This is a genomic window from Pseudomonas sp. UBA5666, assembly GCF_002420785.1.
GTDB classification, from domain to species: Bacteria; Pseudomonadota; Gammaproteobacteria; order Pseudomonadales; family Pseudomonadaceae; genus Aquipseudomonas; species Aquipseudomonas fulva.
The window spans coordinates 1-57,671 of the sequence record NZ_DIIQ01000031.1 but is presented as its reverse complement, the minus strand read 5'-3'; the positions used below and the strand labels follow the sequence as shown (position 1 = coordinate 57,671).

The window sequence follows — 57,671 nt, the reverse complement described above, 5'->3', positions numbered from 1 at the left end:
CGCCCCTGCTCGCGAGCGCACCCTGACCTGCTGGCCATCCTGCAGTTGGCGCTGACGCAGGTCATCAGGGTGCATCAACAAGTGATGGCGCGGTTTACCTTTCACCAGCCTGTGATAATTGTGCATCCAGGAATTGTTGCTGCGTACGTGCCGCCGCCCGATGAGCAGCAGTTGCCCGGTTTCTGGCGGCGCCTGCCGGGCCAGACGCTGTAGATCATCAAGCAGCAGGCGCGGCGCTGCCTCGACGGTTTTGCTCGCAGTGCCCAGGCGATGTGCAAGGTTGGCCTGCAAGGGGCCCAGGTCCAACCCGTGCGGGTGTGCATCGAGGGTCTGGAGTGACAGCTGCCAGGGCGTCGCCTGCCCATAACGCCCGCTGCGCAAGGCTTTGTCGATCATCTGCGCTGGCGCTACGGTCGGCGACAGTTCACGCCCGGCGCGTCGCGCATACGCCTTGGCCAGGCCGACGAAGATTTCCCAGTCGTGCAGGGCGCCATCGGGCCTGGGCAGAATCGCTCGGTTGAACCGGCTCACATTGCGAACTGCCAGCAGGTTGAAGGTGGTGTCGTAGTGATCGTTTTCCAGGGCTGAAGTCGATGGCAGGATCAGATCGGCATGGCGCGTGGTTTCGTTGATGTACAGGTCGATGCTGAGCATGAAATCGAGCCCCGACAGTGCGCTGTCCAATTGCCGCCCGTTGGGCGTGGACAGCACGGGATTGCCCGCGACCGTGACCAAAGCCCGGACCTGCCCCTCACCCGGGGTCAGCATCTCCTCGGCAAGCGCCACTACCGGCAGTTCCCCGGCATATTCGGGCAGGCCGGACACCCGACTCTGCCAGACGTTGAAGTGACCACCCGACGTGCTCGCCACCACGTCCACCGCAGGTTCGGTACACAGTGCCCCGCCCTTGCGATCAAGGTTACCGGTGACCAGGTTGATCATCTGTACCAGCCAGTGACAGAGGGTGCCGAACACCTGGGTCGATACCCCCATGCGGCCGTAACAGACCGCCTTGTCCGCCGCGGCGAAATCACGCGCCAACTGACGAATGTCCTGCGCCGGGATGCCGCACAGGCTGCTCATGGCCTCGGCTGTCATGGGAGCCAGGGCGGCGCGGACATCGGTCAGCCCTGTAATCGGCAGATGCGAGCCGCGCGTCAGGCCTTCTTCGAACAACGTGTTGAGCAGCCCGCACAACAAGGCCGCGTCGCCGCCGGGGCGAATGAATAGATGACTGTCTGCGATCGCCGCAGTTTCACTGCGCCGCGGGTCGATCACCACCAGACGTCCACCCCTGGCTTGCAAGGCCTTGAGGCGTTTCTCCACATCGGGGACAGTCATGATGCTGCCGTTGGAGGCCAACGGGTTGCCGCCCAGCACCAGCATGAAGTCCGTGTGATCGATGTCCGGAATCGGCAGGAGCAGCCCATGGCCATACATCAGGTGGCTGATCAGGTGCTGAGGCAGTTGGTCCACAGACGTGGCAGAAAAGCGATTGCGGGTTTTCAACAGCCCTAAAAAGTAGTTGCCATGGGTCATCAACCCATAGTTGTGCACACTCGGATTGCCTTGATACACGGCAACCGCATTGTTGCCGTGGGCCTGCTGCACGTCCCACAGGCGCTCGGCGGCGAGGTCAAATGCCTCCTCCCACCCAATCGCCTGCCACTGCTCGCCCACGCGCCGGTGGGGTTGGCGCAGCCGATCAGGATCATTCTGGATATCCTGCAGCGCCACCGCCTTGGGGCAGACATGCCCCCGGCTGAAAGGGTCCTGAGGGTCGCCCTTGATGGACTCGATCCTGGCAGGTTCGCCAGGCGCGTGGCTCACCACGATGTTCAAACCACAAATGGCTTCACACAGGTGACAGGCGCGGTGGTGCAGGGTACGGGTCATGGCCGCATGCCTCGTTGTCTTGATGGCTCGACTATGAACTGTGCCCTGCGCAGGGGCCAGCGTGCTTCGTGGTGTGAATTGGCCTTTATCACCCACACGGCAGACCCAGCCCGTTTGCCAATGCACCCTCAAGCCGTGTACAAACAGCCGTAGCAAATAAAACACAGCAATACAGTGCCCTGCGAAACCCCTTGCAACAGCGCCGGGGGCACCAAGTGGTTTCACCCCTTGGTTTCAGGCGACATTTAATTATAGTATTGCGCCTTTCCCTATTCGTCCGCCCCGTGCGGCTTACGCCGCAGGTCACCGCCGTTGTCAAAAAAAACCGCACGGTCGGCCTGCATACTGTTGCAGATAAGGTAGTCAATCATGAGCGCTAGGCACTTTCTCTCCCTGCTGGACTTCACCACCGACGAATTGCTCGGGGTGATCCGCCGCGGCATCGAGCTGAAGGACCTGCGCAAGCGCGGCGTGCTGTTCGAGCCGCTCAAAAGCCGTGTGCTGGGCATGATCTTCGAAAAATCGTCGACCCGCACCCGCGTGTCCTTCGAAGCCGGGATGATCCAGCTTGGCGGCCAGGCCATCTTCCTGTCCCCACGCGACACCCAGCTGGGGCGAGGCGAGCCAATCGGCGACAGCGCCATCGTCTTGTCGAGCATGCTCGACGTGGTGATGATACGGACCCACGCCCACAGCACCCTGACCGACTTTGCCGCCAAGTCCCGCGTACCGGTGATCAATGCCCTGTCGGACGAGTCGCACCCGTGTCAGCTTCTGGCCGACATGCAGACGTTTCTCGAGCACCGGGGGGCGATCGAGGGCAAGACCGTCGCCTGGATTGGCGATGGCTTCAACATGTGCAACTCCTACATCGAAGCGGCCCGGCAGTTCGGTTTCCAGCTGCGCATCGCCTGCCCCGAGGGGTATGAGCCCGATCCCCGGTTCATGGCCATCGGCGCTGAGCACGTGCAGATCGTGCGCGATCCCCGCGAAGCGGTAAAAGGCGCCCACCTGGTGACCACCGATGTCTGGACTTCCATGGGTCAGGAAGAGGAAACTGCTCGTCGCCTGGCGCATTTCGCGCCGTACCAGGTCACCCGCGACATGCTCGACCTGGCAGCACCTGACGTCTTGTTCATGCATTGCCTGCCCGCCCACCGCGGCGAGGAAATCAGCCATGATCTGCTCGATGACCCCCGTTCGGTCGCCTGGGATCAAGCTGAGAACCGTCTGCATGCACAAAAGGCACTTCTCGAATTTCTCGTCGAACCGGCTTACCACCACGCATGAGTCAACCTCTACTGCTCAACCTGCGCAACCTTGCCTGCGGCTACGGCGACCAGCGCATCGTCCAGAACCTGAATCTGCATCTGAATGCAGGCGACATTGGCTGCCTGCTTGGCTCGTCCGGCTGCGGCAAGACCACGACCTTGCGCGCCATCGCGGGTTTCGAGTCGGTGCACGAAGGCGAAATCCAACTGGCCGGCAACGTCATTTCCAAGGCGGGGTTTACCCTGGCGCCGGAGAAGCGTCGCATCGGCATGGTGTTCCAGGACTACGCCCTGTTCCCCCATCTGACGGTGGCGCAGAACATCGCCTTCGGTATCGCCAAGCACCCACGCCAAGCTGCGGTCATCGACGAGATGCTCGATCTGGTCAAGTTGGGTGGGTTGGGTGGCCGTTACCCCCACGAGTTGTCCGGCGGCCAGCAGCAGCGGGTCGCACTGGCACGGGCGTTGGCCCCAGAGCCGCAATTGCTGCTTTTGGACGAGCCGTTTTCCAATCTTGACGTGGAGCTTCGTCGCAGGCTCAGCCATGAGGTGCGGGACATCCTCAAGCAGCGCGGCACCAGCGCCATTCTGGTCACCCATGACCAGGAAGAAGCGTTCGCTGTCAGCGACCAGGTTGGGGTGTTCAAGGAGGGCCGGCTTGAGCAGTGGGATACGCCCTACAACCTGTACCACGAGCCGCAGACACCTTTCGTGGCCAGTTTCATCGGCCAGGGCTATTTCATCCGTGGCCAGATGACCAGCGTGGAAGCCGTCAGCACCGAACTGGGCGAGCTGCGAGGCAACCGTGCCTATCGCATGGCGCAGGGCAGCTCGGTGGATGTGTTGCTGCGCCCGGATGATATCGTGCACGCTCCCGAAAGCCCGTTGCGCGCTGTCATCGTGGCCAAGAGCTTTCTAGGCGCCTCAACGCTGTATCGCCTGCAACTCCCCACCGGCAGCCAGCTCGAAGCGATCTTCACCAGCCATGTGGATCGTCAGCCAGGCGAAGAGGTGGGCATTGCGGTAAAAGCCGACCACCTGGTGGTGTTCCCGGTGCCAGGTAGCATCGCTACCCAGACGGTGCAGCAGGCAACAGGGGTTCGTCGCCACAGCGGGCCAAACTGACGCCAGGCCCGGGCTACGTCTTGAGCGGACGCGCTACCGGCTCGATCCGAGCGGGTAGCGAGGGTGAATGGGCGCTGGCATCACGTTCTGCCGATACTGGCAAAGGTGCCCTGAGTATGCTCGGCCAAAGTCGTTGCCGCCAGTTCTACCTCCAGCCCACGTCGTCCAGCACTCACATGGATGGTCGCAAAACGCTGCGCCGCCTCGTCGATGAAGGTGCGCAGACGCTTCTTCTGCCCTAAGGGGCTGATCCCACCTACCAGGTAACCCGTTGCTCGCTGCGCCTTGACCGGATCGGCCATCTCGCACTTTTTGACGCCCGCCGCATGCGCCAAGGCCTTGAGATCGAGCGTACCCACCACAGGCACCACCGCCACCAGCAGCTCTCCTTTTTCGCTACAGGCCAGCAGCGTCTTGAACACCTGCTGTGGGTCCAGGCCGAGCTTATCTGCAGCTTCCAACCCATAGGACGCTGTCTTGGGATCATGCTCGTAGCTGTGAACGTGATAGTGCGCGTGATGCTTTTTCAACAGATCCAGAGCGGGAGTCATACGAAGTTCCGGTGTAAGACAGATCGGCAGCTACTTTAGGTCAATTCCTACATCCCAGCCAATAAGCCCAAGCGCCCCGCTCTACAAAGGGGCGTCACGCTGGCGGCGGTTGCCCAAAACGTGACTGACCGTTCACTTTCGACCTTTGACATCAGCGTTTCTTGTCTATATTTTTTCGTTTCTGAATACCGGGGGTGCACCTTCACGGTGCATCTCATACCCGCCCAGGACCATCCGGAAGGTCCGGGCCTTGCTGTCGAGCCCCGCGCGACTCACAACAAAAACAACGAGGTCATACATGACAATTGCCCAAGGCCAACCCACGCTGTCCAGCCAGTGCCTGGCCGAATTTCTCGGTACTGCGCTGCTGATCTTCTTCGGTACCGGCTGCGTCGCCGCGCTCAAGGTCGCAGGCGCAAGCTTCGGACTCTGGGAAATCAGCATCATTTGGGGGGTGGGGGTCAGCATGAGTATCTACCTCACCGCAGGGATCTCCGGTGCCCACCTGAACCCTGCCGTCAGCATCGCGCTGACCCTGTTCGCCGGCTTCGAGCGGCGCAAGCTGCCTTTCTACATACTAGCCCAAGTGTGCGGTGCCTTCTGCGGCGCGGCACTGGTCTACACCCTCTACAGCAGCCTGTTCTTCGATTTCGAACAAGCGCACACCCTGCTGCGCGGTAGTGAATCCAGCCTGGAACTGGCGGCGGTGTTCTCGACCTACCCACACCCCTCCCTGTCCACGGCGCAAGCGCTGCTGGTTGAGGTGGTCATCACGGCGATCCTCATGGCCGTCATCATGGCCCTGACCGACGACAACAACGGCCTGCCACGCGGCGCGATGGCGCCGCTGCTGATCGGCTTGCTGATCGCGGTGATTGGCAGTGCCATGGGGCCGTTGACCGGCTTTGCCATGAACCCGGCACGCGATCTGGGCCCGAAAATCATGACGTTCCTGGCAGGCTGGGGCGAAATCGCCTTTACCGGCGGCCGGGATGTGCCTTACTTCCTGGTGCCGATATTCGGCCCTATCATCGGCGCCTGCCTGGGTGCTGCCACCTATCGTGGCTTGATTGCCCGCAACCTGCCTGCACCAGCGCCCACGCCCGCGACAGGCGACGGTCGCCAAGGCGATACGCAAATCAGTTGAGCACGGCAGCCAGACCCGCCACGACCCCTATTTTGCAAGGCCAACACCATGACAGACACTCAGGACAAGCAATACATCATCGCCCTGGACCAGGGCACCACCAGTTCGCGTGCGATCATCTTCGACCGTGACGCCAATGTGGTCGGCACCTCACAGCGTGAGTTCGTGCAGCATTATCCGCAGGCAGGCTGGGTCGAGCACGACCCCATGGAAATCTTTGCCACCCAGAGTGCGACCATGGTCGAGGCACTGGCCCAGGCTGGCATCAGCCATGCCCAGGTCGCGGCCCTGGGTATCACCAACCAGCGCGAGACGACCGTCGTCTGGGACAAGGAAACAGGCCGCCCGGTGTACAATGCCATCGTCTGGCAATGCCGGCGCAGCACCGAAATCTGCGCCCAGCTCAAGCGCGACGGCTTTGAGGACTACATTCGTGAAACCACGGGCCTGGTCACCGACCCGTACTTTTCCGGTACCAAGCTCAAGTGGATCCTGGACAATGTCGACGGCGCCCGGGAACGCGCCGAACGTGGCGAGCTGCTGTTCGGCACCGTCGATACCTGGCTGATCTGGAAGTTTTCCGGCGGCAAGGTGCATGTCACCGACTACACCAATGCCTCGCGAACCCTCATGTTCAACATCCACACGCTGCAGTGGGATGAAAAACTGCTCGACATCCTGGGCATTCCTGCGCAAATGCTGCCAGAAGTGCGCTCCTCCTCCGAGGTCTATGGGCACACCAAAAGTGGCATCGCCATCGCCGGCATTGCCGGGGACCAGCAATCGGCGCTGTTCGGGCAGATGTGCGTGGAACCGGGGCAGGCGAAGAACACCTACGGCACCGGTTGCTTCCTGTTGATGAACACGGGCGACAAGGCCGTCACGTCATCCCATGGCCTGCTGACCACCATTGCCTGTGGCCCGCGCGGTGAAGTGGCCTATGCCCTGGAAGGGGCCGTGTTCAACGGTGGCTCGACGGTCCAGTGGCTGCGTGATGAGCTGAAGATCGTCAATGACGCGTTGGATACCGAGTACTTCGCCAGCAAGGTAAAGGACAGCAATGGCGTCTACCTGGTGCCTGCCTTCACCGGCCTCGGCGCCCCCTACTGGGACCCTTATGCCCGCGGTGCGCTATTTGGCCTGACCCGTGGCGTCAAGGTGGATCACATCATCCGCGCAGCATTGGAGTCCATCGCCTACCAGACCCGCGACGTGCTCGATGCCATGCAGCAGGACTGCGGCCAGCGCCTGTCCGAACTGCGCGTCGACGGCGGCGCCGTGGCCAACAATTTCCTCATGCAGTTCCAGGCCGATATCCTCGGCACGTGTGTCGAGCGCCCCAAGATGCGTGAAACCACGGCGCTGGGTGCAGCCTACCTGGCGGGCCTGGCTTGCGGTTTCTGGAGCAGTCTGGACGAGCTGCGCAACAAGGCGATCATCGAGCGGGAGTTCAGCCCGCAACTGGATGAAACGCAGAAAGAGAAATTGTACGGCGGCTGGAAAAAAGCCGTCGATCGCACCCGCGATTGGGAAGATCACGACGCCTGATCGCTTTAGGCAACGGCGCAGTCCGCTCCCAGGTCTGCGCCGGATCCACCCTTCGGACGCCACGCTGGTCGTCATCCCCGTCCTACGGCATCATTGCAGCATTTGTCAGGCTGCTCCGAAGGACGTCCATGAATTTGCCTCCACGCCAACAACAAATCCTCGAACTGGTCCGCGACCGCGGCTATGTCAGTATCGAGGAAATGGCGCAGCTGTTCGTCGTTACCCCGCAGACGATCCGCCGCGACATCAACCAACTGGCAGAGCTCGACCTGTTGCGCCGATACCACGGGGGCGCAGCCTACGATTCAAGCGTCGAAAACACCGCCTATGCCATGCGCGCCGACCAGATGCGTGATGAAAAGCAGCGCATCGCCGAGGCTGTCGCGCGGCAGGTCCCCGATCATGCCTCGCTGTTCATCAATATCGGGACCACCACCGAATCCATCGCCCGCGCTTTGCTCAACCACAGCCAACTGAAGGTCATCACCAACAACCTGCACGTCGCCTCCATCCTGGCGGCCAAGGATGACTTCGAGGTGCTGGTGGCGGGCGGCACTGTGCGCCGTGACGGCGGTGTCGTAGGCCAGGCGAGTGTGGACTTCATCAATCAGTTCAAGGTCGATTACGCCCTGGTCGGCATCAGCGGCATCGATGAAGACGGGAGCCTGCTGGATTTCGACTATCAGGAAGTGCGCGTGTCCCAGGCGATCATCGCCAATGCTCGGCAGGTGATTCTGGCTGCGGACTCCAGCAAGTTCGGGCGCAATGCCATGGTGCGCCTGGGGGCCATCAGCCTGGTCGACTGCCTGGTGACTGACCAGGCACCGACCCCTGCCCTGGTCCAACTGCTCAATGACCACAAGGTACGGGTCGAAGTGGTTTAGAAGGTCGGTGCCGGCGCTGCGAGCATGAGCGTGGCACAGGCGCCCGACACACGCTGACTTTTTCGTTAATGTTCATTTGCTTGTCACCTGATCAGTATTTTCTATGAATACGGACTGGCGAGTCGCCTGCGCTTGCGCTAGTATTTTCGGAAACGAACATAAATGTTCACTTTCGATACAAACTGCTCCAGGAGGCCTTCCCTGTGTCCCAGCCCGATTCGACCAGCGCTCCCGTCGCCGACTGCTATGACCTGGTGGTGATAGGCGGTGGCATCAACGGTGTGGGCATCGCCGCCGACGCAGCCGGCCGCGGCCTGAAAGTCTTCCTGTGTGAAAAGGACGACCTGGCCAGGCACACCTCGTCAGCCAGCAGCAAGCTGATTCACGGAGGTCTGCGCTACCTCGAGCATTACGAGTTTCGTCTGGTACGCGAGGCCCTGGCCGAACGCGAAGTCCTGTTGGCCAAGGCACCGCACATCGTCAAACCCATGCGCTTCGTGCTGCCCCATCGCCCCCATTTGCGCCCTGCCTGGATGATCCGTGCTGGCCTGTTCCTGTACGACCACCTGGGCAAGCGCAAGCGGCTGGGCGCCTCGCGCAGCCTGCGATTTGGCGCTGGCTCCGCGCTCAAGCCGGCCATCACCCGTGGTTTCGAATATGCCGACTGCTGGGTCGATGATGCTCGCCTGGTGGTCCTCAACGCCATGGCTGCCCGTGAACATGGCGCGCACATTCACACCCAGACGCTGTGCCTGGGCGCCAAACGTGTCGGCGCCCTCTGGGAAGTGGAAGTGCAACACGCCGACGGCAGCACCCGGACGGTGCGTGCCAAGGGCCTGGTGAACGCCGCCGGCCCATGGGTTGCGCAGTTCATCAAGAACGACCTGAAACTGGACGCCCCTTATGGGATCCGTCTGATCCAGGGGAGTCATCTGATCGTCCCTAGGCTGTATGAAGGCGAGCACGCCTACATTCTGCAGAACGAAGACCAGCGCATCGTTTTCTGCATTCCGTACCTTGATCGTTTCACACTGATCGGCACCACCGACCGTGAATACACGGGCGATCCTGCCAAGGTGGCGATCACCGATCAGGAAACCGACTACCTGCTCAACGTGGTCAACGCCCACTTCAATCATCAGCTTCAGCGCAGTGACATTTTCAGCACCTATGCAGGCGTTCGCCCTCTGTGCAATGACGAATCGGACAACCCATCGGCCGTTACCCGCGACTACACTTTGGCACTGTCGGCCGCCCACGGTGAAGCCCCCCTGCTCTCGGTCTTCGGTGGCAAGCTCACCACTTACCGCAAGCTGGCCGAATCGGCCATGGCCGAACTCAAGCCGTTCTTCAGCCAGATGGGCGGTAGTTGGACAGCCGAATCAACCCTGCCGGGCGGTGAGGACATGACCACGCCGCAGGCACTTGAAGAAGCCTTGCTTGCTCGGCATACCTGGCTTGCCCCGGCCATTGCCCAGCGCTGGGCACGCACCTATGGCAGCCGCGTCTGGACGCTTCTGGCAGGCGTTGAAGGCCCGCAGGACCTGGGTCAGGCCATCGGTGCAGGGCTGTTTGCCCGCGAGGTGGATTACCTGCGCGAGCATGAGTGGGCTACCAGCCTTGAAGATATCCTGTGGCGTCGTACCAAGCTTGGGCTGTTCACCACCGAAGCCGAACAGAACACCCTTAGCCAGTACCTGGAAAAGGCAACGCAGCGCAGTCACGCTGCCTGACCCAGATGTGCCGCCTGTCAGCACATGCTCACAGGCGGCTGTAGGCCTCGACGGCCAGCTCGTGGTAAAGCGCCTGCTCGTGCGCATCGAGCTCAGCCTTCAAGGCAGCAGCCTGTTGAAGATAGACCTGCTCCCCGTGTTCGCCGACGGTGCGCTCGGCGGTTTCGAGCCGTTGGTGAAACGGTGCAGCCAGCGCCTGGAAACGTTCGCGGTAATGACTGCGTACAAACGACTGCCAGAACTCGCGTTGCGCCAGTGCCGCGGCCAGTACATCCAAACTCTCGCCCGCCAGTACCCGCTCTCCGGCCAGCCTGATCTGCCGACTGCTGACATCGCTGAATTCCGGGTAATTCATGTAACTTGGTTGAGCCGGTAACCCCAAGCGGTTCGCCAGATTGACCCGGTAAGCCAGGTACACCTCGATGTCATCCACCCTCGCATAGGGATCGCGCCGCATACGCTCGATATGCCGAGCGGCGATACTGTCCACCTGGTCCAGACGATACAGCGAACGCCCAAGGCGCAGGAGTTCGCGTTCAGTCTGCCCGGCACTCGCCCCAGCCGTATGAACGGCAATAAGCGTTCTCACCTCAAGTTGACTGAGCAGTAGCAACAAACGGTCTTCGCAGGTCTGCGGGCCTTGGGTCTGCAGGTAGACCGATTCGCGGACATCCGTACTTTCAGCACACAATTCGAGAATGCGCCATATGCGTGCGCGGTAGTATGGCGGGCGTTCATGGAAATCGTCAGATTCGGCAAAGTCGGCAAGGAACCGGAAGAGATCGGCAGAGCCCTCATCGTCAAGCAAGGCGTTCCAGATGCCTTCATATCGATGGCGAATGTCTGGCTTGGCCGGTCCAATCCAGCTGTCTCGCAGCTCGTCGTCAATGGACACCTGGGCATGGGTGCGCGGCGCGAGCGAGCCCTCGTTTGCAGTGGCGAGTGCTTGCTGACTGGCTTCGTCCAACGGATTGTCGTGCAGGGACATTTGCTGGATGTGTTCTCCGAGCATCTGCAGATGCTCGTTGACCTCACGAATCTGGTTTTCCCGGATGTCCATCAGACCGCGCCACAGTAATTGATGGCGCTGCGGGATGTTCAACAGGCCTGTGTTGCGCAGTGAAATCGTACGCAGATGACGTAGGGGAGACAGGTTCGGTATTCTGCCGATCGGATTACCGCTCAAGCTAATGTACTCAAGGTGGGTCAGTCTGGTCAGTGCCGTGTCACTGTCAGGTCGAAGTACGATTCGATTGTCATCGAACCGCAATACCCGCAACTGCTCCAGGTCACTGAGGCCAGTCGGCAGCTGCGTCAACTGGTTGCCGCGCAGATCGAGCACCTGCAGGTGCGGGAAGCGCTTGAGAAAGTTGTCGCTGACGTTGATAAGCGCCAAGTTGCGCAGGCTCAATTGCCGCACGTGATTGAAATCGATGTCGTCAGGCAGGTCAGGTAGCGTGCCCACCTGCTCGCCCTGTATACGCAGCACATACTCATCGTTCCCGGACGCAACTGTCTTGCGTCGCCAAGCGCGGCGGATCTGGGTGGCAACCCTGCGTCGGCGGCGCCCATCGATGAAACCATTGCGTTGGCTCTCCCAGGAGGCGAGGGACTCACGCAAACGTGCCAGTCGCCCTTCGAGATCGCTCAAGTGGTCCCATAAATTCACGTCGCGCTCGGTCAATTGCTCCAGGTAAACGTCCATCTGGCTCTCGGTCAGCGTCGGGTAGATGCGGTGTATGCCCCGGCGTAGTGCTTGCCGGCTGCTCTCCCCTCGCCCGCTGAGGGGGTAACCAATACGACCATCCTGGAGTCGGCGAGGCGGGTTGAATCGGCCACCCAGAGCCACCATGCCCAGTGACTGGGCCGTTTTGCCCCGATCGACAGCCGCCCTGTGCAGCAGGTTTTCCGCCAATTCGACAGCCGTAACCGATGAACCGCCGAAGGCGGTTTTCTGGGTTTCATCCAGGGTCTGCAGCAAACACGCCAGCAGTCCTTGATCCACGGCCTGAATCGAACGTGCCTGCAACTGATATCCTCCGCTGGTCTGCACGATCACCTCGGTGCGCTGTGCGTCAACTGGGCCGTGGGAGGCCACGAGCTTGCCCTGGGCCTCACCCAGGCGCACCTCGATACGCATCGACACAGGCCATGGCGATGTTTCATCGATCAGCGCCAGCGCCAGGCGCAGTGTGTCCAGGTTGGTGGCCTGCTCATGCTCGAAGCCCAACAGCGCGCGATCGATGCGGCTTTCACGCACTGCCCAACGCGCCCGCTCAGCAAGCGGCAGGGGGACCTTGCCGCTCATCAGCGTTTCAAGTTGTTCTGTGGTCGCGCATTCCACGATTTCTTGCGCAAGTGGCACTGACAGGCCGGTGAAGTCGCGAGTGAGCGTATCCACGCCAACGCCTGGCTCGCCCACTGAATGCGTCAGCGCTTGCTCGACCAACAGCTCTGATGTCGGCCCCTGCCCATACAGCAGGTGCCGTGCCTGCGCTTCTCTGAACCGCGCTGGCGCCGGTTCCTCGTGTACCCGCAGGCTGCGCAAGTGTTCGGGCGTCAGGCCGGTGATATGCACCAGCGCGTCGGCGTCCACGTCCGACACTTGCTCAAGATCGGCGCCAAAGCTGCGTATCAATTCCCCCGGATGCTCCAGGTAGTGGGCCGACGCCGGCATCTTTTTTAGCCGCAATCCCCTGTTGCCGGCCATGACCGGCGTGAGGCCGTCGACCAAACCGATGCGCTCGAGCGCGCCGCCGAACAATGGCTGCGCAGCACCCAGCAGCGCGCCCGTGGCCACGACCTGGGCCACATTGAACACATGCGCCAGCGCTTGTTGCCTGTCGCCTATCTGCCAAGCCTCGTAACCGTCATAGACTTCGCGCACGACGTCCGCCGCAGCCGCAACAAATAAAACTTCGCCCAAGCCGGGGACGAACAGCGCGGCCAGGGTAAGCGCATCCAGCCCTGCCCCTTTCAAGGCGTCGATGCGCTCGTGCCGCTCAAGTTGAGTCAGGTCGCCTGTGGGAACGGCAAGTACCCGGGCATCATCGATCATTGCATCGAGCAAGCGCTTGCGCAGGCAGGCAAAGACAGAGCCTTCTATTGCGAAATGCCGACCATCGAGGGCGAGCGGTGTAGGACCAGTCGAGGATTTGTTCAACTGCGCCAGCTGGGCCAGAAACGCAGGCCGCTCGCGCTGAGCAATCAAGCCGGCAAAGTACTGTGTATATCGACGCTCACGCAGCCGCATGCCGAGGTGTTCGTACAATCCAGTCCAGTTCGCATGCCGCCCGATGGGCTCGGCCGGGTCATTGGAAAACCAGCTTATCAGGCCGTGCACGGGCCCATTTGCCGCCGCGCGAAGCTCAATGACCAGGCAACGCTGAACGCGCTTGCCCAAGACGAATAGCTCGAACGCCTGGAACATTTGAGCCACGGCCGGTACCGTCGGCTTGCGGGCTATCAGCGGCAGAAGTGTCAGGTAGTCTTGATCGGTCAGCTGCCCTTTGAGCCTGGCCATCCTGACTGCAACATCAAGCGCCGCGCGTAGGCGCTCCTCGAAAATCTGTTCCACTGCACGCTGCCCAAAATCGGCGGGTGCCGGGGGGCGCGCCTTGGGGAACAGGCACGTATGCAGCTGCTGCTGGTACCGCCCGCCCAGATCCAGCTGCCGGCAGAGGCGAGCAAACGCTTCGAAGGAAAGCGGCAGTACAGTGCCGTCTGCCTTCTGCAATTGAGCGCGCCGGTGCAGGCCGGGATGGGTCTCGCTTTCATGAAAGTTGTGTAACGCGGCCATCAACAGCGATTCATTGCTGTAAATCACCTTCATGGGTGTGTGCAGCCGAGGGGCGGCACTGGGCATCGCAACCCTGTCGTGCACCACCACCCGAGCGGTATCCACATTCACCTCGCCCAAGCCCATGGCTCGCAGCGCCTCCTGAAGCAATGGGCGGGCAAAGGTCTGCAGCCCAGGCAACGTTTTCAGACGCACCTTGACCGCCTCGCAGGACAACTGTTCAAGCTCGAGCGCACGATGGAACGTGCTGAGCAGGTCTGGATCGGCGCTGGTCAGCCAAGCCGGCAACGCGCTCGCCACGAGCGCATCAACGGAAACGTGAGGTAGTGCGTTATCTGCCACGGATCTTCCTCTGGTCTGGGAAATGCCGCAGCAGAACATCGAGCTGTCATGGACAGGTGTTACATATACATATGGCTAGGTGCACAATGGTGAGCACTCATTCGGATAACCGAACATAAAAATGACGGTAATTCGAATTTCCGACCCTGCTGAAAAACTCGAATTAGTCGAACAAGGCTAACGCCCTTGCTTTCAGCGGGGCTAACATGCTTCACGGACCTTGGCACGACTTCTGCTCATATCCATTCAACCGGATGCAACCGCTGCCGTATCCGTTGAACGAAAGAGTCCGCCAACGGCTCCATAAAAAAAACAAACACGTCGAGGAAAATTTGATGCGTATCGTTCGTCAATTGCTGGGCGCCGCCATCGCGGCTGCTGTGATCGCTTCGCCGGCCATGGCCGAAGAACTCACCGGCACCCTGAAGAAGATCAAGGATTCAGGCACCATCACCCTGGGCCACCGCGACTCCTCCATCCCGTTTTCCTACCTGGCCGGCAAGCCAGAGCCCGTCGGCTACTCCCACGATATCCAGCTGGCCGTCGTCGAGGCCCTGAAGAAGCAACTGGGTACCGACATCAAGGTCCGCTACAACCTGGTCACTTCCCAGACCCGCATCCCGCTCGTGCAGAACGGCACCGTCGACCTGGAGTGCGGCTCCACCACCAACAACGTCGAGCGCCAGCAGCAAGTCAGCTTTTCGGTGGGTATCTTCGAGGTTGGCACCCGTCTGCTGACCAAGGACAAGGACGGCCAGCCGGCCTACAAGGACTTCGCAGATCTGGCTGGCAAGAACGTGGTGACCACCGCGGGCACCACCTCCGAACGCCTCCTCAAGGCCATGAACGCCGACAAGCAGATGAAGATGAACGTGATCTCCGCCAAGGACCACGGTGAAGCCTTCAACATGCTCGAGAGCGGTCGCGCTGTGGCCTTCATGATGGACGACGCGCTGCTCGCTGGCGAAATGGCCAAGGCTCGCAAGCCGTCGGACTGGGTCATCACCGGTACGCCGCAATCCTACGAAATCTACGGTTGCATGGTGCGCAAGGGTGATGAGCCCTTCAAGAAGGCCGTGGATGACGCGATCGTTGGCTACTTCAAGTCCGGTGAAGTCAACAAGAGCTACGACAAGTGGTTCCAGCAGCCAATCCCGCCTAAAGGCCTGAACCTGCAGTTCCCAATGAGCGACGAGCTCAAGAAGCTGATCGCCGAGCCGACCGACAAGGCGGCGGACGAGAAGAAATCCTGACCCCCAGCCTGGAGCCTGCCGCGCTGCAAGGCGCGAATTAAACGGGCAGGCTCCCCGTTAGTGTCTAACCTTTCATCCGAGGGCAGTTTGCCCTCGGATGCTGGAAGGTGCCTGTGAAACAATCGTCTGAGGGGAAATCCCGATGAATTACAACTGGGACTGGGGCGTATTCTTCAAGTCCACTGGCGTGGGCAGCGAAACCTATCTGGACTGGTACATCACCGGCCTGGGGTGGACCATCGCCATCGCCATTTCCGCCTGGATCATCGCCTTGCTGCTGGGGTCGATCCTGGGCGTGATGCGAACCGTGCCTAACCGGCTCGTTTCCGGTATCGCAACCGCATACGTCGAGCTGTTCCGCAACGTGCCTTTGCTGGTGCAGCTGTTCATCTGGTACTTCCTGGTGCCGGACCTGCTGCCAGAGGGGCTGCAGGAATGGTTCAAGCAGGACTTGAACCCGACCACGTCGGCTTTGATCAGTGTGGTCGTGTGCCTGGGCCTGTTCACCGCCGCGCGCGTGTGCGAACAGGTTCGCACCGGCATCCAGGCCCTGCCGCGTGGCCAGGAAGCCGCCGCGCGAGCGATGGGTTTCAGCCTGCCGCAGATCTACACCAACGTGCTGCTGCCACAGGCCTACCGCATCATCATTCCGCCACTTACCTCCGAATTCCTGAACGTGTTCAAGAACTCCTCGGTGGCTTCGTTGATCGGCCTGATGGAGCTGCTGGCGCAAACCAAGCAGACTGCCGAGTTCTCGGCGAACCTGTTCGAAGCGTTCACCTTGGCCACGTTGATCTATTTCACCCTCAACATGGGCCTGATGCTGCTCATGCGTATCGTCGAGAAGAAAGTGGCCGTACCTGGCCTGATCTCTGTGGGGGGCAAGTAAATGGACCTGGATTTCAGCGAAATCATCCCCGCCCTGCCCGCCCTCTGGGATGGCATGGCCATGACCCTGCAATTGATGGTGATGGGCGTCATCGGCGGCATCGTGCTGGGCACCCTGCTGGCGCTGATGCGCCTGTCGTCGAATAAACTGCTGTCCAGGCTGGCCGGCGCCTACGTCAACTATTTTCGTTCGATCCCGCTGCTGCTGGTGATCACCTGGTTCTACCTGGCGGTGCCGTTCGTGCTGCGCTGGATCACTGGGCAGGATACGCCGGTGGGGGCCTTCACCTCCTGCGTGGTCGCCTTCATGATGTTCGAGGCGGCCTACTTCTGCGAAATCGTGCGTGCCGGTGTGCAGTCGATCTCCAAAGGCCAGATGGGCGCAGCCCAGGCGTTGGGCATGACCTATGGCCAGACCATGCGCCTGATCATCCTGCCTCAGGCCTTCCGCAAGATGACGCCGTTGCTGCTGCAGCAGAGCATCATCCTGTTCCAGGACACGTCCTTGGTCTACACGGTAGGCCTGGTCGACTTCCTCAACTCGGCACGCTCCAACGGCGACATCATCGGGCGCTCCCACGAGTTCCTGATCTTCGCCGGCATCGTGTATTTCATCATCAGCTTCTCCGCTTCGTGGCTGGTCAAGCGCCTGCAAAAAAGGATCACCGTATGATTTCCATCAAGAACGTCAACAAGTGGTACGGGGACTTCCAGGTGCTGACCGACTGCAGCACTGAGGTCAAGAAAGGTGAAGTGGTGGTGGTATGCGGTCCCTCGGGGTCGGGCAAGTCCACCCTGATCAAGTGCGTGAACGCGCTGGAGCCTTTCCAGAAGGGCGACATCGTGGTCGACGGCACTTCGATCGCCGACGCCAAGACCAACCTGCCCAAGCTGCGCTCGCGCGTGGGCATGGTCTTCCAGCATTTCGAGCTGTTCCCGCACCTGACCATCACCGAAAACCTGACCATTGCCCAGCGCAAGGTGCTGGGCCGCAGTGAGGCCGAAGCCACCAAGAAGGGCCTGGCCTTGCTCGACCGCGTCGGCTTGAGTGCCCACGCCAAGAAGCATCCCGGGCAGTTGTCCGGCGGTCAGCAGCAACGGGTCGCCATCGCGCGCGCATTGTCCATGGACCCGATCGTCATGCTGTTCGACGAGCCTACTTCGGCCCTGGACCCGGAGATGGTCAACGAAGTGCTGGACGTGATGGTCGAGCTTGCCCACGAAGGCATGACCATGATGTGCGTGACCCACGAAATGGGCTTTGCTCGCAAAGTGGCCAACCGCGTGATCTTCATGGACAAGGGCAACATCATCGAGGATTGCCAGAAGGAAGACTTCTTCGGCAACCCCGAAGGCCGTCACGAACGCACCCAGCACTTCCTGAGCAAGATCCTTCAGCACTGATCCTGCCTCATCGAGCCGCTCGGCCCCGCCGCCCTTGCGGGCAGCGGGCGCTGGTCGTGACGAGGTCACTGTGATGAAATGCGACCCCTCGCTCCTGTTACCTGCCAAGCCTGCCGTGAAAGCCCGCCTTGTTCGCCAACTGCTGTTACCACCGCTGATCGTCCTGCTGATGATCGGGCTGGGCATGGCCGGGTTCCTGATCAGCGAGAGCAACGGCATACGGGTGCTCAGTGAAAATGGCGAACGCCAGTTGGAATTGCATGCACGCACGGTCGAAAGCGAGATCAGCAAGTACACCTACCTTCCCAGCCTGCTGGAACTCGAGGACAGTGTGTCGCACCTGCTGACCGACCCTGATGGAGGTTCACGGCAAACCGTCAACGAATACCTCGAAGGCCTCAACCGGCGCAGCCGCAGCCGCGCGATCTTCGTGCTCGACACCCAGGGGCGGGTGCAGGCCACCAGCAACTGGCGCGATACCGACTCCTTCCTGGGTGAAGACCTGTCCTTTCGCGCGTATTTCCAGACCGCCGTGCGTGGCGAACCGGGGCGTTTCTACGGCATCGGCAGCACCACGGGCGAAGCCGGTTACTACCTGGCCCATGGGCTCGAGGAGCATGGCAAGATCATCGGCGTGGCCGTGATCAAGGTGCGCCTGGATACCTTGGAGGAACGTTGGCAGCGCGCCCGCCTGGAAGCGTTCGTGAGCGACGAGAACGGGATCATCATTCTTTCCAGCGATCCGGCTCGACGCCTCAAATCAGTCCGTCCGCTGACCCCGCAAACCAAGGAACGCCTGGCGCGCAGCCTGCAATACTACTGGTGGCCGCTCAACGAGCTGCAACCGCTGGGGCGCGAGACCCTGGCCGACGGGGTGGAAAAGCTGACCTTCCCGGCCAACAGCGAAACGGCCCAGGGCAACCCGCATGAGGTGGCCTACCTGGCCCAGACACGTCGCCTGGTCGATACGCCCTGGCACTTCACGCTGCTGACGCCGCTTCAGGACCTGCGCCGCGAGTCCATGGTGCAAGGTATTCTGGTCGGCGTGGCGTTTGCCTTGCTGACCATTCTGGGCATCGCCTGGAACGAGCGACGCAAAGTCATCGCCACCCGCCTGGCAGCCCGCGAGGCGCTGGAGCAAGCCAATAGCCAGCTTGAGCGTCGCATCGCCGAGCGTACGGCCGACCTGCGGGCCAGCAATGAGCGGCTCAAGGGGCAGATACGCGAGCGCCGTCATGCCGAGCAGACCCTGCGCCAGGCCCAAGACGAACTGGTACAGGCTGGCAAACTGGCGGCCATCGGGCAGATGTCCACCAGTATTGCCCATGAGCTCAATCAACCCTTGGCGGCGCTGCGTACCTTGTCGGGCAATACCGTTCGGTTCATCGAACGCGGCGCTCTGGATACCGCCAGTACCAACCTGCGCACCATCAATGGCCTGGTCGACCGCATGGGCCGCATCACCGCCAGCCTGCGTTCATTCGCCCGACGCAGCGACGACAGCGGCCAGGCCGCAGTGGCCAAAGCGGTCGAAGCCAGCCTGCAGGTGCTGGCAGAACGCATCAATAGCAGCCACCTACAGGTACACCGCGATTACGAAGACCTGCAGTTGGCCATCGACCAGACCCGCCTGGAGCAGATTCTGGTCAATCTCATCGGCAACGCCCTGGATGCCATGGCTGTCCAGCCCCAGCCGGCCTTGTGGCTCGAAGGCGAACTGCAAGGTGACAAATACCGCTTGCAGGTGCGCGACAACGGCCATGGTATCGATCCGGAGGCACGCAAGCATCTTTTCGAACCGTTCTTCACCACCAAGCCGGGCGACGATGGCCTTGGCCTGGGCCTGACCCTCTCGGCCAGCCTTGCTGCGGCCGCCAAGGGCAGCCTCAGTGTCGAGCATCCTGCCAGCGGCGGCACAGCCTTCGTGCTGATCCTGCCCTTGGCATCCACCCCCACCGAATCGGCAGACTTTCCATGACCCAAGCGCCCCTTACCGTTCTGATCGTCGAAGACGACCCCCATGTCCTTCTTGGCTGCCAGCAGGCACTGGCGCTGGAGGACATCGGTTGCGAAGGCGTGGGCAGTGCCGAACAGGCGCTCGAACGCATTGGCGATGATTTTGCCGGCATCGTGGTCAGTGACATTCGCCTTCCGGGTATCGATGGCCTAGAGCTGCTCAACCGTCTCAAGGCACGCGATCGCAGCCTGCCAGTCGTCCTGATCACCGGGCACGGCGATATCGACATGGCCGTCGGCGCCATGCGCAACGGCGCGTATGACTTCATGGAAAAGCCCTTCTCGCCCGAGCGGCTGGTCGATGTGGTGCGCCGTGCGCTCGAGCAGCGCGGTCTGTCCCGCGAAGTGTCGGCGCTGCGCCGCCAGCTTGCCGGGCAAAGCAGCCTGGAAGGGCGCATCATCGGGCGCTCGCCCGCCATGCAGCACCTGCGCGAACTGATCGCCAACGTGGCGGACACTTCTGCCAATGTGCTGATCGAGGGTGAAACAGGCACCGGCAAGGAACTGGTGGCCCGCTGCCTGCACGACTTCAGCCGTCGCCAGGGCCAGCCCTTCGTGGCACTGAACTGCGGTGGCCTGCCAGAGAACCTGTTCGAGAGCGAGATATTCGGCCACGAAGCCAACGCCTTCACCGGTGCTGGCAAACGCCGCATCGGCAAGATCGAGCACGCCAACGGCGGCACGCTGTTCCTCGATGAAGTGGAAAGCATGCCGATCAACCTCCAGATCAAACTGTTGCGGGTGTTACAGGAGCGTACCCTGGAACGGCTCGGCTCGAACCAGAGCATTCCAGTGGATTGCCGGCTCATTGCGGCGACCAAGGCCGACCTCGACAGCCTGGGTCAGAGCGGGCAGTTCCGCAGCGACCTGTATTACCGTCTGAACGTGGTGACCCTCGAACTGCCACCGCTACGCGAACGCCGCGAAGACATCCTGCAGCTGTTCGAACACTTCCTTCAACAATCGGCCCTGCGGTTCGACCGAGAGACGCCCACTCTGGACAGCCAGACCCTGTCACGGCTGATGGCCCACGACTGGCCAGGCAACGTTCGCGAATTGCGTAACGTGGCCGAGCGCTATGCGCTGGGTCTGCCCGCCTTCAAGAAAGGCCCTACGGGCACCAGCAGCCAAGGGCTGGGCTTTGCCGAAGCTGTGGAGGCCTTCGAGCGCAACCTGCTCAGTGACGCCTTGCAGCGCACCGGCGGCAACTTGAGCCAGGCGAGCCAGGAGTTGGGCATGGCGAAGACCACGTTGTTCGACAAGGTCAAGAAATACGGGCTTGGTTGAGTTACCCAGGCGCTGCACCGTCTCAGTCGATAGGCAAGGCACGGTCGACAGCGGCGGCAACATGAGGGAAACTCAACTCCATGATGTTCACCCTCAGCCTTACCCCCGGAGTCAGCTGTGCTGGAGATTCGCCACCTGAAAACCCTTCATGCCCTGCGCGAGGCAGACAGCCTGGTCGAAGCGGCCGAGCGGTTGCACTTGACCCAGTCGGCCCTGTCACACCAGTTCAAAGAGCTGGAAGAGCGCCTGGGCCTGACGTTGTTCGTGCGCAAGAGCAAGCCCATTCGCTTCACCAGCGCCGGGCTGCGCCTGCTGCAACTGGCCGACGCCACGCTTCCCCTGCTGCGTGGCGCCGAGCGCGATATCGCCAGACTGGCGGGGGGCACGGCCGGTCGCTTGCACATGGCCATCGAATGCCACAGCTGTTTCCAGTGGCTGATGCCCACCATCGATCAGTTCCGTGATGCCTGGCCTGAAGTGGAACTGGACTTGGCGTCAGGCTTCGCGTTCGCGCCCTTGCCCGCCTTGGCCCGTGGCGACCTGGACCTGGTGGTGACCTCCGATCCCCTGGACCTGGCCGGCATCACCTACGTTCCTCTGTTCACCTACGAAGCCATGCTGGCAGTGGCCAACCAACACCCGTTGGCCGGCAAACCCTACATGGTGCCCCAGGACCTGGCGGACCAGACCCTGATCACCTACCCGGTGGAACGCGACCGTCTGGACATCTTCACCCGCTTCCTGGAGCCAGCCGACATCGAACCTGCGGCCGTACGCACCTCCGAGCTCACGGTCATGATGATGCAGTTGGTGGCCAGCGGCCGGGGCGTGTGCGGCATGCCCCATTGGGCCTTGCACGAATACAGCTCTCGCGGCTACGTCAAAGGCAAGCGCCTGGGCGAAAAAGGCCTGTTCGCGACACTCTACGCGGCCGTGCGCACCGACATGCTCGATGCGCCCTACATGCGCGATTTTCTACTGACGGCCAAGGACACTTCGTTCGCCACCCTCGACGGTGTCAGCGCGGTACGCTGAGCAACTGGTGGTATAGCGGCAGGATCAGATCACGGGTCAAGGGCGCCAAGGGCATTTCTGGCGTCTGGTCAGCGGCCAGCCAAGTGATCTCCTCGATTTCGGCCGCCGGCATTACCGCTGCCGCGCAGTCCACCCGGAACAGCTCGGCCTGCACCTCGAACCCCGGCTCATTGGCGGCCGGGGCACTGAACTGGCCAAGGCGCACGGCCTTGGCGGGGTCGATCTGCAGGCCCAGTTCCTCGAGCAGCTCCCGGGCAAGCGCCTGAACCGGGGTTTCGCCTGCATCGATCTTGCCGCCCGGCTGCATGAATGCCTGGGTGCCGCGCTTGCGCACCAGCAGGGTGCGACCTTGCGGGTCCAGCAATAATGCGGCGGCAATGCGGATGATATTGGCCATGGGTGATCTCCCTGAAAATGGGCGGCGAGCATCCCATGCCTCCCCGACCGTGACAAGGCCACTGCCAGGCTCGGACACAGGCGGACGAACGGTCACTTGCCAACCTGGCCTGTACCCTTCATAACCTTCTCATGACGCTTCCTGCTGCGAACCATCCAGTACTTGAGCTGTTCCATCCAGGCGTTGCGGCCTGGTTCTCAGGCCATTATCCGTCGGTGACCGATGCCCAGGCCCAGGCCTGGCCGCTCATCCAGGCGGGACAATCCGTGCTGCTGGCAGCGCCGACCGGCTCAGGCAAGACGCTCAGTGCATTCCTGGCAGTGCTCGACGCGCTGTTTCGCCAGGGGCTGGAGCAGGGCGGCACATTGCACGCCACCACGCAAATCGTCTATGTATCGCCCTTGAAAGCCCTGTCCAACGACATCCGTTTGAACCTGCAAGTACCGCTGGAGGGCATCCAGCGCGCGCTCCAAGCGCAAGGGCACGCAGCCCCCACCATCACCACGGCGGTGCGCACCGGTGATACGCCCCAGAAAGAACGTATCGCCATGCGCAAGCAGGCGCCGCACATTCTAGTCACGACCCCGGAGTCCCTGTACGTGCTGATGGGTTCGGCCTCTGGACGTGAAGGCCTGCGCACGGTGCACACCGTCATCGTCGATGAGATCCATGCCCTGGCCGGCAACAAGCGCGGTTGCCACCTGGCGCTGACCCTCGAACGCCTGCAAGCGTTGTGCGACCGTCCGCTGCGACGCATCGGCCTGTCTGCCACCCAGCGTCCGGTCGAACGCGTGGCGCAGTTTCTGGTGGGCAGCGGGCGGGCCTGCGCCATCGTCGATGTGGGGCACGCGCGTCAACGTGACCTGGCCATCGAAATCCCACCCGTGCCACTGGGGGCGGTGCTCGACCAGGATGCCTGGGGGCTGGTCTACGATCGTTTGGCCGAACTGGCCCGTGCGCATCGCACCACCCTGGTGTTCGTCAACACCCGGCGGCTGGCTGAGCGTATCACCCGTCACCTGAGCGATCGGCTGGGCGCGGCGGCGGTGGCCGCTCACCATGGCAGCCTGTCCAAGGAGAGGCGCCTGAGTGCCGAGCAGCGCCTGAAGGCCGGCGAGCTGCAGGTGCTGGTGGCCACGGCCTCGCTGGAACTTGGCATCGACATCGGCGACATCGACCTGGTGTGCCAGGTCGCTTCACCCGGCTCGATCGCAGCGTTTCTGCAGCGCGTGGGGCGTGCTGGGCATCAGGTGGACGGGGTGCCCAAAGGACGGTTGTTCGCGACATCGCGAGACGACCTGATCGAGTGCGTGGCGCTGCTCGATTGCGTGCGCCGCGGCGAGCTGGATGAAGTACAGGTACCGCAGGCGCCGCTGGATGTACTGGCCCAGCAGATCGTCGCCGAGGCCAGCAACCAGACCTGGCACGAGCAAGCGCTGTTCGACTGCCTGCGCCAGGCCATGCCGTTCGACACGTTGGCGTACGAACATTACGACGCCTTGCTCGGCATGCTTGCCGAAGGCTACAACGGCCGTCAGGGCGTGCGCGGCGCGTACCTGCACCGCGATGCGGTCAGCGGCATGGTGCGAGGGCGCCGTGGCAGCCAGCTCACCGCTTTGACCAGTGGCGGGACGATTCCCGACAATGCCGACTACGCCGTCATGCTCGACCCCCAGGCGCTGAACATCGGCAGCGTCAACGAAGACTTCGCCGTGGAGAGCATGGCTGGCGACATCTTCCAGCTGGGCAATGCGTCCTATCGCATCCTGCGCGTGGAGGCCGGGCGAGTCCGGGTCGAAGACGCACACGGCCAGCCCCCCACGATCCCGTTCTGGCTAGGCGAAGCCCCTGGGCGCAGCCGCGAGCTCAGCGCTGCCGTGGCCAGGCTGCAAGGGCAGATCGATGACCGCCTGCAACACGCCGGTGGCTCGCTGCCGCACGTGCTGGCCTGGCTGCAAGCCACCTTCGAACTGGACGCCAGCTGTGCCGAACAGTTGCTCGACTACCTGGCCCGTACGCGGCAGGTACTGGGCGCCCTGCCCTCCCAGGACACCCTGGTGATGGAGCGCTTCTTCGACGAGTCAGGCGGCACGCAGCTGATCATTCACTCGCCGTTCGGCAGCCGCATCAACCGCGCTTGGGGGCTGGCCCTGCGCAAGCGGTTCTGCCGTACCTTCAATGTCGAGCTGCAAGCGGCAGCCAGTGAAGATGCCATCGTGCTGTCGCTGTCAACCAGCCACAGCTTCGCCCTCGACGAAGTGTGGCGCTACCTCGACAGCCGCAGCGCCGAGCAGGTGCTGATCCAGGCCGTGCTCGACGCCCCGCTGTTCGGTGTGCGCTGGCGCTGGAACGCGGGTGTGGCGATGGCCTTGCCGCGTTTTGCCGGTGGTCGCAAAGTTGCGCCGCAGATCCAGCGCATGAAAAGCGAGGACCTGATCGCTTCGGTATTCCCCGATCAGATCGCCTGCCTTGAGAATCTGCCCGGTGAACGGCAGGTGCCGGACCACCCACTGGTTCGTCAGACCCTCGACGACTGCCTGCACGACGCCATGGATAGCAAGGGCTGGCTGGTGTTGCTGCGGCGCATGGAAAGCGGTGCCGTGCGCCTGCTGGCATGCGACCTGCCGGCGCCCTCGCCGCTGGCCTCAGCCATTCTCAACGCCAGGCCTTACACCTTTCTGGATGATGCCCCGATTGAAGAGCGTCGTACCCAGGCGGTCCTTAATCGCCGGTGGGCGGATGTGCAGTCAGGCGATGAGCTGGGTGCACTGGATGCGGATGCGATCGCGGCGGTGGCAGCCGAGGCTTGGCCGCAGCCGGTCAACGCTGATGAAATGCATGAAGCGCTGATGAGCCTGGGCGCCATCAGCCAGACAGAAGCCCAGGCAGGCTCACGCTGGCGTACGCTGCTTGACCAGCTGGCCAAGCGGGGCCGGGCCGTCTACCTGCCTGAGCAGGCGTTGTGGCTGGCCCGTGAGCGCCTGACGCTGTTGCAAGCCGTCTACCCCGATTGCCCTCTGGTGCCTGCCGTCGAACCGCTGCCTGGCTTCGATCAGCCCGTGGACCACGGCCTGGCGCTGCCCGAATTGCTGCGTGCCCGGCTGAGCGGCCATGGGCCTGTCACCGTCGCCCAGCTTGCGGCGCCGCTGGGCAAGCCCATCGCTGAGGTGGAACAGGCCTTGGCCCGGCTCGAGGCCCAAGGCCATGTGCTACGGGGCCATTTCAGCCCGGATGCAGTAGCCACACAGTGGTGCGAACGCCACCTGCTGGCGCGTATTCACCGCTATACCGTCAAACGCCTGCGCCGGGAAATCGAGCCCGTCAGCCTGCAGGACTTCATGCGTTTCCTGTTTCACTGGCAACACCTTGATCCGGGGCAACGGTTGCAAGGGCCGCAGGCGCTGCCTGCTGTGCTGGCCCAGCTGCAGGGATTTCCAAGTGCGGCCGGGGCGTGGGAAGCCGACGTGCTGCCGGCGCGCGTACGCGATTACAGCCCCAGCTGGCTCGACGAGGCTTGCCGCAGCGGGCAGTTCGCCTGGAGCCGGTTGGCAAGCACCGTGTCAGCCAGCACGGTGGCCAGCACGCCTGTGGTGTTGCTGCCTCGCGAACACCTGCAGCTGTGGCGAAGCCTGGCCCCACCCCCGAGTCTCGACACCTTGGGACCACGCGCCCAGCGGGTGCATGACGCCCTGAAAACCCGGGGTGCACTGTTCTTCGACGAATTGGCCCAAGAGGCCCGCCTGCTCCCCAGCGAACTGGAAACGGCCTTGCAGGCGCTGGTCGGTGCAGGCCTGGCCAATGCCGACAGCTTCACCGGGCTGCGCAGCCTGATCACCCCGGCCGCTCGGCGCACCACGCGTCGGCCTCGCTTCGGTCACCTGCCCTTGTCCAGCAGCATGGCCCATGCAGGGCGCTGGGCCCTGCTGGCGCGCAGCGAAGCCGAGCTGGATCAGGATCAGCGCATCGAACACCTTGCTCGCCTGCTGCTGCAGCGCTACGGGGTGATGTGCTGGCGCCTGCTGGCGCGTGAGAGCGATGTGCTGCCGCCCTGGCGTGATCTGCTGCGCTGCTACCATCGCCTGGAGGCGCGTGGAGAAATACGGGGCGGGCGCTTCATTGCCGGATTGTCCGGCGAACAGTTCGCCTTGCCCGAAGCCGTGGCAATGCTGCGCCAGGTTCGCCGGCAAGCGGCGGACGGCACACTGGTGGTGGTCAGCGCCAGTGATCCGCTGAACCTGATCGGCACGTTGCTGCCGGGGGCCAAGGTACCTGCCACCAGCGGCAACCGGCTGCTCTACCGCGACGGCGTGCCGGTGGCTGCGCGGGTGGGCAAGCGTTACGACTACCTGGTCGAGGCTTGCGCGGCGCAGCAGACGCAGTGGCGGCAGTTGCTGCTGCGCGACACGGCCTTTGCAGGGACGGACAAGTTGGCTATGGTCGGGGCTCAACCCAGGCCGTGAGCCTGACCGAGCCATCGCAAGGACCCTGTATGAGCCTGTCACTTCTCAGCCGTTATGCGGTGTTCGCCATCTGCATCGTGTTTACCCTGGCAACCCTGCCATTGATCCACCACCAATGGCTGTGGCCCTTCACCCTGACAACCGGCCTGCTCAGCCTGATAGGCCTGTTCGACCTGTTGCAGAAACGCCACGCCGTGCGTCGCAACTACCCGATCCTGGGCAACATCCGCTACCTGGTGGAAACCATTCGCCCGGAAATCCGCCAGTATCTGCTCGAAGCAGACAGCGACGCCCTGCCCTTCTCCCGTGCCCAACGCTCGCTGGTCTACTCCAGGGCCAAGAACCAGGTCTCGGACAAACCGTTCGGCACCCTGATCGACGTCTACGCGTCCGGCTTCGAGTTCATCGGCCACTCCATGCGCCCGGCGCCGTTGGCTGACCCGGCAAGCTTTCGCATCACCATCGGCGGCCCGCAGTGCAGCCAGCCGTATTCAGCTTCGATCTTCAACATTTCCGCCATGAGTTTTGGCTCGCTCAGCGCCAACGCCATTCGCGCATTGAACCAAGGCGCGAAACTGGGCAACTTTCACCACGACACCGGTGAGGGCAGCATCAGCCCCTACCATCGCGAGCACGGCGGTGATTTGGTATGGGAACTGGGCAGCGGGTATTTCGGGTGCCGCACCTCGGACGGACGTTTCGACCCGCAGGCATTTGCCGCGCAGGCACGCAGCCCGCAGGTGCGCATGATCGAGGTCAAGATGAGCCAGGGCGCCAAGCCTGGGCATGGCGGCATACTGCCCAAACACAAGGTCACCCAGGAAATTGCCGAAACCCGCGGCGTCCCGCTGGGCGAGGACTGCATCTCGCCATCGCGGCACAGCGCGTTTTCCACGCCAGTCGAAATGATGCAGTTCATCGCCCAACTGCGTGAACTGTCGGGCGGCAAACCCGTGGGGTTCAAACTCTGCCTGGGTCACCCGTGGGAGTTCATGGGCATCGCCAAGGCCATGCTGCAAACCGGCATCCTGCCTGACTTCATCGTGATCGATGGCAAGGAAGGCGGCACCGGGGCCGCCCCCGTGGAGTTCACCGACCATATCGGGGTGCCGCTGCGCGAAGGCCTGTTGTTCGTGCACAACACCTTGGTGGGCTTGAACCTGCGCGACAAGATCAAGCTCGGAGCCAGCGGCAAGATCGTCAGCGCCTTCGATATCGCCAGCGTCCTGGCCATCGGTGCGGACTGGGCCAATGCCGCGCGGGGGTTCATGTTCGCCATCGGCTGCATCCAGTCCCAGAGCTGCCACACCAACAAGTGCCCGACGGGTGTGGCCACGCAGGATCCGCTGCGCCAACGTGCCCTGGTGGTGCCGGACAAGGCCGAACGGGTGCTGAACTTCCATCGCAACACCCTGCGTGCCTTGGCCGAGATGCTGGCTGCAGCTGGGCTGGAACACCCGTCGCAGCTCGAAGCCAAGCACTTGGTGCGGCGCATTTCAGCCACCGAGATCAAGCTGTTCTCGCAAATGCATGTGTTCCTCAAGCCGGGCGAGCTACTGACCGGTGAGGTCGATGGGCAATTCTATTCACGCATGTGGCAACTGGCCCGAGCGGACAGCTTTGAGCCCAACAGCGAGGTAGCCGCCTGAATGCTTGAGCGCGGCCCTGCCGCGCACCCGCTTTATTCCGCAGTTTCCACAAAATTTTCACATACCCGGCGCAACGTCTAAGCTTCAGGCAAGCAAGACGAAAATACCTGGCTGGATAGACGATTATGGGCGCACTGTGGCAAACGGAACCAAACACCAAGCAAGCACCCGAACAAACGCCTGCCGAGACGCCAGAACCCAAGTCCCCTCGTCAGCGCCGGCTATGGTGGCGTCTGATCATCCTGATTCTGCTGGTGGGCGCTGGCGCTGTCGGCTTCGCGGCCTATGAAGAGTTCCGCACGTCCGAGCTGCAATCGCGCGAGTTCAGCAAGCTGGCGAGCACCCTGACCTACTCGCTGCAGCCCGGTCCCAGCGATGCGATCGTGTACCCAGGCGAAGGACCGTTCGATAAGCGCCTGGGCTATAGCTCGCTCGGCGAGTTCCTGCCGCGCCTGCTCAAGCGCGATTACCTGATCAGCCAACAAGTGCGATTCTCGCCGGCGCTGGTCAATTACGTCGATCATGGGCTGTTCGCGCCCTATATCGAAAAGGTCCAGGCAGGTCTGGCGATTACCGATTGCCGGGGCGACATGCTCTACCAGTATCAGTATCCCCAGTACCTGTACCCGGACTTCGCCTCGATTCCCTCGGTCGTGGTCAACAGCCTGCTGTTCATCGAGAACCGCGACCTGCTCGATACCCGTGATCCGCGCAATAACCCGGCAGTGGACTGGCCGCGTTTCGCCAAGGCTGCCTACAGCCAGATCGCGCGCTACCTGGCCCTGCCTGGCCAATCCGCCGGCGGCAGTACCCTGGCCACCCAGCTGGAGAAGTACCGCCATTCACCCGACGGGTTGACCGTGTCGGGCGCCGAGAAGATCAGGCAGATGATTTCTGCCAGCGTGCGCGCCTATCAGGGCGGGCCGGACACCACCGAGGCGCGCCAGCGCATCGTGCGTGATTACCTCAACAGCGTGCCGCTGTCCGCCGTGCCGGGTCATGGTGAAGTCCACGGCATGGCCGAAGGCCTGCGCGTGTGGTATGGAGCAGACTTCGAGCACGTCAACCGCGCGCTCAATGACACCGCCACGGATGCGCAGAGCCTGGCGGCCCGCGGCCTTGCGCTGCGTCAGGTGCTGTCGTTGATGATTGCCCAGCGCCGGCCATCGCACTACCTCTCCAAGGGGCGCGTGGAACTTGCCGAGCTGACCGACGCCCACGTTCGTGTGCTGGCAGCGAACCAGATCATCCCTCAGGCGCTGGCCGATGCCGCGTTGGCCAGCAAGGCCGTCTACCGTGACTGGGTCGCGCAGCCGACCATCGTGCCTATCGTCACCAACAAGGGCATCAGCTTGGCCCGCAACCGTCTTTCGGCCATGCTCAACCGCCCGCTGTACGACCTCGACCGTCTAGACCTTTCCGCCACCAGCACCTTGCAGGCTGACCTGCAGCTGCAAGTCAGCGAGTACCTCAAGCATCTGGCCGACCCGGCCTTCGCCGCGCAGATCGGCCTGATTGGCGAGCGTTTGCTGACTGCCAAAACCACCGACCAGGTCAGCTACAGTTTCACCCTGTTCGAACGCACTGCCGATGGCTCCCGCGTGCGGGTCCAGACGGACAGCACCGACCAGCCCTTCGACATCAACGAAGGCAGCAAGCTGGAACTGGGTTCGACCGCCAAGCTTCGGGTGCTGACCACCTACCTGGAAATCGTCGCCGAGCTGCATGACAAGTACGCCGGCAAGCCTGCGGCCCAGCTGAAGAAAGTCGAGGTCGCCGACCTGGACGTCATCAGCCGCTGGTCACTGGACTGGCTGATGCAAAACAGCAGAAACCAGAGCCTGGACGCGATGCTCGACGCCGCCCTTGAGCGCAAGTATTCGGCCAGCACTGGCGAATCCTTCTTCACCGGCGGCGGCATGCACGTGTTCAATAACTTTCGCAAGGAAGACAACGGCCGCAACCCTACCCTCAAGGACGCCCTGCGCGAATCGATCAACCTGCCGTTCATCCGCCTGATGCGCGACGTGGTGCGCTACGTCACCTATCAGCAGCCCTTGAACAGGGTGCCGCTGCTCAAGGACGATGCTGACCCGCGCCGGCAGGAGTACCTGGCAAAGTTCGCCGACAAGGAAGGGACCAGCTACCTGATGCGTTTCTGGCGCAAGTACCAGCGCAAGACCTCGCAGCAACGCCTGGACACCTTCCTCGACGGCATGCGCGTGACACCCCAGCGCCTGGCGGCCGTGCACCGCTACCTGTTCCCTGAGGCTGGCCAGGCCACGTTCAACGCCTTCGTGCGGGCCCATAGCAAAGACAGCAAGCTCGCCCAGAGCAAACTGACCGACGACCGTCTGGTACAGATGTACGATGCCTACGGCCCGGGGCGGTATAACCTGCCTGACCAGGGCTTCATCGCCAAGGTCCACCCGCTGGACCTGTGGCTGCTGGGCTACCTGCTCAAGCACCCTGCATCGACCTTGAGCGAAATGATCAACGCCAGCCGCTTCGAACGCCAGGAGGTCTACAGCTGGCTGTTCAAGAGCCGTCACCAGGGCGCACGGGACAGCCGCATCCGGACCATGGTGGAAATCGAGGCGTTTCTCGACATTCATCAGCGCTGGAAGCGGGTGGGCTATCCCTTCGATCACCTGGTCCCGTCGCTGGCGACCGCTATTGGCAGCTCCGGTGACCGGCCTGCCGCGCTTTCCGAACTGGTGGGCATCATTCAGAACGACGGTGTACGGCTGCCGACACTGCGCATCGATACCCTGCACTTTGCAGCGGACACGCCGTACGAGACCAAACTGATCAGCGACCCGGATCGTGGTGTGCGGATACTGCCGGTCGAGGTAGCGCGCGCGCTCAAGGGCGCCATGTCGCAAGTGGTGGACGCAGGTACCGCGCGGCGCATTTCCGGCAGCTTCATGCTCAAGGATGGCACGCCTCTGGTCATGGGCGGCAAGACCGGAACGGGCGACAACCGCATCGAGAGCTTCGGCGCCGGGGGCCGCCTGATAGGCTCACGGTCGCTTAACCGCACCGCGACGTTCGTGTTCTTCCTGGGCGATAACCACTTCGGCACCTTGACCGCCTTCGTGCCCGGACGCTCGGCGGAAGCCTTCAAGTTCACCTCTGCGCTGCCGGTGCAGGTGCTCAAGGGCATGGCGCCGATCCTCATGCCCTACTTGCAGCCGGGCAACCCTAACGAATGCATCCCCCCGCAGCAGGCAAGCGTAGTTGCCCGTTCACCTGAGGATGTATCGAACGGGTAGATAAGAATCATCAGCATTTGTGGTTTGCCGAAGATACATCTTGAGTACTATCTTGAGATATATCTTGAACAGGCACTTTCCAGCATGCGCGATTCCGAAAACTTCGAACGCAAACCCGGCCGCGGCGAACGCGGCCCTCGGGTGTTCGCCCCAGGCGATCTGAAACTGCTGCTGCTCTCACTCTTGGGCGAACAGCCAGGACACGGCTACGACCTGATCAGGCAAATCGAAAAACGCTTCGATGGCAGCTATACGCCGAGCCCAGGGGTGATCTATCCCACGCTCAACTTCCTGGAGGAGGCCGAACTCATCCAGGGTCAGCCTCAAGGCAGCAAGCGGCTGTACACCATCACCGACACGGGCCGCAGCGCCTTGACCGAGCAGGCCGTGGCACTGGACGGGTTACGCGTGCGTATCGAAGTCAGCAAGCATGCCCTGCGGGGTCACGACCGCCCCGCTGAGATTCACGAGGCCGTGGGCAATCTGCGCCACGCCTTGCACATGCACCATGGCCGCTGGACACCTGAGGAAATCGAGCGCGTCCGCGACTTGCTTAACGTGACCGCCAAAGCCATCGCTGGCGGCCCCCATGCCCCTGACCAGGAGAGCGCTGATGAGTGAAGCCATCCACCGCGTCAACCACGAGATTCGCCAGCGCCGCCTGAACGTGCTGCGTGTGACCGACCTGACCCCGCGCATGCGCCGCGTGACACTGGGCGGCCCCGAGCTACAGGGCTTCACCAGCCTGGGCACGGATGACCATATCAAGCTGCTGTTTGCCGAGACTGCCGAGCAGCAGCACGCCATTGATGCCCGCACGCTCAATCGGGAAGGGGGCGAGCGGCCCACCATGCGTGAGTACACCCCCCGGCGCATCGACCTGCAAGCCAACGAACTGGACATCGACTTCGTGCTGCACGGCGATGGCCCCGCTTCGACCTGGGCGGCGCAGGCGGCGCCGGGGCAAACCCTGGATATCGCCGGGCCACGTGCCTCGATGGTGGTACCGGACATCTTCGAGGCCTACCTGCTGATCGGTGACGAAACTGCCTTGCCGGCCATTGGCCGCCGTCTTGAAGCCCTGCCTGCGGGACGACGGGTGGTGGCCGTCATCCAGGTTCACGATGAGCAGGAGCGTCAGCCCTTGCCCAGCCAAGCTCAGGTGGACGTGATCTGGTCCGTACGAGGTCGGGACGACCTGTTGGCCACGGTCGAGGCCTTGCCATTACCCGAGGGGACCTTGTACGCCTGGGTAGCGCTGGAGAAGAACCTGACGCGTCAGGTCAAGACATTGCTGATCAGCAAAGGTGTGGCGCAGGACGCTCTCAAGGCTGCCGCCTACTGGCGCGCCGAAGGTTCAGCAAGCGACGACTGAAAGGCTGTGGCCAAGGCCAGTCAATCAAGGCCAACGGGGCTGCGGCGGCCCTGGCAATGCCCGTCGCGGCGCTCAAATCCCTGGGCTGCTGCGCAGACTTGATGGCTGCCTGATTTGCCTGATTGACGGCACGCCCTGCCTCATCCCGCTCTCCACCTGTCAAGCATGAGCAGCACCCCGGCGATTGCCCAGAACCCTGCCAGCACACCCAGCGCATTGATCATCACCTGGGCATACCCCAGGGTGGCAACATCGATGAAGGGATAGGCGTAGACGCCAATCTCACTGCCACGCCACAACGCATAGGCGAAATAGGCGGCAGGATAGAACGCCCATAGCCCCAGGTGGTGCAGCCGCAATCGGCCCTTGGGCACCTCGAACCACCAGTACAAGGCGTAAAGCGCTGGCATGACGTCATGCAACAGCTCGTCTGCCAGCCATTGCCAACCCTCGGGTTGCCACAGATGGCGCAACAACAGGCTATACGCCAGCGCCACCAGCACGATGCTCGCCGCCACCGCCGAGCTGACCACAGGAGACAGGAAAAAGCGCCTGCTCGCCCCTTCCCGGCCAAATGCGGCATAGCTCAGGACAGTGGCCACCAGCGTATTGGTCAGCACCGTGAAGTAGCCGAACATGTTGATCAGTCCACCTATCAGGCTCGCCTGCTCCTGCCATCGCCCCCAGAGCACCAGGTATACCTGCACGCTCAGGCCTAGCCAGCCCAGCATGGCCATGGTGCTCAACCACGGGTGACGCTGCATGTCAGGCCTGGCGCTGCAGCTTGATGTACAGCTGCTCGACCTTCTCGCGGGCCCACGGGGTCTTGCGCAGGAAGGTAAGGCTCGACTTGACCGTCGGGTTGCTCTTGAAGCAGCGCACATCGATGCGTTCGGCCAGCCCCTGCCATTGATAGTGGGCGACCAGCTCGGTCAGGATCTGCTCGAGGGTCTTGCCGTGCAGCGCGTTGTGTTGGGCAGTGCTCATGCCAAGGCTCCGGTACAAAGATGCGCACCTTACACCAGTGCAGGCATCGTCGCGCACCCTGCACGGGACAAATAAGGCTGGCGGCGTGCGGCAAGGCTATGCTGAAATAGAGATGTTATATTGTAACAATAAACATCTCTGCCAAGGACCGCTACCGCTCATGGTGCACTCACCGCTTCGCCTTTCTCCCCTCGCACTAGCACTTTGCATGGTTACCTCAAACAGCCAGGGGGTTGAACTCTCGCCTCAGGTCATCACTGCCAACCCGCTGGGCAGCGCCCAGTTGGCCAGCCCCAGTACGGTGCTGGAAGGCACTGACCTGCTGCAACAACAGCACAGCAGCCTGGGGGAAACCCTGAACCGACAGCCAGGTGTGGCCTCCACCTGGTTCGGGCCAGGGGCGAGCCGCCCAATCATTCGAGGCCTGGACGGGGATCGCATCCGCCTGCTGCGCAATGGCGTCGGCGCGCTGGATGCCTCGTCGTTGTCCTACGACCACGCCGTGCCCCTTGACCCCGTCACTGTCGAACGCATCGAAATCGTCCGGGGCCCCGCTGCCCTGCTCTATGGCGGCAACGCCATTGGCGGCGTGGTGAACACGTTCGACAACCGCATTCCCGATACCCCTATCGACGGCATCCAGGGCGCCGGCGAGCTGCGCTACGGTGGCGCCGACACCACACGCAGCAGTGCCGGCAAGCTGGAGGCCGGCAACGGTGCCTTCGCCCTGCACGTGGATGCCAACGCCCGTCAGTACAATGATTTGCGCATCCCAGGCTTTGCACGCAGCGCCCAGGTCCGCGATGCCGATGCACCCGGCAGCAAGCATCGCCTGGAAAACAGCGACGGCCGCCAGGACGGCGGCGCACTGGGCGGTGCCTACCACTGGGACCACGGTTATGCCGGCCTGTCCTACAGCCGTTATGACAGCAACTACGGTTCGGTGGCTGAGCCCGGCGTTCGGCTGGACATGGAGCAGGACCACTATGCCTTCGCCTCGCAGTTTCGCGACCTGGACGGCCCGTTCAGCTCGGTGAAGCTCGATGCCGGGTATACCGATTACCAACATCGTGAGATCGAAGAAGGCGAAGTTCATACCACGTTCAAGAACAAGGGCTATGAAGCCCGTGTCGAGGCCCGCCACCAACCCTTGGGTCCCGTGGAAGGGGTGCTGGGAGCGCAGGTCAGCCGGAACGAATTCTCAGCGCTGGGCGAAGAAGCGTTCGTGCCGCATACCGATACCGACAGCTTTGCACTGTTCCTGCTGGAGCAATGGCACGCCACTGACCGGCTGGACTTGAGCCTCGGGGCACGGATGGAGCACACCCGCGTCGACCCGGACGGCAAGGGCAACGCGCAGTTCGCAGACGCCGACAGCGCCAGCAGCTTCAACGCCTTCAGCCTGTCGTCAGGTGCCGTGTACCAACTGGACCCGATCTGGTCGCTCGCCGCCAACCTGGGCTACACCGAGCGGGCGCCGACTTTCTATGAACTCTATGCCAACGGCGCACATGTGGCTACCGGCGCCTATGAAGTGGGCGATGCCAGCCTGAACAAGGAAAAGGCAGTTTCGGGCGATCTGGCACTGCGCTTTGACAACGGCACGCACAAAGGCAGCGTGGGCGTTTTCTACAGCCATTTTCGCAACTATATCGGCCTGATCGGCACCGGCAACCTGCGCGAAGGTCACGATCATGATCATGAAGGCGAAGATCATGACCACGACCACGACCACGACGGCATTCCCGAATACCAGTACCAAGGTGTTCGGGCCCGGTTCTACGGCATCGAGGCGCAAGACCGGTGGCAGCTGGCGCAGAACCGCTATGGCAGCTTTGCGCTCGAATTGTCGGGTGACTACACCAGGGCCAAGAACCTCGATTCCGGCGAGCCCCTGCCACGAATCGCCCCGCTGCGCCTGAACAGCGGCCTGGTCTGGGAGCTCGACCGCTGGCAGGCGCGAGTGGACGTTGAGCACGCCGCCGCTCAACACCGCAAACCGGCCAATGAAACCCGCACCGATGGGTATACCACCCTGGGCGCCAGCGTGGGCTATCGGTTCGACGTGGGCCACAGCCAGTGGCTGGCGTTCGTGCGGGGTGAGAACCTGACGGATCAGACGGTGCGTTATGCCAGCTCGATCCTGCGTGATATCGCACCGGCCCCGGGGCGTAGCGTGGAAGTCGGCCTGCGCACTACCTTCTGAGGTAGCCCGCCTGCCACGACGGGTAACATGGGGCGCCACGCGCCCCATTTGAGTGCACTGTTACCCAAAGGGTAACAATGCACTGCGACATTTTGTCTTTTTTTCCCACGCTTTACCCTATATCCTCCCCGCCCCAAGCTGAATCGCTTCACCCATTTACCCCCTTCGCCAACCCATTGCCAGGGCCTGCCTGTCGATGCGCTTGCCGTTTTTCCAACAATCAGAAGACAGCGCTACCTCATGCTTCAACTGCCAAAATCCTGCTACCTCGGCTTCGCCCTAGCGGCCATGGCCAACGCAGCCTACGCTAACGAGCCGTTTGCCAGTGACTCTCCCTGGATGTTCGGTGATTGGGCCGGGCACCGTACCGCCTTGCTAGACCAAGGTTATGACTTCACCTTGGGCTACACAGGCGAAATGGGCAGCAACCTGCGCGGTGGCTACGACCACAACCGCACGGCCCGCTACAGTGACCAGTTCACCTTCGGCAGCCACATGGACCTGGAAAAGATCTTCGGCTGGCGCGACGCCGAGTTCCAGCTCACGGTCACCGAGCGCCATGGCCAGAACATCAGCAACGACCGCATCAATGACCCCCGCGTCGGTGGCTTCACCTCGGCGCAGGAAGTGTGGGGCCGCGGTCAGACCTGGCGCCTGACGCAGCTGTGGGTCAAGCAGAAATATTTCGACGGCGCGCTGGACGTCAAGTTTGGCCGCTTTGGCGAAGGTGAAGACTTCAACAGCTTCCCCTGCGACTTCCAAAACCTGGCCTTCTGTGGCTCTCAGGTGGGCAACTGGGTAGGTGGCATCTGGTACAACTGGCCCGTCAGCCAGTGGGCCCTGCGCGTGCGCTACAACCTCAGCGACAGCCTCTTCGCGCAGGTTGGCGTGTTCGAGCAGAACCCGTCCAACCTGGAGTCGGGCAACGGCTTCAAGCTCAGCGGCAGCGGCACCCAAGGCGCGGTGATGCCAATCGAACTGGTGTGGAGCCCGCGTATCAAAGGCATGAAAGGGGAATATCGCGCCGGGTACTACTACAGTAATGCCAAGGCAAGCGATGTACTCAAGGACAGCGACGGGCAGTCGGCAGCGATCAGCGGTGCCGCCTACCGCAGCAGCTCAAGCAAGCACGGCGTGTGGCTGGGCGCTCAGCAGCAGGTGACTGCGCTGGCATCGGACGCCTCGCGTGGCTTGAGCGTATTCGCCAACGCCACGATGCATGACAAGAAAACCAATGCCATCGACAACTATGTGCAGGCTGGACTGGTATTCAAAGGGCCGTTCGACAGTCGGGCCAAGGACGACATCGGCCTTGCAGTCGCCCGTGTGCATGTCAACCCGGCCTATCGCAAGAATGCCCGGCTGGCCAACCAGGCCGCGGGGCTTTACGACTATGACAACCCTGGCTTCCTGCCAGTACAGGACACCGAATACAGCGCAGAGCTGTATTACGGCATTCACCTGGCCGACTGGCTCACGGTGCGACCGAACCTGCAATACATCCGCCACCCCGGCGGCGTGTCGCAGGTCGACAACGCCCTGGTCGGCGGCTTGAAAATCCAGAGCACTTTCTAAAAACACATATCAAACGGAGAACATGCGATGAGCACTGAAGGTGCCAACAAGGGAAGCCGCTGGCTACCCCGCCTGATCGGCGTCCTGCTGTTGTTGATGGGGCTGGCACTGCTGGCCGGTGGCATCAAGCTCAGTCAGCTGGGCGGGTCGCTGTATTACCTGATCGCCGGCATCGGGTTTGCCGTGTCTGGCGCCCTCCTGCTGGCCCAGCGCCGCATCGGCCTGGGTGTCTACGCCGTCGTGTTGCTGGGCAGCACGGTCTGGGCACTGCTCGAAGTGGGCCTGGACTGGTGGCAACTGGTACCGCGTCTGGCCATCTGGTTCGCCATCGGTGTAGTGCTGTTGCTGCCTTGGTCGCGCCGTCCGTTGATCGGGCCAGCCAGCAAAGCCAACACGGCCCTGCTCACCGTTGCCGTGGTGGCATCGGGTGCCTGCGCCGTCGCCAGTCAGTTCACCCACCCCGGTGAGGTGTATGGCGAACTGGGTCGCGACACCAGCGAAATGGCCAGCACCGCCCCGGCCATGCCCGACGGCGAGTGGCATGCCTACGGCCGCACCGAGCACGGCGACCGTTACTCGCCGCTGCGCCAGATCACCGCGCAAAACGCCTACCGCCTTGAAGAGGCCTGGCGTATCCGCACTGGCGATTTGCCCAGTGACAACGACCCGGTGGAACTGACCAACGAAAACACGCCGCTCAAAGCCAACGGCATGCTCTATGCCTGCACCGCCCACAGCCGCGTGCTGGCCTTGGACCCGGACACCGGTGCTGAAATCTGGCGTTATGACCCGCAGATCAAGAGCCCGGTGGGCACCTTCAAGGGTTTCGCCCACATGACGTGCCGTGGCGTTTCGTACTATGACGAAAACCGCTACGTAAGCCGTGACGGCAGCCCTGCCCCGACCATCAGCGATGCTGGCAAGGCCGTGGCTCAGGCCTGCCCGCGCCGTCTTTATCTGCCAACTGCCGACGCGCGCCTGATCGCCATCAATGCCGACAACGGCAAGGTCTGCGAAGGCTTTGCCAACCAGGGCAGTGTCGACCTGACCACCGGCCTTGGGCCATTCACGCCAGGTGGCTACTACTCCACATCGCCTGTGGCCATTACGCGCGACCTGGTGATCATTGGCGGTCACGTGACCGACAACGAATCGACTAGCGAGCCGTCTGGCGTGATCCGCGCATACGACGTACACGACGGCCGCCTGGTGTGGAACTGGGACAGCAACAACCCGGACGACACCGCGCCACTGGCACCGGGCAAGATGTACAGCCGCAACTCGGCCAACATGTGGTCGATTGCCAGCGTCGACGAAGACCTGGGCATGATCTACCTGCCACTGGGCAACCAGACGCCGGACCAATGGGGTGCTGACCGCACGCCAGGCGCCGAGAAATACAGCGCCGGTGTGGTCGCCCTGGACCTGGCGACCGGCAAGGCCCGCTGGAACTACCAGTTCACCCACCATGACCTGTGGGACATGGACGTGGGCAGCCAGCCTACCTTGGTCTCCCTGAAGACCGACGATGGCGTCAAGCCTGCGGTCATCGTGCCGACCAAACAGGGCAGCCTGTACGTGCTGGACCGTCGTGACGGTACGCCGATCGTGCCGATCCGTGAAATCCCGACCCCGCAAGGCGCGGTCAAGGGCGATCACACCTCGCCGACCCAGGCCCGTTCGGACCTCAACCTGCTCGGCCCTGAGCTGACCGAACAGGCCATGTGGGGCGCCACGCCGTTCGACCAGATGCTGTGCCGCATCCAGTTCCGCGAGCTGCGCTACGAAGGCCAGTACACCCCGCCATCGGAGCAGGGTTCGCTGATCTACCCAGGCAACGTGGGTGTGTTCAACTGGGGCAGCGTCTCGGTCGACCCGGTACGTCAACTGCTGTTCACATCGCCCAACTACATGGCGTTCGTCTCCAAGATGATCCCCCGTGAGCAGGTTGCGGACGGTAGCAAGCGCGAGAGCGAGACCAGCGGCGTGCAACCGAACACCGGTGCACCCTATGCCGTCACCATGCACCCGTTCATGTCGCCGCTGGGCGTGCCGTGCCAGGCGCCTGCCTGGGGCTATGTGGCCGCCATCGACCTGTTCACCAACAAGGTGGTCTGGAAGCACAAGAACGGCACTACCCGCGACAGCACGCCGGTCCCAATCGGCCTGCCGGTTGGGGTACCCAGCATGGGCGGCTCGATCGTCACCGCCGGCGGCGTAGGCTTCCTGAGCGGTACGCTGGACCAGTACCTGCGCGCCTATGACGTCAACAACGGCAAGGAATTGTGGAAAGCCCGCCTGCCAGCAGGCGGCCAGGCCACGCCAATGACCTATACCGGCAAGGACGGCAAGCAGTACGTGCTCATCGTGGCCGGTGGCCACGGCTCGCTGGGCACCAAGATGGGCGACTACATCATCGCCTACAAACTCGCCGAGTAACCGGCACGGTGTCACCAAAAGCGGAGCCTTGCAGGCTCCGCTTTTTCATGCGCGCACGCCACTGCCCGGCAGCGGCTTGAAACCCTTCCTGCCTTGCCCCATCTAAGCACCATAGTCATTCACGCAGGTGCCCCATGAGCGACCAGCAGGATTACCCTGAACACGCCGACGATTCCAACGAAGTCGAACATACCAGTAGCCAGCCGATAACCGGCCATGCCTTGGCCCTGCCTGGACAGCAACTGCCGGACAAGGTCTATGTGATCCCCATTCACAACCGCCCGTTCTTTCCGGCGCAGGTGCTGCCGGTCATCGTCAACGAAGAGCCGTGGGCCGAGACGCTGGACTTGGTGGCCAAGTCTCCCGACCACTGCCTGGCGCTGTTCTTCATGGACACGCCGCCTGAAGACCACCGCCATTTCGACACCAAGGCCCTTCCGGAGTACGGCACCCTGGTCAAGGTGCACCATGCCAGCCGGGAAAACGGCAAGTTGCAGTTCGTGGCCCAGGGCCTGACGCGGGTACGTATTCGGACCTGGCTCAAGCACCATCGCCCGCCCTATCTGGTTGAAGTCGATTACCCGCGCCAACCGGCCGACCCGACCGACGAGGTCAAAGCCTATGGCATGGCCCTGATCAACGCCATCAAGGAGCTGCTGCCCCTCAACCCGCTGTACAGCGAAGAGTTGAAGAATTACCTCAACCGCTTCAGCCCCAACGACCCCTCCCCGCTGACCGACTTCGCCGCCGCGTTGACCTCGGCGACCGGCAGCCAGCTTCAAGAGGTGCTCGACTGCGTGCCCATGCTCAAGCGCATGGAAAAAGTGCTGCCCATGCTGCGCAAGGAAGTTGAAGTCGCTCGCCTGCAAAATGAAATTTCCGCCGAGGTGAACCGGCAGATTGGCGAGCATCAGCGCGAATTCTTCCTCAAGGAGCAACTGAAGGTCATCCAGCAGGAACTGGGGTTGACCAAGGATGATCGCAGCGCGGACCTCGAACAGTTCGAACAACGGCTCGAAGGCAAGACCCTGCCGGACCAGGCACGCAAGCGCATCGACGAGGAGATGGGCAAGTTGGCGATCCTGGAGACAGGCTCACCCGAATACGCCGTGACCCGAAACTACCTGGAGTGGGCGACAGCCCTGCCCTGGGGTATCTACGGGGACGACAAGCTCGACCTCAAGCACGCCCGCAAGCTGCTCGACCAGCATCATGCGGGGCTGGACGATATCAAGGAACGTATCCTCGAGTTTCTGGCCGTTGGGGCATGGAAAGGCGAGATCAGTGGCTCGATCGTGTTGCTGGTGGGCCCGCCAGGGGTGGGCAAGACCAGCGTTGGCAAGTCCATCGCCGAATCGTTGGGCCGCCCATTCTATCGCTTCAGCGTGGGCGGCATGCGCGACGAAGCCGAAATCAAGGGGCATCGCCGCACCTACATCGGGGCCCAGCCAGGCAAGCTGGTGCAAGCCCTGAAGGATGTCGAAGTGATGAACCCGGTCATCATGCTCGACGAAATCGACAAGATGGGGCAAAGCTACCAAGGCGACCCGGCCTCGGCGCTGCTGGAAACCCTGGACCCCGAGCAGAACGTCGACTTCCTCGATCACTATCTGGACCTGCGCCTGGACCTGTCCAAGGTGCTGTTCGTCTGCACCGCCAATACCTTGGATTCCATCCCCGGTCCACTGCTCGACCGCATGGAGGTCATCCGCCTCTCCGGGTACATCACCGAAGAAAAACTGGCCATCGCTAAACGCCATCTCTGGCCCAAGCAACTGGCCAAGGCGGGTGTGGCCAAAAGCAGCCTGAGTATCACCGACAGCGCCTTGCGCCTGGTGATCGAAGGCTATGCCCGGGAAGCCGGCGTACGACAGCTGGAAAAACAGTTGGGCAAGTTGGTGCGCAAGGCCGTGGTGAAGCTGCTTGAAGACCCCACCGCCAAGCTCAAAATCGGACCAAAGGATCTGGAAGGCGCATTGGGCATACCGGTGTTCCGCAGTGAGCAGGTGCTGGCGGGCAAAGGTGTGATCACGGGCCTTGCCTGGACCAGCATGGGCGGTGCCACACTGCCAATCGAAGCGACGCGCATTCACACGCTCAACCGCGGTTTCAAGCTGACCGGCAAGCTCGGCGATGTCATGAAGGAATCGGCTGAAATCGCGTACAGCTATGTCAGTTCTAACCTCAAGCAGTTTGGCGGCGACCCGGCCTTCTTCAACGAAGCGTTCATTCACCTGCATGTACCCGAGGGTGCTACCCCCAAGGACGGTCCGAGTGCCGGCATTACCATGGCCAGCGCGCTGCTGTCCTTGGCACGGGATCAGGCACCGAAGAAAGGTGTGGCCATGACCGGCGAGCTGACCTTGACCGGGCAGGTGCTGCCCATTGGTGGGGTGCGTGAAAAGGTCATCGCGGCGCGCCGGCAGAAGATCCACGAGTTGATCCTGCCCGAGCCTAATCGCGGCGATTTCGAGGAACTGCCCGACTACCTGCGTGAAGGGTTGACGGTGCATTTCGCCAAACGCTTTGCCGACGTCGCCAAAGTGCTTTTCTGAAGTACAGGAGCAGGGGCTGTGCTGCAGCCCCCTGGTTCATCCTTCCCTCGGTATGACTACCGTGCCGCTTAATCGGTTATCCTCGGGCACTCGACAACCCGTGGAGCCCCTATGTCCACCTCACGCCTGCTTGCCCCGTTGGGGCTGACTCTGCTAACCGCCTGCGCCCAGCACGGGCCCGAGCCTGTCACCCTGGATGCTGACAGTGAGTGCCCGATCTACCTGGAAAAAGGGCAGGTGTTGAACCTGACACTTCCCAGCAACCCTTCCACTGGCTACCGCTGGCGCGTGGAAGCCGCCGCTACGCCTGTGCTCGTCAGCCTCGGGCCCGAGGTCTACAGCGCGCCCGATCAGGAGGATGTGGTCGGCAGCGAAGGCCTCTCGACGTGGCGTTATCAGGCCGATCAAAGCGGCAAGGCCGCCTTGAAGCTGGTCTATCAACAGCCTTGGGCCAGGCAGGTGACGCCAGTGCAAACCTTCGATTGCAATGTCGTCGTGCGCTGACGCTTTGCGTTGATGTACGTGGGCGAATCTGCCGTACATACGCAGGATCCAGGCCAATCGGCGCCACGCTGGCATGGCAAGATCACCCGCCATTCGATAAAATGCGCGCCCCGTTTCACCCAGCCTTGAGCCCGCCGTGACCACAGATCCCGATCGTCTTTTCGCCCAACCGTTGGCGCAGGTACCCGACTTCGTTTTCAACGAGGACGTGGTGCGCGTGTTCCCGGACATGATCAAGCGCTCCGTGCCGGGCTATCCCACGATTGTCGAGAATGTGGGCGTACTGGCCGCACGCTTCGCCATGCCCGGCACGGCGTTGTATGACCTGGGCGCCTCGCTCGGTGCGGTTACGCAGGCTTTGCGCCGGCACGTGCGCGGGGAAGGTTGCCGCGTAATCGCCGTGGACAATTCCGCCGCCATGGTCGAGCGCTGCCGCGAATACCTCGCAGCCCAGGACTCGATGTTCCAGGAATTGTTGCCTGTCGAGGTGCTGGAAGCGGACATCCTCAACCTGGCGTTCGAACCGGCCTCGGTGGTGGCGATGAACTTCACCCTGCAGTTCATCGCACCGCCGCAGCGACTGGCGCTGTTGACCCGCATCCGCCAGTCACTGCTGCCCGGCGGTGCCCTGATCCTTTCGGAAAAGCTGTGCTTTGCCGACGCCACAGCGCAGGCGCTGCTCAACGACCTGCACCTGGACTTCAAACGCGCCAACGGCTACAGCGAACTGGAAATTGCCCAGAAGCGCAGCGCCATCGACAACGTGATGAAGCCTGACACCCTGGAAACCCACCGCCAGCGCTTGCTCGATGCAGGGTTCTCGACGGTGGTGCCCTGGTTCCAATGCCTTAACTTTGCCTCGTTGATAGCCCTACCATGATCGATCTTTCCCCTCTGGCGCGCCGTCTGGCGGGCACCCCCCTGGCTGAATGGTCGCAAGGCCTGCAGGCGCAACTCGATGCCAAGCTGGAAAAAGGCCATGGCGACCTGGACCGCTGGCGTGGTGCGCTGCACGCGCTACCGGCCCTGCAGCCGAGCGAAATCGACCTGGTAAACGGACTGCGTCTGGACTGCGACTGCGATGATGCCAGCCGTGTGCAAATGCGCCAGGCATTGATGGGGCTGTCGCCCTGGCGCAAAGGCCCCTTCGATCTGTTTGGCGTGCACGTCGATACCGAATGGCGCTCGGACTGGAAATGGGCTCGCGTTGCGCCGCACCTGGACCTCAAGGGCAAGCGGGTACTGGACGTTGGCTGCGGTAATGGCTATTACCAGTGGCGCATGCTGGGCGCTGGCGCCGACATGGTCATCGGGGTCGACCCGAACTGGTTGTTCTTCTGTCAGTTCCAGGCGGTACAACGGTACTTGCCGAACCTGCCGGCCTGGCACCTTCCTTTTGCGCTGGAAGACCTGCCTGCCAGCCTCGAGGGCTTCGACACTGTGTTTTCGATGGGGGTGTTCTATCACCGTCGCTCGCCTATCGAGCACCTGCTGGCGCTCAAGGACTGCCTGGTCAAGGGCGGCGAACTGGTTTTGGAAACACTGGTGATCGAAGGCGACGTGCAACAGGTGCTGGTGCCCGAGGACCGTTACGCGCAGATGCGCAACGTGTGGTTCCTGCCCTCGGTCCCAGCCCTGGAGCGCTGGCTGCGCCGGGCTGGGTTCAGTGATGTTCGCTGCGTGGATGTCAGTGTCACGAGCCTTGAAGAACAGCGCAGCACCGAATGGATGCGCTATCAGTCGCTCAGTGATTTCCTCGACCCCAGCGATTCAGGCAAAACCATCGAGGGCTTGCCTGCCCCGCGTCGCGCCACGCTGGTGGCGCGCAAATAGCCGTTGGCTCAACGCGAGGCCGCGAGAATCAACGCCTTCATTTCTGATACGGCGGCCTTGAAGCCCACGAACAATGCGTGGGCGACCAGCGCGTGGCCGATGTTCAGTTCGTTGATGCCCTTGATGGCCGCCACGGCCTCAACGTTGTGGTAGTGCAGGCCATGGCCGGCATTGACGATCAAGCCTTGGCCGATGCCAAACGCCACGCCATCGACAATGCGCTTGAGCTCTTCAGCCACTTCGGTAGGTGATTGCGCGTCGGCATAACGGCCGGTGTGCAGCTCGATGGCCGGCGCGCCTACCCGGTGCGAGGCCTCGATCTGGCGCTCGTCGGCATCGATGAACAACGACACCTCTGCGCCGATCCGCGACAGGCGCTCGACCGCCGCTTTGATTCGCGCTTCCTGGCCTGCCACATCCAATCCACCCTCGGTGGTGAGTTCCTGACGGGTTTCAGGCACCAGGCAGATGTGCGCCGGGCGGATCTTTTCGGCAAAGGCCATCATCTCTTCGGTGACGCCCATTTCGAAGTTCATGCGCGTCTGCAATACATCCTTGAGCAGCAGCACGTCGCGCTCCTGGATGTGGCGGCGATCCTCGCGCAGGTGCACGGTGATGCCGTCGGCACCCGCCTCTTCAGCATCCAGCGCCGCCTTGACAGGGTCTGGGTAACGCGTACCCCGGGCCTGGCGCAGGGTGGCCACATGGTCGATGTTGACGCCGAGAAGCATGCGGTTGCTGTGGGTCACGAAAGGCTCTCCTTGGATTGAGCCCTACAGCATACGTCGTGATCAGCGCTTGCGAAACAGTTCGCGGCTGACCAGCGGCTTGCCACCCAGATGAACGGCCAGGGCCTGGCGCATCAAGCGCTTGGCCGCCAGCAAAGCACCTGGCGTTTCCCAGTCTGCCTCGGCCAAGGCCAGCAACTCGGTGCCACCGAACAGCCCAGGCTGGGGCAGTTCGACCCGCTCCAGCCCAGCGTCCACGCGCAGGCGGTACCGCCCCTCGGCGGCAATGGGCTGCTCGTTGACATCCATGTGCAGCGAGAAGGCGTAACCCAGCTCATCGAGCAGCCGCCATTCAAAGGCCCGCAACAGCGGCTCGAGCGGACGGCCGGCCAGAAGAGCTTGCAGGGTTTGCGCATAGTGATCAAACAACCCAGGCGAAGGTGCCTCTGCCGGGAGCAGGCGCATCAGCAACTCATTGAGGTACAAACCGCTGAACACAGCGTCCCCGTGCAGCCAGGGTGCCATGCCGACCGTTTCCAGCCTGCCAACGTTTTTCAGCTCCCCTCGCCCGCGCAGCTCAAGCTCCAGTGGCACAAAGGGGCGCACCAGGCTGCCACCCTTGCCCCGCGCGCGGCGCAATACGGCACGTACGCGCCCCTGGGGGGTGAAGAAGTCCACCAGCGCGCTGGTTTCCTTGTAGGCGCGGCTGTGCAGCACATAGGCTGGCTGACCGACAGGTTGTTCCATGAAATTCACCAGCCCGCGTGAGGCAGACGTTGTCGAGAACGCCCCGACCGGGGCGCTCTCGCATCAGGCTGCGTAAGCCTTAGAGGTCGCCGTAGCCCAGCGAGCGCAGGGCGCGCTCGTCATCGGACCAGCCGCCTTTGACCTTGACCCAGAGGTTGAGCATGACCTTGGCGTCAAACAGCACTTCCATGTCCTTGCGCGCATCGGAACCGATGCGCTTGATGCGCTCACCCTTGTCGCCGATGATGATTTTCTTCTGCCCGTCGCGTTCGACCAGGATCAGCGCATGGATATGCAACACATGCCCCTGCTGCTTGAACTCCTCGATTTCCACTGTGATCTGGTAAGGCAGCTCGGCGCCCAGCTGACGCATGATCTTTTCACGCACCAGCTCGGCAGCCAGAAAGCGGCTGCTGCGATCGGTGATCTGGTCTTCCGGGAAGAAATGCTCGTTTTCCGGCAGGTGCTTGGCGATCAGCGCTTCGAGCGATTCGAGGTTGTGGCCCTGCTGCGCGGAAATGGGCACGATCTCGGCGTTGGGCAGCTGGCCTTGCAGCCACTGAAGGTGCGGAATGAGCTCGGCCTTTTCATCCATGCGGTCAGTCTTGTTCACCGCCAGGATCACCGGGCCGGTCACGTACTGAACGCGCTCGAGCACCAATTGGTCCTCATCCGTCCACCGGGTGCGGTCCACTACGAAGATCACCACGTCGACGTCCTTCAAGGCGGCCGAGGCGTTGCGATTCATGTAGCGGTTCAGGGCCTTGTCGTTGGCCTTGTGCATGCCGGGGGTATCGACATAGATGGCCTGCACCGGGCCCTCGGTCTTGATGCCGAGCATGTTGTGACGCGTGGTCTGCGGCTTGCGCGAGGTGATGGCCAGTTTCTGGCCAAGGATGTGGTTCAACAGGGTCGACTTGCCGACGTTCGGGCGACCGACGATAGCGACGTAGCCGCAACGGGTAGTGGTGTTCTCAGTCATTGCCATTCTCCACGCCCAGGGCGATCAATGCGGACGCAGCGGCTACCTGCTCGGCGATACGCCGGCTGACACCCTGACCACGGCTCTTGTTGTTCAGCAGCACGACTTCGCATTCGACGAAGAACGTACGGCAGTGAGGTTCGCCCTGGATATCCACCACTTCGTAACGCGGCAGCTCGCAGCTGCGCGATTGCAGGAACTCCTGCAGGCGGGTTTTAGGATCCTTGTTGGTATCGACCAGGGTCAGCCCTTCGAACTCGTTGGCCAGCCAGGCGAGCACGCGCTCGCGGGCCGTGTCCATGTCGGCGTCCAGGTAGATGGCCCCGATCAAGGCCTCCAGCGCATCGGCCAGAATGGACTCGCGGCGAAAGCCCCCGCTTTTGAGCTCGCCCGAACCCAGGCGCAGGTATTCGCCCAGGTCGAACCCTCGGGCCAGACGGGCCAGGGTCTCACCTTTGACCAAGCGGGCACGCAGCCGTGACAGCTGCCCTTCACGGGCCTGGGGGAAGCGCTCGAACAGCGCCTCGCCGGCGACGAAGTTGAGAATGGCGTCACCGAGGAACTCCAGACGCTCGTTATTGCGCCCGGCATAGCTGCGGTGGGTCAGGGCCAGGAGCATCTGGTCCTGGTCCTTGAAGGTGTAACCGAGCTTTCGCTCCAGGCGGGTAAGGGAAGCAGTCATGCGGCCACCCGATCGTTGTTAAACGCGTTGTTCAAATCAGCATCCTGAAAGACGGTTTGGCCATGGTCACCGCACGCTGGGCGGCGAATCTCCCATCCTTGAGACACAGCCTATGTCAGAAAAGCATTCGGCGCTGTATGGACAGCGCCGAAGGGTATCAATGGATCAGTCCGACCCGCGACAAGTTGGGCAGGTGGCTGAGTTTTGGCTCAGGCCAGCTCATCCATACTGCGAAAGCCTTGCCAACGATGTTGCGGTCCGGAACCATGCCGTGCAGTTCCTTGGGAATGTTGGGGTCATCCCAGTAGCGGCTGTCGTTGGAGTTGTCGCGGTTGTCGCCCATCATGAAGTAATGGCCGGCTGGCACCGTCCATTGCTGGTCCGGCGGCATACGGTAACGGCTCATCTCCTTGCGGATCAGGTGCTCGGCAGCACCGAGCTTTTCCTTGTACAGCTGGGCGCTGCCCAGCGTCCCAGGCTCGGTACCCACCAGTTGCTCGGCGACCCGCTGACCGTTGACGAACAACTGCTTGTCGTTGGTGTAGCGGATCTGGTCACCGGGCAAGCCAACGACCCGCTTGATGTAGTTGACGTTCGGGTCGCTGGGGTAGCGGAACACCATCACATCGCCGCGCTGTGGGTCGCCCACCTCGATGACCTTCTTGTCGATCACCGGCAAGCGGATGCCATAGGAGAACTTGTTCACCAGGATGAAGTCACCCACTTCCAGCGTGGGTTTCATCGACCCCGACGGAATCTGGAAAGGTTCGACCAGGAACGAGCGCAGCACCAGCACGATGAACAGCACCGGGAAGAACGACTTGCCGTATTCGACCAGCAAGGGTTCCTTGTTCAGGCGCTCGACCACCGCCGGTTCCGGCTGGCTGACACTGCCCTGGTAAGTGGCGATCGCCGCACGTCGGCGCGGCGCCAGGAACAGAAGGTCGATCAGGCCCAACAGACCGCACACGAACACGGCAATGACGAGCAACAGCGGGAAATTTAGCGACATAGGACCTAACTATCCAACCTGAGCACGGCGAGGAAGGCTTCTTGTGGAATTTCCACGTTGCCCACCTGTTTCATGCGTTTCTTACCGGCCTTCTGCTTCTCGAGCAGCTTCTTCTTACGGCTGACGTCGCCGCCATAACATTTGGCCAGTACGTTCTTTCTGAGCGCCTTGACAGTGGTACGCGCGATGATCTGGCCACCAATGGCTGCCTGGATCGCCACATCGAACATCTGCCGCGGGATCAGTTCCTTCATCTTCTCGGTCAACGCGCGGCCTTTGTACGCAGCGTTGTCGCGGTGCACGATCAATGCCAGGGCATCGACCTTGTCACCGTTGATCAACACGTCCAGCTTGACCAGGTTGGCCGACTGGTAACGATCGAAGTGATAGTCCAGCGAAGCATAGCCACGGCTGGTGGACTTCAAGCGGTCGAAGAAGTCCAGTACCACTTCGTTCATCGGCATGTCGTAACGCACTTGCACCTGGCTGCCCAGGAACTGCATGTCGCGCTGAACGCCACGCTTCTCGATACACAAGGTGATCACGTTGCCCAGGTGTTCTTGTGGCACCAGGATGGTCGCGGTCACGATGGGCTCGCGGAAGTCGGTGACCGACGAGACGTCTGGGAGCTTCGACGGGTTGTCGACGACGATGGTTTCACCGGTCTTGAGTTCCAGCTCGTAGATCACGCTGGGCGCGGTGGTGATCAGGTCCAGGTCGTACTCGCGCTCCAGGCGCTCCTGGATGATCTCCATGTGCAGCATGCCCAGGAACCCGCAGCGGAAGCCAAAGCCCAGGGCGTCGGAGCTTTCGGGCATGTATTGCAGGGACGAATCGTTGAGCGTCAGCTTCTGCAAGGCATCGCGGAAGTCTTCGAAGTCATCGGAACTGACCGGGAACAGACCGGCGTATACCTGCGGCTGGATCTTCTTGAACCCAGGCAGCACTTCGACTTCCGGGGTGGAAGACAGGGTCAGGGTATCGCCGACCGGGGCACCGTGGATGTCCTTGATGCTGGCGATGATGAAGCCCACTTCGCCGGCTTTGAGGTCGGCGGTTTGGGTGTGCTTGGGCGTGAAGACGCCCACGCTGTCGACCAGGTGCAGCTTGCCGGTGGACTTGACCAGGATCTTGTCGCCTTTCTTGACGCGACCATGACGCACGCGCACCAGCGAGACCACGCCCAGGTAGTTGTCGAACCAGGAGTCGATGATCAGGGCTTGCAGTGGCGCGTCGATATCGCCGGTCGGTGCGGGAATGGTGTGCACCAAGCGTTCGAGCACCTCGTCCACCCCCATGCCGCTCTTGGCACTGCAGGCCACGGCATCGGTGGCATCGATGCCGATGATCTTCTCGATTTCGTCCTTGACGCGATCGGGATCGGCCTGTGGCAGGTCCATCTTGTTCAGGACCGGCATGACTTCCAGGCCTTGCTCGATGGCGGTGTAGCAGTTGGCGACGGACTGGGCCTCGACACCCTGGCCGGCATCGACCACCAGCAACGCCCCTTCGCACGCCGCCAGCGAGCGCGAGACTTCATAGGTGAAGTCGACGTGGCCGGGGGTATCGATGAAGTTGAGCTGGTAGACCTTGCCGTCCTGGGCCTTGTAGTTGAGCGTGACGCTGTGGGCCTTGATGGTGATCCCGCGTTCGCGCTCCAGGTCCATGGAGTCGAGCACCTGGGCTTCCATTTCGCGCGCAGTCAGGCCACCGCACATTTGAATGAAACGGTCGGCCAGCGTCGACTTGCCATGGTCGATGTGGGCGATGATGGAGAAATTGCGGATATGACTCAAATCACTCACGGGTCAACACTCGGAAAAGGCTGCGAGCCGGACGCCCGCCGAAAAATAGCCGGCAATTGTACCTGAAGCTGCCAGGATGTGGGAGATTCCTCTGCCCGGCCGTCACCTGCAGCTTGGCATTGAAATGTCACTGCACATGAAAAAGGGCAGCTGTCGCTGCCCTCCTCCCGTATTCGCCGCGCTTACTCGGCGAGCTTGAAGGTGATGAAGCTGGCGCGCCCCTGGCGCAACACGCGCATGGACACGGAGCGGTTCTTCGGCAGCTCCTTGGCGATTTGCGTGAATTCCTTGGCCGAACCGATGGCCTGGTTGTTCAGGTGACTGATGACGTCACCCGGACGCAGGCCGATCAGCGCGGCCGGACCATCCTGCACTTCCTTGATGACCACGCCGCCCTTGAGCTCCAGGGATTTCTTCTGCTCGGCAGTAAGATCGGCCACCGAAACGCCCAGGCGATTGATGCTGCGCTCGACATTGCTGTCGCCGGCACCGGCGCCGATGTCGGCATCGTCGTCTGGCAGTGCGCCAACACTGACATCAAGGGTCTGGCGCTTGCCGTTGCGAATGATGTCCAGCTTGGCCTTGGCACCATCCTTCAAGCCACCTACCAGATGCGGCAGGTCGGCAGACATGACGATCGGCTGGCCATTCATGCTCAGGATGACATCACCGACCTGCAGGCCCCCTTTGGCAGCCGGGCCGTTTTCCAGCACCTGAGCGACCAGCGCACCGGCAGGCTTGTCCAGACCGAAGGATTCAGCCAGGTCCTTGTTGACCTCCTGGATGACGACGCCCAGCCAGCCACGGCTGACCTTGCCGTCCTTCTTCAGCTGATTCGAGACATCGATGGCCACGTCGATCGGGATCGCGAACGACAGGCCCATGAAGCCACCGGAGCGCGTGAAGATCTGCGAGTTGATCCCCACCACCTCGCCGTTCATGTTGAACAGCGGCCCACCCGAGTTGCCCGGGTTGATCGCAACGTCGGTCTGGATGAACGGCACATAGGTGTCGTTGGGCAGGGTGCGACCCTTGGCGCTGACGATACCTTTGGTCACCGAATGGTCAAAGCCGAACGGCGAGCCGATGGCCAATACCCATTCGCCGACCTTGAGCTTTTCAGAATCCCCCAGCTTGACGGTAGGCAGGTTCTTACCCTCCACCTTCAGCAGTGCGACGTCGGTGCGCGGGTCGGTACCGACCAGCTTGGCTTGCAACTCGCTGCGGTCGGACAAGCGCACGATGATTTCGTCGGCATCGGCGATGACATGGTTATTGGTCAGTACATAGCCGTCGCTGGAGATGATGAAGCCCGAGCCCAGTGACTGCGCCTCACGCTGACGGTCACCACGCGGTGCACGCGGTTGCTGCGGAAGGTTGCGCTCGAAGAATTCGCGGAACATTGGCGGCAGGCCTTCGAGATCCGGCATTTGCCCTGCGGCGATGCGACGGTCCGGAAGCTTCTGCTTGGTACTGATGTTGACGACCGCCGGCGAGGCTTGCTCGACCAGCGTCGTGAAATCCGGCAGGGCTTCTTCAGCCTGGACCGTCAGCACTTGCCCGAGCATCAGCACGGCCGCGAAGAACGATAGATAGGGTTTCAAACGAGGTATTGACATACGGCTCCCGTCACAACGAGCGGTAATTAAGAAACGACCCTGCACAACGCAGCAATGGCCAGGCTCCCAGAAGCCTGACCTATAGAAAATTTGCCGTCAGATTGCAAATGACAATGCTTTAATTTCATTTCAAAAAGCCACGCCCTGAGCGGGACCGCTCGCCATTAGCCTTTGCTCACTGGCCCGCCTGAGCGTCTTGAGGACGCATCGACAAGGCAACGCGTTCGGCCGTGCCTAGCGGAATCTCGCCAACGACGGTCACCATCATCTGGCCCTTGGGCGTACTCAGGCGCCGCGACACTGCCGATGTCGGGCCCAACTGGGTACGCACATCAGCGCCAGCCTCGCCCTTCACAGGCTCGATGAAGACAGAGAAACGCGCCAGACCGTCGTCATACATCAAGGTGCTGACCGGGCTGCCCTGCCCAGGTTCGCGGCGGATGGCGCTATTGACCACTTCGAACCCTGACGGTAGCCAATCGGAGCGCCACCCAGAGACAGCCCCACCGGCAGGCGCCGCTGCCACCACGGGCTTGCAGGCCGAACTGGGGCGCAGGTCTTCGTCGGTAGGCATGCGTGCTTCAAGCCGGGTCATCTGGAACCGCTCAAGCAGTTGACCTTTCTCGTTGAGCATCAGCGAGCGCAGCGGTAAGCCCGTTGCACGGTCCAGATGCAGCTCGTAACCGTAACGGTGCTGATCACGCGGTGAAAGTGACACGACCACCGCGTCCCGGCCTGCAACGCGAGACTTGCCGGACACGGACAGGTCGTACCAACTCATGAGTTTGAGGGGGTCAAGGCGGCGTGGCGCGCTATCGGGCGGCGCCGAAATACCTTCGGCAAGCCCGCCACTGACGCATTGTACCTTGCCATCGACGTGCACGATTTCCTGGGCGACGCCATCGAGCTGCAGCAGCCGCTCGCTGACCTTGCCCTCTTGGACACGGTGCCAGATATCGTGGGTTGAAAAGCTGCCGTTACGTTCGTAAACGAAGGAGCCCAGGTAGCTCTGTCGTTGCTCGGCCTGTGCCAGCTTGTTCAGCCACTCGTTCGCCTCTGGCGAAGAATTGGCTGCCAACGCTGGCACCGTCATGCAGCTGCCGAGCAGCAGCGACAGGAGAGGTAGCGCGCGCATGAGCCTCCCTAATTAGCGGTTTTCCAGGCTGGCGGCGCGAGCGTAAGGCAGTGCGGTTTCAGAACCCTTCAGAGCGGACTCCTGGGCATGTTGGCGCAGGTAACCTGGCAGACGCTGGTCCCAGCCAGCCTGGTTCTGCAAAACACCGTTGGCCATCGGGCCAGTCGGCTGATCGCTGCTTTCGCTGTAGCCGGCCAGCACGGCAGGGCCTTGGGCCTGCGGCACGGTCACACCCTGCTGAACAGGCTGCTGGGCCGCAAGCTGGGCACCGGTAATATCATCCTGGTTGTACAGGCGCACACCTGCCAGTACGGCGAGGGTCACCGACGCGGCAACAGCCACGCGGCTTACGGTGCGCCATGGGCCTTGCTTGGCCTTGGCAGGCACGGCCTCATCGGCCAGCGCTGCGGATACCGCCGAGGCGATGTCCAGGTTAGGCAGCAGCAGCTCCTTGTGCATGGCTGCACGGGCTACCTGGTAACGGGACCAGGTAGCACGGGTTTCGGCATCGTCGACGGCATTCAACACCCGACGCAATTCCAGTTGGTCCGCTTCGTTATCCATTACCGCGGACAGCGATTCCTGCAAAGCTTCACGACTCATGGCGGTTCCTCTCTTGGCTGTAGCCGCTGTCTCAGGTTTCCTGCAGCAAAGGCTGCAAGGCTTTGTCAATGGCCTCCCGAGCGCGGAAGATACGAGAGCGCACGGTACCCACTGGACATTGCATGACGCTGGCAATGTCTTCGTAACTCAGGCCATCGAACTCTCGCAGGGTCAGCGCCGTACGCAAGTCTTCTGGCAGTTGCTGAATGGTGCGATGGACAGTGCCTTCGATCTCATCCCGCAACAAGGAGCGCTCTGGAGACTCAAGATCCTTGAGGCCATGATCGCCGTCGTAAAACTCCGCATCCTCGGAGCTCACATCGCTGTCTGGCGGCCGTCTTCCACGGGACACCAGGTAGTTCTTCGCCGTGTTGATGGCGATGCGGTACAGCCACGTATAAAACGCACTGTCACCGCGGAAGTTGCCAAGCGCACGGTACGCCTTGATGAACGCTTCTTGTGCAACGTCCTGGGCTTCGTGGGTGTCATGGACAAACCGCACGATCAACCCGAGAATCTTGTGCTGGTACTTCAGCACCAATAGATCGAAAGCTCGCCTGTCGCCGCGTTGTACGCGCTCGACCAGTTGCTGATCTTCTTCCTGGGTTAGCATGAACACTCCTCGGTGATCTCGAAGGAGCGTTGCAGCAGCCATCGCTCAGGCTTGCAACCATAGACTCGGGCTTTGCGCAAAAGTTCTCCCCTCCAAGCAAGTTTCCTGCAGACCTTGAGCGGCGTGCACGGAAGACGCGGCACGGCAGCAGCCGACAACGTCGATAATCAGGTTACGAATACGCAGGTGAGCCCAATGTCGAGCTACCACCCTGCGTCGCCGCGGCAAATTGTTGGCGTGCGGGCAGCCTTCATAGGATTTCCAGCCACGCTGGAAAGTTCCCACAATGCCTGCCGTTACCGGGCGAGCGGCATGGAAAAGGGCCACCCGAGGCTGCTATAAAGGCCACCCGGCCATTAAACGATAGTTTCACAATGCCATCGACGCATGACTATTGTGCCGTGCCCCCTCCGAAGATTACTAGTGTCCTGACATGAGCCAACAATTCCAACATGATGTCCTGGTTATCGGCAGCGGCGCAGCGGGCCTGAGCCTGGCCCTGAACCTGCCTGCGAATCTGCGCATTGCGGTGCTGAGCAAGGGTGACCTGGCCAGCGGTTCGACCTACTGGGCCCAAGGGGGCGTAGCGGCCGTACTGGACGGCGCCGATACGATTCAGTCCCACGTGGAGGACACCCTCAATGCCGGCGGTGGCCTGTGCCACGAAGACGCTGTTCGCTTTACCGTGGAGCACAGCCGCGAAGCCATCGAGTGGCTGATCGAGCAAGGCGTGCCGTTTACCCGGGATGAGCCCAACGGCGTGGTCGACGCAGGCTTCGAATTTCACCTGACACGTGAAGGCGGCCATAGCCACCGGCGCATCATCCATGCCGCCGACGCCACGGGCGCGGCCATCTTCAACACCTTGCTGGCCCAGGCCAGGCAGCGCCCGAACATCGAGCTGCTGGAGCAGCGTGTGGCGGTGGACCTGATCACCGAGCGGCGCCTGGGCCTGGACGGCGAGCGCTGCCTGGGTGCCTACGTGCTGGACCGCAACACGGGCCAGGTGGACACGTTCGGCGCGCGGTTCACGGTGTTGGCCACGGGTGGGGCGGCGAAAGTGTACTTGTACACCAGCAACCCAGATGGCGCGTGCGGCGATGGTATCGCCATGGCCTGGCGGGCTGGCTGCAGGGTCGCGAACCTTGAATTCAACCAGTTCCACCCTACGTGCCTTTATCACCCGCAGGCCAAGAGCTTTTTGATCACCGAGGCCTTGCGTGGCGAAGGCGCCCTGCTTCGCCTGCCCAACGGGGAGCGCTTCATGCCCCGCTTCGACCCACGCGAAGAGCTTGCCCCGCGCGACATCGTGGCGCGGGCGATCGACCATGAAATGAAGCGCCTGGGGGTGGACTGCGTCTACCTGGACATCTCGCACAAGCCTGTCGAGTTCATCAAGAACCATTTCCCGACCGTTTACGAGCGGTGCCTGGGCTTTGGCATCGACATCACCCGCCAGCCGATACCTGTGGTGCCGGCAGCGCACTATACCTGTGGTGGCGTCATGGTGGACGACCGGGGGCACACGGATGTACCGGGGCTGTATGCGATTGGTGAAACCAGCTTCACGGGGCTGCATGGCGCCAATCGCATGGCCAGCAACTCGCTGCTGGAGTGCTTCGTCTACGGTCGGGCTGCGGCGGCCGACATCCAGGCGAACCTCGAGAATGTCGGCATGCCAATGGCCTTGCCTGGGTGGGATGCCAGCCAGGTCACGGACTCGGACGAGGATGTGATCATTGCGCATAACTGGGATGAGCTACGGCGCTTCATGTGGGATTACGTGGGGATCGTGCGAACCAGCAAGCGGTTGCAGCGGGCGCAGCATCGCGTGCGGTTGTTGCTCGATGAAATCGACGAGTTCTACAGCAACTACAAGGTCAGTCGGGATTTGATCGAGTTGCGCAATCTGGCGCAGGTGGCGGAGTTGATGATTCGCTCGGCGATGCAGCGCAAGGAGAGCCGGGGGTTGCATTACACGTTGGATTATCCGGCGATGCTTGGCGAGGCCAGAGACACGGTGCTTGAGCCCGATTGAATGGTTGGGGGAAGATGGGGACTGCAGGATTTAGCTTCGCGGCCCACATTGTCGGGGCCGGTCTGGCGCCCCGGCAAGACCGCTTCTACGCGCGTGCGTGCTGTTTAGGGATACGCTGCTGCTTATTGAGATGTGTTTAACAGCGAGCACTGTGCCAAACAGCATACCCCTGATATAAAACCGGTATAACGCGGGCTCATATATTAACTTTTTGAATCTTTCGCACCCACGAAGCACCCCAACGCTCTTGCCTTTGATCTTGATCTTGATCTT

At 62.2% G+C, this 57,671-nt stretch carries 42 protein-coding genes (1 of these 42 running past the window's edge); 26 read left to right on the top strand and 16 right to left on the bottom strand.

Features of this window, described 5'->3' with window-relative positions; genetic code table 11:
• On the bottom strand, window positions 1-1,896 hold the 5' portion of the coding sequence (locus B2Y33_RS14210; protein ID WP_027915352.1) for a molybdopterin-dependent oxidoreductase. The gene continues 213 nt to the left of window position 1, outside the view; 1,896 of the gene's 2,109 nt are visible here — the first part of the coding sequence; its start codon is at window positions 1,894-1,896; the stop codon falls past the left edge of the window.
• A 369-nt stretch (window positions 1,897-2,265) separates the two neighbouring features.
• On the opposite strand from B2Y33_RS14210, the gene argF reads away from it, so the two are divergent.
• Window positions 2,266-3,186 carry an ornithine carbamoyltransferase gene (gene argF, locus B2Y33_RS14205; protein WP_023535282.1) on the top strand — a complete coding sequence of 307 codons (921 nt, stop codon included), beginning with the start codon at window positions 2,266-2,268 and terminating at the stop codon, window positions 3,184-3,186.
• Complete coding sequence (locus B2Y33_RS14200; RefSeq protein WP_027915353.1) at window positions 3,183-4,292, top strand: ABC transporter ATP-binding protein; 1,110 nt, start codon at window positions 3,183-3,185, stop codon at window positions 4,290-4,292. Before argF ends, B2Y33_RS14200 begins: the two co-directional genes overlap by 4 nt.
• An 80-nt stretch (window positions 4,293-4,372) precedes the next feature.
• On the opposite strand, the gene ybaK is transcribed toward B2Y33_RS14200, so the two are convergent.
• A complete protein-coding gene (ybaK, locus tag B2Y33_RS14195; RefSeq protein WP_049696464.1) occupies window positions 4,373-4,843 on the bottom strand; it encodes a Cys-tRNA(Pro) deacylase in 471 nt (156 codons plus the stop codon).
• Window positions 4,844-5,141: 298 nt separating this feature from the next.
• On the opposite strand from ybaK, the gene B2Y33_RS14190 reads away from it, so the two are divergent.
• The 4 genes from B2Y33_RS14190 (at window position 5,142) to glpD (ending at window position 10,155) form a co-directional block, all read left to right on the top strand.
• Window positions 5,142-5,990 (top strand): MIP/aquaporin family protein, encoded by an 849-nt coding sequence (locus tag B2Y33_RS14190; protein WP_027915355.1) that lies wholly within the window; start codon window positions 5,142-5,144, stop codon window positions 5,988-5,990.
• Between the two features lie 48 nt (window positions 5,991-6,038).
• Complete coding sequence (gene glpK, locus B2Y33_RS14185; protein ID WP_027915356.1) at window positions 6,039-7,538, top strand: glycerol kinase GlpK; 1,500 nt, start codon at window positions 6,039-6,041, stop codon at window positions 7,536-7,538.
• Between the two features lie 128 nt (window positions 7,539-7,666).
• Window positions 7,667-8,422, top strand: a complete 756-nt coding sequence (locus B2Y33_RS14180) for a DeoR/GlpR family transcriptional regulator (protein ID WP_027915357.1) — start codon at window positions 7,667-7,669, stop codon at window positions 8,420-8,422.
• Window positions 8,423-8,625: 203 nt separating this feature from the next.
• Complete coding sequence (gene glpD / locus B2Y33_RS14175; RefSeq protein ID WP_027915358.1) at window positions 8,626-10,155, top strand: glycerol-3-phosphate dehydrogenase; 1,530 nt, start codon at window positions 8,626-8,628, stop codon at window positions 10,153-10,155.
• 28 nt (window positions 10,156-10,183) lie between these two features.
• On the opposite strand, the gene B2Y33_RS14170 is transcribed toward glpD, so the two are convergent.
• A complete protein-coding gene (locus tag B2Y33_RS14170) occupies window positions 10,184-14,296 on the bottom strand; it encodes an NEL-type E3 ubiquitin ligase domain-containing protein (protein WP_206405955.1) in 4,113 nt (1,370 codons plus the stop codon).
• Between the two features lie 335 nt (window positions 14,297-14,631).
• Between B2Y33_RS14170 and B2Y33_RS14165 the strand changes: the two genes are divergently transcribed.
• From B2Y33_RS14165 to metR, 7 genes are all read left to right on the top strand, one after another.
• Window positions 14,632-15,549: a glutamate/aspartate ABC transporter substrate-binding protein gene (locus tag B2Y33_RS14165; protein ID WP_206405956.1), complete on the top strand. Its 918-nt coding sequence runs from the start codon at window positions 14,632-14,634 to the stop codon at window positions 15,547-15,549.
• A 142-nt stretch (window positions 15,550-15,691) separates the two neighbouring features.
• Entirely contained in the window at window positions 15,692-16,438 is a 747-nt protein-coding gene (locus B2Y33_RS14160) for an amino acid ABC transporter permease (RefSeq protein ID WP_023535216.1), read from the top strand.
• The gene (locus B2Y33_RS14155; protein WP_027915361.1) at window positions 16,439-17,110 is read left to right on the top strand and encodes an amino acid ABC transporter permease; all 672 of its coding nucleotides are present in this window, start codon (window positions 16,439-16,441) and stop codon (window positions 17,108-17,110) included.
• Entirely contained in the window at window positions 17,107-17,841 is a 735-nt protein-coding gene (locus tag B2Y33_RS14150) for an amino acid ABC transporter ATP-binding protein (protein ID WP_027915362.1), read from the top strand. The genes B2Y33_RS14155 and B2Y33_RS14150 overlap by 4 nt, the downstream gene beginning before the upstream one ends.
• A gap of 73 nt (window positions 17,842-17,914) precedes the next feature.
• Window positions 17,915-19,819, top strand: a complete 1,905-nt coding sequence (locus B2Y33_RS14145; RefSeq protein WP_027915363.1) for a sensor histidine kinase — start codon at window positions 17,915-17,917, stop codon at window positions 19,817-19,819.
• On the top strand, window positions 19,816-21,144 hold the full coding sequence (locus tag B2Y33_RS14140; protein ID WP_027915364.1) for a sigma-54-dependent transcriptional regulator: 1,329 nt from the start codon (window positions 19,816-19,818) through the stop codon (window positions 21,142-21,144). The genes B2Y33_RS14145 and B2Y33_RS14140 overlap by 4 nt, the downstream gene beginning before the upstream one ends.
• A 117-nt stretch (window positions 21,145-21,261) precedes the next feature.
• Entirely contained in the window at window positions 21,262-22,179 is a 918-nt protein-coding gene (metR, locus tag B2Y33_RS14135) for a LysR family transcriptional regulator (protein WP_206405957.1), read from the top strand.
• Here metR and B2Y33_RS14130 read toward each other — a convergent pair.
• Window positions 22,163-22,576, bottom strand: a complete 414-nt coding sequence (locus B2Y33_RS14130; protein WP_027915365.1) for an NUDIX hydrolase — start codon at window positions 22,574-22,576, stop codon at window positions 22,163-22,165. The genes metR and B2Y33_RS14130 overlap by 17 nt on opposite strands.
• 131 nt (window positions 22,577-22,707) lie before the next feature.
• Here B2Y33_RS14130 and B2Y33_RS14125 point away from each other — a divergent pair, with 131 nt between their 5' ends.
• From B2Y33_RS14125 to B2Y33_RS14105, 5 genes are all read left to right on the top strand, one after another.
• A complete protein-coding gene (locus B2Y33_RS14125; RefSeq protein ID WP_206405958.1) occupies window positions 22,708-27,036 on the top strand; it encodes a DEAD/DEAH box helicase in 4,329 nt (1,442 codons plus the stop codon).
• A 29-nt stretch (window positions 27,037-27,065) separates the two neighbouring features.
• Complete coding sequence (locus B2Y33_RS14120) at window positions 27,066-28,685, top strand: FMN-binding glutamate synthase family protein (protein ID WP_206405959.1); 1,620 nt, start codon at window positions 27,066-27,068, stop codon at window positions 28,683-28,685.
• 125 nt (window positions 28,686-28,810) lie between these two features.
• Window positions 28,811-31,960, top strand: a complete 3,150-nt coding sequence (locus B2Y33_RS14115) for a transglycosylase domain-containing protein (RefSeq protein WP_288633043.1) — start codon at window positions 28,811-28,813, stop codon at window positions 31,958-31,960.
• 84 nt (window positions 31,961-32,044) lie between these two features.
• Entirely contained in the window at window positions 32,045-32,581 is a 537-nt protein-coding gene (locus tag B2Y33_RS14110) for a PadR family transcriptional regulator (protein ID WP_027915368.1), read from the top strand.
• Window positions 32,574-33,335, top strand: coding sequence for a siderophore-interacting protein (locus B2Y33_RS14105; protein WP_206405960.1), 762 nt, complete (start codon window positions 32,574-32,576; stop codon window positions 33,333-33,335). Before B2Y33_RS14110 ends, B2Y33_RS14105 begins: the two co-directional genes overlap by 8 nt.
• A gap of 140 nt (window positions 33,336-33,475) precedes the next feature.
• On the opposite strand, the gene B2Y33_RS14100 is transcribed toward B2Y33_RS14105, so the two are convergent.
• Both B2Y33_RS14100 and B2Y33_RS14095 read right to left on the bottom strand, forming a co-directional pair.
• Window positions 33,476-34,099 (bottom strand): Pr6Pr family membrane protein, encoded by a 624-nt coding sequence (locus B2Y33_RS14100; RefSeq protein WP_206405961.1) that lies wholly within the window; start codon window positions 34,097-34,099, stop codon window positions 33,476-33,478.
• A 1-nt stretch (window position 34,100) separates the two neighbouring features.
• The gene (locus B2Y33_RS14095) at window positions 34,101-34,322 is read right to left on the bottom strand and encodes a VF530 family DNA-binding protein (protein ID WP_027915371.1); all 222 of its coding nucleotides are present in this window, start codon (window positions 34,320-34,322) and stop codon (window positions 34,101-34,103) included.
• A 160-nt stretch (window positions 34,323-34,482) separates the two neighbouring features.
• Here B2Y33_RS14095 and B2Y33_RS14090 point away from each other — a divergent pair, with 160 nt between their 5' ends.
• The 7 genes from B2Y33_RS14090 (at window position 34,483) to cmoB (ending at window position 45,434) form a co-directional block, all read left to right on the top strand.
• On the top strand, window positions 34,483-36,528 hold the full coding sequence (locus B2Y33_RS14090) for a TonB-dependent receptor (RefSeq protein ID WP_088523550.1): 2,046 nt from the start codon (window positions 34,483-34,485) through the stop codon (window positions 36,526-36,528).
• A gap of 240 nt (window positions 36,529-36,768) precedes the next feature.
• Complete coding sequence (locus B2Y33_RS14085; protein ID WP_028687584.1) at window positions 36,769-38,103, top strand: carbohydrate porin; 1,335 nt, start codon at window positions 36,769-36,771, stop codon at window positions 38,101-38,103.
• 27 nt (window positions 38,104-38,130) lie between these two features.
• Window positions 38,131-40,542: a glucose/quinate/shikimate family membrane-bound PQQ-dependent dehydrogenase gene (locus tag B2Y33_RS14080; protein WP_028687583.1), complete on the top strand. Its 2,412-nt coding sequence runs from the start codon at window positions 38,131-38,133 to the stop codon at window positions 40,540-40,542.
• 134 nt (window positions 40,543-40,676) lie between these two features.
• The gene (gene lon, locus B2Y33_RS14075) at window positions 40,677-43,097 is read left to right on the top strand and encodes an endopeptidase La (RefSeq protein ID WP_027915375.1); all 2,421 of its coding nucleotides are present in this window, start codon (window positions 40,677-40,679) and stop codon (window positions 43,095-43,097) included.
• Window positions 43,098-43,208: 111 nt separating this feature from the next.
• A complete protein-coding gene (locus B2Y33_RS14070; RefSeq protein WP_059183281.1) occupies window positions 43,209-43,601 on the top strand; it encodes a protease inhibitor I42 family protein in 393 nt (130 codons plus the stop codon).
• Window positions 43,602-43,737: 136 nt separating this feature from the next.
• On the top strand, window positions 43,738-44,481 hold the full coding sequence (cmoA, locus tag B2Y33_RS14065; protein ID WP_027915377.1) for a carboxy-S-adenosyl-L-methionine synthase CmoA: 744 nt from the start codon (window positions 43,738-43,740) through the stop codon (window positions 44,479-44,481).
• Entirely contained in the window at window positions 44,478-45,434 is a 957-nt protein-coding gene (gene cmoB, locus B2Y33_RS14060; protein WP_027915378.1) for a tRNA 5-methoxyuridine(34)/uridine 5-oxyacetic acid(34) synthase CmoB, read from the top strand. Before cmoA ends, cmoB begins: the two co-directional genes overlap by 4 nt.
• An 8-nt stretch (window positions 45,435-45,442) precedes the next feature.
• Here cmoB and pdxJ read toward each other — a convergent pair whose 3' ends face one another.
• From pdxJ to rpoE, 10 genes are all read right to left on the bottom strand, one after another.
• Window positions 45,443-46,165 (bottom strand): pyridoxine 5'-phosphate synthase, encoded by a 723-nt coding sequence (pdxJ, locus tag B2Y33_RS14055; protein WP_219857981.1) that lies wholly within the window; start codon window positions 46,163-46,165, stop codon window positions 45,443-45,445.
• 60 nt (window positions 46,166-46,225) lie between these two features.
• Window positions 46,226-46,909: a DNA repair protein RecO gene (recO, locus tag B2Y33_RS14050; protein WP_088523555.1), complete on the bottom strand. Its 684-nt coding sequence runs from the start codon at window positions 46,907-46,909 to the stop codon at window positions 46,226-46,228.
• 79 nt (window positions 46,910-46,988) lie between these two features.
• Entirely contained in the window at window positions 46,989-47,891 is a 903-nt protein-coding gene (era, locus tag B2Y33_RS14045; protein ID WP_023535257.1) for a GTPase Era, read from the bottom strand.
• The gene (gene rnc / locus B2Y33_RS14040; protein ID WP_023535270.1) at window positions 47,884-48,573 is read right to left on the bottom strand and encodes a ribonuclease III; all 690 of its coding nucleotides are present in this window, start codon (window positions 48,571-48,573) and stop codon (window positions 47,884-47,886) included. Before rnc ends, era begins: the two co-directional genes overlap by 8 nt.
• Window positions 48,574-48,730: 157 nt before the next feature.
• Window positions 48,731-49,585, bottom strand: a complete 855-nt coding sequence (gene lepB / locus B2Y33_RS14035) for a signal peptidase I (protein ID WP_023535203.1) — start codon at window positions 49,583-49,585, stop codon at window positions 48,731-48,733.
• A 5-nt stretch (window positions 49,586-49,590) separates the two neighbouring features.
• Entirely contained in the window at window positions 49,591-51,390 is a 1,800-nt protein-coding gene (gene lepA, locus B2Y33_RS14030; protein ID WP_023535281.1) for a translation elongation factor 4, read from the bottom strand.
• 182 nt (window positions 51,391-51,572) lie between these two features.
• Window positions 51,573-52,958: a DegQ family serine endoprotease gene (locus tag B2Y33_RS14025; protein WP_376743998.1), complete on the bottom strand. Its 1,386-nt coding sequence runs from the start codon at window positions 52,956-52,958 to the stop codon at window positions 51,573-51,575.
• 226 nt (window positions 52,959-53,184) lie between these two features.
• Entirely contained in the window at window positions 53,185-54,144 is a 960-nt protein-coding gene (locus tag B2Y33_RS14020; protein ID WP_206405963.1) for a MucB/RseB C-terminal domain-containing protein, read from the bottom strand.
• A gap of 12 nt (window positions 54,145-54,156) precedes the next feature.
• On the bottom strand, window positions 54,157-54,747 hold the full coding sequence (locus B2Y33_RS14015; protein WP_023535291.1) for a sigma-E factor negative regulatory protein: 591 nt from the start codon (window positions 54,745-54,747) through the stop codon (window positions 54,157-54,159).
• Between the two features lie 31 nt (window positions 54,748-54,778).
• The gene (gene rpoE, locus B2Y33_RS14010; protein ID WP_003252049.1) at window positions 54,779-55,360 is read right to left on the bottom strand and encodes an RNA polymerase sigma factor RpoE; all 582 of its coding nucleotides are present in this window, start codon (window positions 55,358-55,360) and stop codon (window positions 54,779-54,781) included.
• Window positions 55,361-55,793: 433 nt separating this feature from the next.
• On the opposite strand from rpoE, the gene nadB reads away from it, so the two are divergent.
• On the top strand, window positions 55,794-57,398 hold the full coding sequence (gene nadB / locus B2Y33_RS14005; protein ID WP_110607312.1) for an L-aspartate oxidase: 1,605 nt from the start codon (window positions 55,794-55,796) through the stop codon (window positions 57,396-57,398).
• The last annotated feature ends 273 nt before the right edge of the window (window positions 57,399-57,671 follow it).

What these genes read in the sequence shown, in the direction of transcription:
- B2Y33_RS14180 (WP_027915357.1), top strand. Translation starts at nt 7,667, where the DNA reads ATGAATTTGCCTCCACGCCAACAACAAATCCTCGAACTGGTCCGCGAC.
- B2Y33_RS14140 (WP_027915364.1), top strand. Translation starts at nt 19,816, where the DNA reads ATGACCCAAGCGCCCCTTACCGTTCTGATCGTCGAAGACGACCCCCAT.
- B2Y33_RS14165 (WP_206405956.1), top strand. Translation starts at nt 14,632, where the DNA reads ATGCGTATCGTTCGTCAATTGCTGGGCGCCGCCATCGCGGCTGCTGTG.
- B2Y33_RS14020 (WP_206405963.1), bottom strand. Translation starts at nt 54,144, where the DNA reads ATGCGCGCGCTACCTCTCCTGTCGCTGCTGCTCGGCAGCTGCATGACG.
- rnc (WP_023535270.1), bottom strand. Translation starts at nt 48,573, where the DNA reads ATGACTGCTTCCCTTACCCGCCTGGAGCGAAAGCTCGGTTACACCTTC.
- lepB (WP_023535203.1), bottom strand. Translation starts at nt 49,585, where the DNA reads ATGTCGCTAAATTTCCCGCTGTTGCTCGTCATTGCCGTGTTCGTGTGC.
- B2Y33_RS14070 (WP_059183281.1), top strand. Translation starts at nt 43,209, where the DNA reads ATGTCCACCTCACGCCTGCTTGCCCCGTTGGGGCTGACTCTGCTAACC.
- B2Y33_RS14150 (WP_027915362.1), top strand. Translation starts at nt 17,107, where the DNA reads ATGATTTCCATCAAGAACGTCAACAAGTGGTACGGGGACTTCCAGGTG.
- B2Y33_RS14080 (WP_028687583.1), top strand. Translation starts at nt 38,131, where the DNA reads ATGAGCACTGAAGGTGCCAACAAGGGAAGCCGCTGGCTACCCCGCCTG.
- B2Y33_RS14130 (WP_027915365.1), bottom strand. Translation starts at nt 22,576, where the DNA reads ATGGCCAATATCATCCGCATTGCCGCCGCATTATTGCTGGACCCGCAA.
- B2Y33_RS14085 (WP_028687584.1), top strand. Translation starts at nt 36,769, where the DNA reads ATGCTTCAACTGCCAAAATCCTGCTACCTCGGCTTCGCCCTAGCGGCC.
- argF (WP_023535282.1), top strand. Translation starts at nt 2,266, where the DNA reads ATGAGCGCTAGGCACTTTCTCTCCCTGCTGGACTTCACCACCGACGAA.
- B2Y33_RS14125 (WP_206405958.1), top strand. Translation starts at nt 22,708, where the DNA reads ATGACGCTTCCTGCTGCGAACCATCCAGTACTTGAGCTGTTCCATCCA.
- B2Y33_RS14145 (WP_027915363.1), top strand. Translation starts at nt 17,915, where the DNA reads ATGAAATGCGACCCCTCGCTCCTGTTACCTGCCAAGCCTGCCGTGAAA.
- cmoB (WP_027915378.1), top strand. Translation starts at nt 44,478, where the DNA reads ATGATCGATCTTTCCCCTCTGGCGCGCCGTCTGGCGGGCACCCCCCTG.
- rpoE (WP_003252049.1), bottom strand. Translation starts at nt 55,360, where the DNA reads ATGCTAACCCAGGAAGAAGATCAGCAACTGGTCGAGCGCGTACAACGC.
- B2Y33_RS14105 (WP_206405960.1), top strand. Translation starts at nt 32,574, where the DNA reads ATGAGTGAAGCCATCCACCGCGTCAACCACGAGATTCGCCAGCGCCGC.
- B2Y33_RS14160 (WP_023535216.1), top strand. Translation starts at nt 15,692, where the DNA reads ATGAATTACAACTGGGACTGGGGCGTATTCTTCAAGTCCACTGGCGTG.
- lon (WP_027915375.1), top strand. Translation starts at nt 40,677, where the DNA reads ATGAGCGACCAGCAGGATTACCCTGAACACGCCGACGATTCCAACGAA.
- B2Y33_RS14155 (WP_027915361.1), top strand. Translation starts at nt 16,439, where the DNA reads ATGGACCTGGATTTCAGCGAAATCATCCCCGCCCTGCCCGCCCTCTGG.
- B2Y33_RS14110 (WP_027915368.1), top strand. Translation starts at nt 32,045, where the DNA reads ATGCGCGATTCCGAAAACTTCGAACGCAAACCCGGCCGCGGCGAACGC.
- pdxJ (WP_219857981.1), bottom strand. Translation starts at nt 46,165, where the DNA reads ATGCTTCTCGGCGTCAACATCGACCATGTGGCCACCCTGCGCCAGGCC.
- era (WP_023535257.1), bottom strand. Translation starts at nt 47,891, where the DNA reads ATGACTGAGAACACCACTACCCGTTGCGGCTACGTCGCTATCGTCGGT.
- ybaK (WP_049696464.1), bottom strand. Translation starts at nt 4,843, where the DNA reads ATGACTCCCGCTCTGGATCTGTTGAAAAAGCATCACGCGCACTATCAC.
- B2Y33_RS14090 (WP_088523550.1), top strand. Translation starts at nt 34,483, where the DNA reads ATGGTGCACTCACCGCTTCGCCTTTCTCCCCTCGCACTAGCACTTTGC.
- B2Y33_RS14095 (WP_027915371.1), bottom strand. Translation starts at nt 34,322, where the DNA reads ATGAGCACTGCCCAACACAACGCGCTGCACGGCAAGACCCTCGAGCAG.
- nadB (WP_110607312.1), top strand. Translation starts at nt 55,794, where the DNA reads ATGAGCCAACAATTCCAACATGATGTCCTGGTTATCGGCAGCGGCGCA.
- B2Y33_RS14115 (WP_288633043.1), top strand. Translation starts at nt 28,811, where the DNA reads ATGGGCGCACTGTGGCAAACGGAACCAAACACCAAGCAAGCACCCGAA.
- recO (WP_088523555.1), bottom strand. Translation starts at nt 46,909, where the DNA reads ATGGAACAACCTGTCGGTCAGCCAGCCTATGTGCTGCACAGCCGCGCC.
- B2Y33_RS14015 (WP_023535291.1), bottom strand. Translation starts at nt 54,747, where the DNA reads ATGAGTCGTGAAGCTTTGCAGGAATCGCTGTCCGCGGTAATGGATAAC.
- B2Y33_RS14025 (WP_376743998.1), bottom strand. Translation starts at nt 52,958, where the DNA reads ATGCTCGGGCAAGTGCTGACGGTCCAGGCTGAAGAAGCCCTGCCGGAT.
- B2Y33_RS14120 (WP_206405959.1), top strand. Translation starts at nt 27,066, where the DNA reads ATGAGCCTGTCACTTCTCAGCCGTTATGCGGTGTTCGCCATCTGCATC.
- B2Y33_RS14200 (WP_027915353.1), top strand. Translation starts at nt 3,183, where the DNA reads ATGAGTCAACCTCTACTGCTCAACCTGCGCAACCTTGCCTGCGGCTAC.
- B2Y33_RS14190 (WP_027915355.1), top strand. Translation starts at nt 5,142, where the DNA reads ATGACAATTGCCCAAGGCCAACCCACGCTGTCCAGCCAGTGCCTGGCC.
- B2Y33_RS14100 (WP_206405961.1), bottom strand. Translation starts at nt 34,099, where the DNA reads ATGCAGCGTCACCCGTGGTTGAGCACCATGGCCATGCTGGGCTGGCTA.
- glpK (WP_027915356.1), top strand. Translation starts at nt 6,039, where the DNA reads ATGACAGACACTCAGGACAAGCAATACATCATCGCCCTGGACCAGGGC.